Origin of the sequence: Actinomadura sp. J1-007 (assembly GCF_009793335.1) — a bacterium.
Taxonomy (GTDB): Bacteria; Actinomycetota; Actinomycetes; order Streptosporangiales; family Streptosporangiaceae; genus Spirillospora; species Spirillospora yumaensis.
This window is the reverse complement of record NZ_WING01000002.1, coordinates 282,790-339,853: the sequence shown is the minus strand read 5'-3', so window position 1 is coordinate 339,853 and position 57,064 is coordinate 282,790. Positions and strand designations below refer to the sequence as shown.

Here is a 57,064-nt window from a genome sequence, read left to right as displayed (position 1 = left end):
CTGCTCGGCGACCTCGCCCTGCCGCTGTGCGCGGCGATCGCGGTCGCGGACGTGTCGGCCTGGTGCGGCGGCAAGCTGCTGCGCGGGCCCGCGCTGTCGCCGCTCAGCCCCGCCAAGCGGTGGGGCGGCGTCGCGGGCGGAGCGGCCGGGGGCGTCGCGATCCTCGTCCTGCTCGGCGCGGCGACGCCCGCGACCGTCGTCGCCGTCGCGGCGGGCGCGCCGCTCGGCGACCTCCTGGAGTCCATGCTGAAGCGCGGCGCCGGGGTCAAGGACGCCGGGCACTGGCTCCCCGGCTTCGGCGGCCTGCTGGACCGGATCGACTCCCTGCTCGTGGCGCTCGCCGTGGCGATGGTGCTGTCATGATCGCCGCGTACGTCCGCCGCGCCGCCTGGCGCGCCGCGTTCCGCGCCGCGGGCGGCCTCGACGTCGCCGGCCCCGCGCCGGACGGCCCGTGCGTGATCGTCGCCAACCACTCCTCGCACGCCGACACCGTCGCGCTCCTCGCCGCGCTGCCCGCCCGCCGCCGCCCGGTGGTCGCCGCGGCGGCCGACTACTGGTTCGCGACCCGCGCGCGGTCGCTGGTCTGCCGGGCCGCGGTCGCCGGGTTCCCGGTGCGCCGCGCCCGGGGCGGCTTCGACGACCTCGCCGCCGCGGCGGCCCAGCTCGCCCGGGGCCGTTCGGTGATCGTGTTCCCGGAGGGGACGCGCTCGCGCGACGGCGAGGTGGCCGAGTTCCGCTCGGGCGCCGCCCGCCTGGCGGACCTCGCGGGCGTCCCGCTCGTCCCCGCCGGGCTCACCGGGACCCGCGACCTGCTCGGCGTCCACGGCCGCCTCCGCCGCACCCGCGTCCAGGTGCGGTTCGGCCCGCGACGCACGACCTCGGGGCCGCCCGCACGTCCGTCCGCGAACTGGCCGGACAAGCCCCGTCCGGCTGACGCCCGTGGCGCGCGGGCTGGGCGGGCGGTCAGTGGACGCGGGTGAGCTTGTCGGGGTTGGTGACGGCGTAGACCCCGCTGACCTGGCCGCGGTCCGGCGTGAGCTCCAGCACGATCACCGCGAACGGCGCGTCGCCGCTGAACAGCAGCACCGAGGGGTCGCCGTTGACGCCCCGGTAGCGGACGTTGAAGCCGGCGATCCCGCGCCGCGACGAGGCGGCGATCACGCGGGCGACGCGCTCGCGGCCGTGCAGCGGGCGCAGCCCCGCCGCGCGCGCCTTGCCGCCGCCGTCGGCCCACAGCACCACGTCCGGTGCGAGGATCCGCAGCAGCGCCTGGAGGTCGCCGCCCCGCACGGCCGTCAGGAACCGTTCGGTGACCTCGCGCCGCAGCCGCGGGTCGGACCGGTAGCGCGGACGGCGCGCCTGGACGTGCTCGCGGGCGCGGTGGGCGAGCTGCCGAACGGCCGACGGGCTGCGGTCCAGGATGCCCGCGATCTCGGGATGGGCGTAGCCGAACACCTCGTGCAGCACGAACACGGCCCGTTCGAGCGGCGTGAGCGTCTCCAGGACGACCATCAGCGCCAACGACACCGACTCCGCGCGCTGGACCGCGTCCGCCCCGTCCGCCGCGTCGGCCACGTCGCCCGGGTCGGCCACGTCGAAGGCTCCGGCCAGGGCGGCGGGGCGCGCGGGCCGGCCGCGTCCGGGGCGTCGGAGGTGACGATCGGGTCGGGCAGCCAGGGGCCGATGTACGTCTCGCGCCGCCTGCTGATCGTCGCCTGGCGGGCGAGCGCGTGGTTGACGGCGATCCGCACCAGGTACGGGCGGGGCCGTTCGACCGGCTCGGCCGGGCGGGCGCTGCGGCGCGCCCACGACAGCCAGGTCTCCTGGAGGACGTCCTCGGTGTCGGCGACGCTGCCGAGCAGGTTGTAGACGATCGAGAACAGCAGTTCCCGATGGCCGACGAACGCCCCGGTCACGTCCTCCGCCGGGCCGTCCTTCGCCGGGCCGTCCTCCGCCGGGCCGTCCGGCGCGGTCCCGTTCCGGTCCTCGGTCATGGTGCCTCCCCATCGCGCGCTCACCTCCATGAGGGCGCGCGGCGGCCGGATGTGACATCCCCGGCCGCTTCTGTGAGCCATGTCTCAGCGGCGGGCGCCGATGTCACATGGGCGGGGCCCCGGCCGCTCTAAGAGGGCATGGAAACGTTCAGCCGAACGGAGCAGCCGCCCACGGGCGACACGATCGACTTCACCGTCATGTACGCGGCGCACGACGCGTTCCGCCGCGACCTCGACCGCCTCGCCACCGCCGTCGCGGCGGGCAAGGCGGACGCGCCCCTGGTCCGCGCGGGGTGGGAGAACTTCACCCGCCAGCTCCACCTGCACCACGCCGTCGAGGACGCCGTCCTGTGGCCGCGCGTCGCGCGGGCCGCCGCCGGAAGCCGGGCCGACCTCGACCTGCTGCGGGCCATGGAGGACGAGCACGCCCGCATCGACCCGCTGCTCGCCGCCGTGGACGCCGCCCTGCCCGGCGGCGCCGGGAAGCCCGTACCTGCGCGGCGCGCGGGCGGCGCGCCGGTGGACGGGCTCGCCGAACGCGTGGATGAGCTGCGCGCGGTGCTCGGCGAACACCTCACGCACGAGGAGGGGTCCGCGCTGCCGCTCATGCGGTCGGTGCTCACGCAGGACGACTGGCGCGCCTTCACCGGCGAGATGCGGCGGCGGCAGGGCGTGAAGGGCGCGGCGGTGTTCGTCCCGTGGATCGTGGACGGGGCGGCCCCGGTGGACCGCAGCCGGTTCCTCGCGTCGATGCCGCCGCCGGTGCGCGCCCTCAACCGCCTGACGTGGGAGCCCCGGTACCGCAAGCGGCGCCTCTGGAACGTTTAACGGGAGGCGCGCGTCCCGGCGCTTTTGGCAGACTCGTCCGCACCGCCGTTCACCCACCCGCGCGCCGCGCCCGCGCGACGCACCGTACCGGTGCACCGCACGCGCGCGCCGCGCCGGACGAGAGGACTCCATGACCGACCTGTCCTGGCTCGGCCCCCGCATCGACGTCCGCCCGCTGTTCGCCGGGTGGCAGGCCGCGTTCGTCGGCCTGCTGCGCGAGCTGGACGGCTCCCCGTCCGGGGCGGACGGCTGGAACCGCGCCACCGCCTGCCCCGGGTGGTCGGTGCAGGACGTCGCGGCCCACGTGCTCGGCGACCACGTGGGCCGCCTCTCGATGGTCCGCGACGGGCACTGGCGGCTCCAGCCGGGGCCGGACGAGCCGTTCCCCCGGTTCATCGACCGGGTCAACGAGGAGTGGGTGACCGCGGCGCGGCGGATGAGCCCCCGCGTGCTCGTCGACCTGCTCGACCACGTCGGCGACGAGATCGTGGCGCACTGGCGCGGCGCGGACATCGACGCGCTCGGCGGCCCGGTCTCCTGGGCGGGTCCCGAGGAGCACCCGGTGTGGCTGGACGCGGCCCGCGACTTCACCGAGTACTGGACGCACCACCAGCAGATCCGCGACGCGCTGGGGCTGCCCGGCCTGGCCGAGCACGTCGGCGTCGTCCTCGACACGTTCATGCGCGCGCTCCCCCACACGATGCGCGCCGTGGACGCCCCCGCCGGGACGTCCCTCGCGTTCACCGTCACCGGTCACGGCACCTGGACCTGCGCGCGGACGGCCGAGCGGTGGGCGCTGCGCGACGACGCGGGGGCGCCGGACGCGCGGGTGGAGCTGGACGCCGACTCGGCGTGGCGGCTCTGCACGCGCGGGATCACCCCGGACGAGGCCGCCGGACGGGCCCGTACCGGCGGCCACCCCGCCCTCGTCTCCGCCGCGCTGTCAATCGTCTCCATCATCCGGTGACGCCGCGGCGGGTCAGCCCGACGCGCGGCGCTCGGCGACCCAGAGGGCGATCAGCGTGCGGGAGCGGACGTCGAGCTTGGCCATGATCTGCTCGATGTGGGCCTCGGCGGTGCCGGGGGCGATCACCAGCCGGGCGGCGATCTCGCCGTCGGTCAGGCCCTCGGCGACCAGCCGCGCGACCTCGGCCTCCCGCCGCGTCAGCGGCGCCCACGCGCCGTCGCGGTCGGGCGGCCGGACGCCGTTCGGCACCCGCGCCACCGCGGCGGCGGGACGGGTGACGCCGGTCTCCTCGGCGACGACCTCCTCGATCGGGCGGGCCGCGCCCTCCGCCGCGTACACCGCGAACACCTCGTCGCCGAGCGCGAGGCGGGCCTTGCCCTCGCAGCGTTCGCGCAGGGCGAGGAAGCCGCGCACGCCGAGATGGGGGCGGCTGACCGCGTCCCAGACGGTCCTGGCGGAGCCGAGCAGGCGCGCCGCGCGGCGGGCGTCGCCCAGGTCCATCGCGTACCAGGCGAGCGAGTCGACCAGGAACGCCATCCCGACCAGGTCGTGCGCGCCCGCCTGGAGCCGCATGCAGGTGCGGGAGTCGGCGGTCGCGGCGGCGGCGTCGCCCCGCATCCAGCGCGCGAGGCCCCGCGTGAACACGCAGTACGAGCTGAACCACCGCTCCCCGAGCCGCAGCCCCAGCCCGCGGCCCTCCTCGCAGACGGCGACGGCCCGGTCGACGTCGCCGGCCAGGAGGTGGGCGGACGCGAGCAGCGGGTAGGTCTGCATCAGCACGCCGCCCGCCGGGTACTCGCGCAGCACCGCCACGGCGCGTCCGAGGGACTCCAGCGCGGCCGGGGCGTCGGACGCGAAGAGGGCGAGCTGGCCGTCGAGGTTGTCGGCCCAGGCCCGCGGCTCCGCCGCGCCCAGCTCGTCCGCCAGCTCGCGCAGCTCCCGGGCGAACGGGCGGGCGGCGTCGAGGTCGGCTCCCCGGACCATGACGAGGACGGCGTACGCCCAGAGCGCCTCGGCCCGCGCGCGGGTGGGCCGCGGGGCGGCGGCGAGGACGCGGCCGAGCCAGTACCGGCCCTCGCAGGAGATGCCGTTGGTGATCCAGTACAGCCACGTCGAGCCCGCCATCCGCAGCGCGGACTCCTCCTCCCCCGGCGTGGCGAGGCCGTACTCCAGCGCGCGGGCGAGGTTGGCGTGCTCGGCGCGGAGCCGGTCGAGCCACCGGTACTGCGCGTCGGTCACGGTCAGCTCGGCGAACCGCTCGGTCAGCCGCAGGTACCAGTCGCGGTGCCTGCGCCGGACGAGGTCCCCCTCGCCGCTCTCGCGCAGGCGCTCGGCGCCGTGGCGGGCGAGGGTGTCGGGCACGCGGTAGCGATCGCCGCCCGGCTCCTTGCGGACGATGAACTTGTCGACGAGGCGCGACAGCGTCTCCAGGACGTTCAGCGGCGGCGCGGCGTCGTCCGCAGGCGGCGGGACGGCGCCGACCAGCGGGACGAGCCCGGGCTCGGGGACGGGGTCGGCGCCGACGTGCTCGGCGGCCTTGAGGTCGAAGTCGCCCGCGAACACCGACAGCCGCGCCCACAGCCTGCGCTCGTCGGGCGTGCACATCTCGTGGCTCCACGCGACGGCGGCCATCAGCGTCCGGTGCCGGCCCGGCCCGTCGCGCGCGCCGCCGGCCAGCCGGAACCGGTCGTCCAGGCCGTCCAGGACCTGCTCGGCCGACATCGCGCGCAGCCGCACGGCGGCCAGCTCGATCGCGAGCGGGATGCCCTCCAGCCTGCGGCACAGCTCGGCGACCACGCGGCGGTTGCCGTCGCCGACCGCGAACCCCGGCGACGCGGCGGCGGCCCGGTCGGCGAACAGCGCCAGCGCCTCGCGCCCCTCGCCCGCGCCGGGGTCCGCGCCCGGGTCCGCGCCCGGGTCCGCGCCGAGGGACGGGACGGGCAGCGGGGCGATCGGCACGACGTGCTCGCCGGTCGTGTCGAGGGCCTTGCGGCCGGTCGCCAGGATGCGCAGTCCGGGCGAGGCGGCCAGCAGGACGTTGACGAGGATCGCGCAGCCGTCGAGGAGGTGCTCGCAGTGGTCGAGGATGAGCAGCAGGCGCCTGCCCTCCAGGTATCCGGCGAGGGCGTCGAACGGGTCGCCGTCGGTCTGGTCGGGCGCGTGCAGCGCGGCGGCGACGGCGTGCGGGAGCATCTCGACGTCGTCGATCTCCGACAGGTCGATGAAGCGGACCCCGTCGGCGAACGACGCGCGCGCCCCGGCCGCGACGCGCACCGCGAGGCGGGTCTTGCCGACCCCGCCGACGCCGGTGAGCGTGACGAGGCGTCCGGTCGAGAGCAGTTCGCGGATCCGCGCGATCTCGGCACGGCGGCCGACGAACGTGGTCGATTCAGCGGGCAGCCTGCCCGTCCGCCGCTCCAGCGCGAGTTTCAATCTGGCCGCCCCAGCAGATCGTCTGTCGCGGCATTGTACCCATGCGAACACTCCCCGCAGCGACCGTTTTACGCCCGCCCGTAACCGCTCTGACGGCTTGACGGACGGCCCTTCGCGTGGTCGGCGTACGGAGCGCCACCCCGCGCGCACCGGCCGCGAGCGGCCCGGGACGCCCGCGCGCCGACGGCGATCGCCGCGAGCGGCGAAACCGTCCGGGACGGTCGGTGCGCGTGACCGTAACCCGCCGTCCGCACGGATCTGACCGCGCGCCCTGACAGCGCACGGTCGCCGTTCACCCGCCGGGTCCACCGTCGGGTCCGCCGTCCGGGGCGCGGCCCGCGACGGGGGTGACGTAGACGCGGCCGACCATGCCGTGCCCGGACTCGCGCAGCCGCCGTTCGACCCGTTCGGCCGCGTCCTCCACGGCGCCGGAGGCCGGGTCGCCCGCGAAGACGACGCGGGCCGCGACCAGCACCGTCCCCGGCCCGACGATGACGGCGAGGACGTCGGCGACGCCGCGGACGCCGGGCACGCCCGCGATCTCGTCGCGGAGCCGCGCGAGCGTCGCGGGCGGCACGCTCGGGGAGGTCACCAGGTCGCGGTTGGCGCGCAGCAGCACCACCGACAGCGCGATGAGCAGCGCCCCGATCAGGATGCTCGCCGCCGCGTCGAAGCGCCCGTCGCCGGTGAGCTGGTGCAGCGCGAGCCCGCCGATGGCGATCAGCGCGCCGAGGACGCCGGCGATGTTGTCGAGGAACAGCGTCCGCACGGCCGGGTCGCTGGTCGCGGCGAACTGCTCCCCCGCCGAGCGTCCCCGCGCCGCGCCCTGCGCCCGCAGCGCCCTGACCGCCTCGAACGTGGTGTAGGCGTCCATCAGGGCGATGACGGCGAGCACGACGTAGCCGAGCAGGTACGACTGGCCCGCCTCGCCCGACCCCCAGGCGGTCACGCCCTCCCTGAGGGCCGCGCCACCGCCGCCGACGAAGATCCCGATCGCGGCGAACAGCGACCAGTAGAACGCCTCCTGCCCGTACCCGAGCGGGTGCGCGTCGTCCGGCGGGCGGCCCGCCCGCACCACCCCGACGAGCAGGAACGCCTGCACGCCGAGGTCGGCCAGGGCATGCATCGCCTCGGCGAACAGCGACGCCGACCCGGTCGCCGCGCTGAGCGCGCCGAGCACGCCCGTCTGCACGGCGACGACGGCCATCGTCACGACGATGCCGCGCCGCCCGCTCGCCGCCGCGGCGCTCACGGCGCGCCGCACCCCCGGCCCCGATCGACGATCTTCATCGCCGGAACGGTTACCGCCGCGCGGCCCGCCGAAACCTGCCCGGCGGCGGAACGTCCCAGGTCAGGCAGAGTCTCCCGCCGCTTTAGAGCGGGTTGTCGCGCATGTCTGATTCAACGCGTTCGGCGGCCTTGCGGGCGGCGATGAGGACCGGGTCCCAGACCGGGGAGAACGGCGGCGCGTAGCCGAGGTCCAGCCCGGTCATCTCCTCCACCGTCATGCGGTTCCACAGGGCGATGGCGAGGCCGTCCACGCGCTTGGCGGCGCCCTCCTCGCCCACGATCTGCCCGCCGAGCAGCCGCCCGGACCGGCGCTCGACGACGAGCTTGGTCTTCATCGTGGTCGCGCCGGGGTGGTAGCCCGCGCGCGTGGTCGACTCGACCACGGCGCTCAGCGTCGCGAACCCCGCGGCGGCGGCCTCCGCCTCGTTCAGGCCGGTGCGGGCGACCTCGACGTGGCAGATCTTGGAGATCGCCGTCCCGACGACGCCGGGGAACGTCGCGTACCCGCCGCCGAGGTTGATCCCCGCGACGCGGCCCTGCTTGTTGGCGTGCGTGCCGAGCGCGATCGCGACGGGCGCGCCGGAGACGAGGTGGCGGGTCTCGACGCAGTCGCCGGCGGCCCAGACCCGTTCGGCGCGGGTGCGCATCCGGCGGTCGGTGACGATGCCGCCGGTCGGGCCGGTCTCGATCCCGGCCCGGCGGGCCAGCCCGCTGTCGGGCTTCACGCCGAGCCCGAGGATCACCAGGTCGGCGGGCAGGGTCCGGGCGGACGTGCGGACGGCCGTGACCGCGCCCTTCTCCGTGTCGAACCCCTCGACGCGCTCGCCGAGGTGCAGGCCGACGCCGATGCCGCGCATCGCGTCCGCGACGAGCCGTCCCATGTCGGGGTCGAGCGTGCGCATCGGCTGCTCGGCGCCGTCCACCAGCGACACCTCGATGCCGCGCGTGACCAGCGCCTCGGCCATCTCCAGCCCGATGTAGCCGCCGCCGACCACGACCGCCCGGCGGGGGCCGCGCTCCTCCACCAGGCGCCGGATCGCGATGCCGTCGTCCAGCGTCTGCACGCCGTGGACGCCGTCGGCGTCCGCGCCGGGCAGCCGCGGGCGGGCGGGCGCCGCACCGGTCGCGATCATGAGCTGGTCGTAGCCCTCCCAGCGTTCGGCGCCGCCGTCCACGTCGCGGACCCGGACCCGGCCGGCGCGGGTGTCGATCTCGACGGCCTCCGTGCGGGTCCGCACGTCGATGCGGCGTTCGCGGAACTCGGCGGGCGTCCGCGCGATGAGCTCCTCCGCGTCCCCGACGACGCCGCCGACGTAGTACGGGATGCCGCAGGCGGAGTAGGAGGTGAAGCGGCCGCGTTCGAGGACCACGATCTCCAGCTCGTCCGGCCCGCGCCGCCGGCGCGCCTGCGACGCGGCGCTCATCCCGGCCGCGTCGCCGCCGATGACCAGCAGCCGTTCGCGCGTGTGGTCGCCCATCGCCTCGCCCTCCGGGGGTGGTCGGGTGCGTGCTCCGATGATCGTTCAGCAGCGTACTCGGACGTCAGAGCCGGTAGACGCGGCGGGCGTTGCCGGACGCGGCGAGGCCCGCGACGCGCAGCGCGTCGCGTCGCGTCCAGGCCCCCTGCTCGGCGCCGGACGCCAGCAGCCGCGCGAGCCCGCGCCGGAACAGCACCGCGCCCAGGTGGTAGAACTCCGCGAGCCCGTACGCGTCGGAGGAGTACAGCACCTTGCCGAACGGCGCCAGCTCCAGCAGCTCGGCGATCAGCGCGGGCGCGCGGTGGCCGAGGTTGTGGGTGGCGAGCCCGGCGTCCACGAACACGTTCGGGAAGACCTGCGCGAGGTACCCGGCGTGCCGGTGGAACGGGTAGTTGTGCAGCAGCAGGACGGGCGTGCCCGTCGGGGCGAGCGCGCGCAGCAGGTCCGTGAGCAGCAGCGGGTCGCCGCGCCGCAGGTCGGCGTCCGCGTCGCCGTACCCGACGTGGAACTGGACGGGCAGGCCGAGGTCGGCGGCCGTCCACACGAGGAAGCGGTGCAGCACCTCGTCGGCGACGCGGGGCGGCGCGTCCCGGCCCTGCGCGTCGGCTCCGGCGCCGGCTCCGGCGCCGGCTCCGCGCAGGAGCCGCCCGGCCGCCGCCTCGACCTCCGCGCCGGTCGGCCGTTCGCCCGCCAGCTCCAGCCCGGCCCGGTACGCGGCGATGGACTTCGCCCCGACGACGCCCGGGGCGCGGGCGCGGTCGGCGAGCCGTGCCCGTACCTCCCCGGCGAACGCGGCGGCCCCGGTCCCGGCCGCGGCGACGTCCTCGGCGAGGCGTTCCAGGCGGACGATCTCGTACGCGTCCGCTCCGGCCAGCCGTCCCAGCTCGGCGGGGTCGAGGAGGGGCTCGGGGGTGTGGCCGGTGTCCACGCAGAGGGCGTCCAGCCCGGCGGCGGCGAGGAAGCGCCGGTTGACCTCGTCCGGGCCCAGCTCCGTCCTGCGCGCGAGGTAGTCGGCGGGCTCGGCGTGCGGCTCCAGGTCCAGCACGGGCGCGCACCAGCGCCGCACGGCGAACCCCGTCTGGGTGTCGAACAGGCTCCCGCCGAGCGTCCCGTGCGGCGCGCCCGCCTCCGTGAGCAGCCCCTCGAACGCGTCCCGGTCGAGCGCGCGGCGCGGCACGCCGTGGCAGTGGTGGTCGATCAACCGCAGCGACTCCAGCTCGTGCAGCATCGTTCCTCCGTGAAACGGGCGGCCGGTCTTCCTACGATGCCCTGGACGGGCCGCGCCCGCCGGTCCGCCTCCCCGAGTTCCGCCGATCCCCGACCAGGAGCGCCACCGTGACCGAGACCGAACGCCCCGCCGCAGGCGGCCCGCGTCCCCTGACCGCGGACGACCGCGAGCGCCTCGGCGCCCGCGCCGCCGAGCGCGCCGCCGAGCTGGCCGCGGACGGCGTCGTCGCGGTGGCTCTGACCTGGGTGGACGTCGGCGGCATCGCCCGGACCAAGGCCGTCCCGGTGCAGCGCCTCGAACACGCGGCGGCCTGGGGCGTCGGCATGTCGCCGGTCTTCGACACCTACCTGCTGGACGACTCGATGGTGGCGCGCGAGCACGTCGGCGGCCCGGTCGGCGACCTGCGCCTGCACCCCGACGTGGACCGGATCGTCCCGCTCGCCGCGCTGCCCGGCTGGGCCCTCGCGCCCGCCGACCGCTACGCGCAGGACGGGTCCGTGCACCCGCTCGACGCGCGCGCCGTGCTGCGCCGGGAGGTGGCGAGGCTCGCGTCGCAGGGCTGGTCGGCGCGGGCCGCGTTCGAGGTCGAGTGGGTCGTGTCGGACGGCGACGGGCCGGGCTTCACGCCCGCGTGCAACGGCCCCGCCTACGGCATGACCCGGATCACCGAGCTGGCCGAGTACCTGCGCGAGCTGCTCAAGGCGTTCGCGGCGTCGGGCGTGGCGGTCGAGCAGATCCATCCCGAGTACGCGGCCGGGCAGTACGAGGTCTCGGTCGCGGCGGAGGACCCGGTCGGCGCGGCCGACACCACCGTGCTCGTCCGCGAGACGATCCGCGCGGTCTCCCTCGACCACGGCCTCGTCGCGTCGTTCTCGCCGAAGGTCGAGGCCGACTCGGTCGGCAACGGCGGGCACGTGCACCTCAGCCTGTGGCGGGACGACCCGGCCGAGGGCCCGGTCAACGCGATGTCCGGCGGGAACGGCCCGTACGGCATGAGCGCGGCGGGCGAGGCGTTCGCGGCGGGCATCCTGGTACGGCTGCCCGCGCTGCTCGCGGTCGGCGCGCCGACGGTGGCGAGCTACCTGCGGCTCGTCCCGTCCCACTGGGCGGGCGCGTTCGCCTGCTGGGGGCTGGAGAACCGCGAGGCCGCCCTGCGGTTCGTCACCGGCGCGCAGGGCGAGCGGGCCAGAGCGGCGAACCTGGAGATCAAGCCGTTCGACGCCGCCGCGAACCCGTACCTGGCGCTCGCGGCGGTCCTCGCGGCGGGCCGCTACGGGATCGGCTCGGAGTTCCTGCTCCCCGACCCGGTCGAGGTGGATCCCGCGTCGCTGAGCCCGCTGGAGCGGATCGAGCGGGGCATCGACCCGCTGCCGTCCTCGCTGGAGGAGGCGGTCGCCGCGTTCGCGAGCGATCCGGTGCTCACCGAGGCGCTCGGCGAAGCGGTGGTCGACACCGTGCGCTCCGTCCGGCACGGCGAGATCGACCTGCTGGAGGACGCGACGCCGGAGCAGATCGCCGAGGCCACCCGCTGGCGCCACTGACCCGCCGGGCGCGGACGGGCGCGCGGGCGCGCGGGCGCGGACGGGCGCGCGGGCGCGGACGGGCGCGCGGGGCAGCCGTGCGGGCGGCGGTGCGGGCTCAGGGCGGCGGCGGCGCGTGCGGGCTCCGCGGGGACGGGTGCGGGCCCGCCGCGACGACCGCGGCCGGACCGTACGGCTGGACGCGGACCTGCATCTCGCCGCACGCGCAGCGGGTGTAGGTCACCACGCCCTCGGAGGTGAGGTGGCGCGACAGCACCTCGTAGACCTCCGCCTGGGGCCAACCGCAACCTGGGCAATCCTCCACGGTCCATCCCGTCGTTCGGGCCAGCGGTAAGGGTTGAAGTTAAGATGTCATTTACAGCATGGCACGCGAGCCGGAGCCGGGGCAATGCAGACGATCGGGTACAAGAGCAAGGGCGTGGCCGCGGCCGTGGCCCTCGTCAACGCCGTGACCAGCGCGGACGGCGACGACAGCGAGGAGGCGCTGCGGGCGATCCTGCGCGACAACGAGTACTTCTGGCAGCAGTTCGAGCCGTCCGACGCCGGGGCGCTGCGCGAGTGGGGCCGCACCCTGCGCTCGTTCTTCGAGTCCACCGACCTCGCCGAGGCCGCCGCTCTCCTGAACGACCTGATGCTGGCGATCCCGATGCACCCGCACATCGCCAACCACGAGCCGCACGGCGTCCACATGCACTACGCGCCGCCGTCGGCGCGGCTTCCCGACCGGATACGCGCGAGCACGCTGATGAAGCTCTCCGAGCTGGTCTGCCAGCACGGCCTGTCCCGTACCGGCGTCTGCGCCGCCGACGGCTGCGACCGCGTCTACGCCGACGTGTCGCGGGCCGGGCGGCGCCGGTTCTGCTCGGAGTCGTGCGCCAACCGCACCAACGTGGCCGCCTTCCGCGCCCGCCGCCGGGCCGTCCCGCCCGCCTGACCCGCGCCCCGGACGCCCGCCAGCCCGGCTGTGGCGGGCGTCCGGAGCGGGCGTCCGGGGCGAGCGTCCGTGACGGGCGTCGGGGGCGGGACGCGTCAGGCGGCTTCGGCGGACTCGGCGCGCGCGCCCTGCGGGAGTTCCGGGCCCCTCGGCGGGATCGCGTCGGCGCGCGCGGGGTCGATGCCGTCGAGGCGGCCGGACGCCGCGGCTCCGGCGAGATCGACCATGGAGAGGTACGCCGTCCGGACCTGGAAACGCTGCCGTGCGGGCGGCAGGTCGCTCAGCTCGACCAGCAGGGAGGCGCTCCCCCGCAGTCCGTAGGCGTTGCGCGCGATCCCCTGGTACGAGCCGCCCGGGTACTGCGACACGACGGCGCCCGCCCGGGTGAACGCGCCGTTCACCCGCACCGCGACCTGCCTGGAGCGCTTGAGCGCGCCGGCGGGCACGCCCTGCGCGGTCGGCCACTGGATGGACGTGGTGATCTCACGCCCGTCCGGCGGCGGGAACGCGTACCGCCCCTGCATGTGGTAATCGACCATGACCGAGGGGCGGAAGCGGGCGTAGGCGCGCTCGACGGCCGCCGCCTCCGGGACCGGGTTGTCCTCGGGCCGCACGGCCGGGTCGTGGTAGCGGTTGATGTCGTAGCCCTTGCCCTTCTCGCCGTACTCGGGATCGGCGTCCGGGTCGTAGTTGTAGCGCCACCGGTGCTCATGCCCGTCGGGGTTGGCGCGCACGACGATGCCCAGCGTGACCTTCGAGCGGAGCCGCCGGACGTCGCGCCCGTCGCCGACGCCGAGCGTGCGCAGCGCCTGGAGGGCCGACTCGGTGCCGAGCGGCTCGTCGCCGTGCTGCTGCGTCACGTACATCAGGCGCTTCGGGCCCGTGCCGAGCGTGGCGAACCACAGCGGACGCCCCTCGTTGCTCGTCCCGATGCTGCGGACCTTGACGCGGCCGTGCCCGGCCCGCTCGATGCGCCGCAGTTCCCGCGCGAGCTCGGCGTTGCTGTGCAGCCGCACGCCCTTGCCCGGGGCCGCGGAAGGGACGACGCGGCGGGACGCGACGCGGGGGAGGCGGGAGCGGCGGGGGCGGCGGCCAGCGCGCCGGCGGCCGGTGCGAGCGAGGCGGCCATGGCGACGGACGCGACGGCGGCGGTACGGGAGAGGGACGGCTTCACCTGGATGCCTCCAGCGGCGACGGCGGGCACGCCCCCGCCCGGCCCGCGTGATCATCTGCTGCGGACGCTATCCGATCGGAACGGCCGATCCAAGACCTTCCACCCGGATGCGCCCCTCACCCCGTTCTTTGCGCGAACGCACCCCCTTTTGCTGGAGATTTGCCTGGCTTCGACGTGCCCTTCTGACTCGACCGGATTCACTGGGGGAAGTGTCCGACCGAGCACCGATCGCCGCCCGGCCGGGGCCGCCATGATCCCGGTGTTCTCGCGGGCGGGGCGGGCCCCGCGCTCGCCGCTGCACCTGACCACGGAGGTCCGGTCGACGGCGTACCGCATCACGCGGCTGACGCTCACCGCCGTCGCCTCGTACGTGCTCGCGCTCGCGCTGCTGCCGAAGGGCATCCCGCCGCCGCTGCTGGCGCCGCTGACCGCGCTGCTGGTCGTCCAGCACTCGGTGTACCAGACCATCAGGATGAGCGTCCACCGCGTCGCGTCCGTGACGTCCGGCGTGCTGCTCGCCGTGCTGTTCGCGAGCACGATCGGCTTCACCTGGTGGACGCTCGGCCTGACGATCCTCGCGGCGCTGACCACCGGCTACGCGCTGCACCTGGGCGACCAGGTCCTGGAGGTGCCGATCAGCGCGATGCTGATCTTCGCGCTGGGCGCGTCCAGCGGGTGGGCGGCGGCGGACCGGGTGCTGGAGACGCTGATCGGCGCGGGCACCGGCCTGGTCGCGACGTTCCTCGTCCCGTCCGTACGGGTGCGTCCGGCGGCCGAGGCGGTCACGGACCTGTCCGGACGGCTGTCGGCGCTCGTCGGCGGGATGAGCAGCGACCTGACCCGCGCGCCCGCGCGCGGCGAGGCGGCCCGCTGGCTGGACGAGGCCAACCGCCTCAACCGCGACCTCAGCCGTACCGACCGGGAACTGGGCGACGCCGAGGACAGCGTCCGCCTCAACCCGCGCGCCCGCGACCTCATCGACGCCGGAGTCGCGCTCCGGAACGGCGTGGAGACGATGGAGCACTTCACGCTCTCCCTGCGCGGCCTCACCCGCAGCCTCGCCGACGACGAGCGCTTCGCCGAAGAGGTGCCGGAGGCCGACCGCGAAGAGGAGGAGTCGTCCGGCGAGCGCGAACCGTCCGAGGAGCGCGAGCCATCCGGCGGAGAGGAACCGTCCAGCGGAGGGCGGCCGGAGGACGCGCCGCGACAGGACCGGGGGGCGGTGCCACGCCAGGAACGGCGCGGCGCGGCCCAGGAGGACGGCGACGGCTCGCCGCGCGAAGGCGCGGAGGACTCACCGCACGAAGACGGCGACGAAGACGAGGACGTCTGGCAGCGGCGCGTCGCGGAGCTCCTGGACAGCGCCCGCCACGGCACCGTCCACACCAACGGCAAGCGCGTCCAGATCGGCGGCGACGGCGGCGGCGACGGCGGGCGCGCCGCGAACGCGCGGGGCGACGGGCCCGGCAGCGATGACGCCCGCCGCGGCGGAACGGGACCCGACGGGCTCGACGGCGCAGGACCCGACGGGCTCGGCGGCGCAGGACCCGACGGGCTCGGCGGCGCCACGGCGAGCTGGGCGGGACGGAACCCGGACGAGTCGTCCGCCTCGGAGGGGAGCTGGGGCGGCGCGGGGGACGCCGACCGTCCGGCCCCGGAGATGGCGGCGCGGCGGCTGCTGACCGACGAGGGCGTACGGCACCAGCTCGCCGAGACCCTGGAGGAGATCGCCTCCTGCATGACCGCCTACGGCGGCTGGTCCGCTCCGACCTCAAGCGGGGGTCGGAACGTCCCATCGACGCGGAACGGGAGCTGGAGCAGCACGTGGGCGCCGCGCGGGAGCGCCGCGACCTCCTGGTCGGCGTCCTGCGGCACCGCGCGGCGGAGGGCGACCGCTGGCCGCTGTACGGGGAGATCCTCATGGACCTGGACCGGCTCATCGACCATCTGCGGGTCGAGCACCGCGCGCGTGCGCGGGAGGAGTGGCAGCAGCAGCGCGGCGCGGCCGCGCGTCATCTGCCCGAACGCCCCGCGCGGGTCGTCCGCCAGGCGGGCTACCAGTTGCGCCGCGCCGCGGCCGCCGCCGAACGCAGCGCACGGGCGACCGATGTCAAGACGATCCCCTACAAGTTCCGCTAGACCACGCGACCGACTCCCCGGCGGACGCGCCGTTCGGACACCGCGGGAAGGGAAACCGTCCGGCGCGCCGCCGGGTGGGAGGGCGGCGCGCCGGACGGGCGGGGGTCAGCGGAAGGTCGGGCGGAGGACGTCGATCCCGCGGGTGTTGTCGGCGACGTAGACGTAGCGGCCGTGCCAGTACGGCTGCCAGGAGGCGGCGTCGGCGGGGCGGTAGTACGCGAGCTGCCTGGGGTTGGTCGGGTCGCGGACGTCCAGGAAGCGCGTCCCCTGCGAGTAGAACGACTGGACGAGGACGCCGTCGCGGACGTCGAAGTAGTGGGCCGAGCAGTCCTTGCTCCGGTCGGAGCCGCTCATGTCGGAGCCCTCCTTGCCCGCGACCCCCCACGTGGCGATGGTGTTCAGCCGGAACTTGCGCTCCGGGGTCGAACGCCAGCCCTCACCGTTGTAGGAGCCCTTGAGCGAGGCGATGACGAGCAGCCCGTCGTCCGCGCAGCCGTCGTTGAACGTCTCCTCGGTGATGAACAGCAGCTTGCCGTTCCCCCACCTGCGGGGTCGGCGGCCTGGTCGCGGGTGCGGCCCACGGCGCGGTAGCTGTTGTGCATGAACGAGGAGTTGGTGGTGGCCTCGTCGAGACCGCCGCCCGCGTACGGGACGGGGTCGTGCGCGGTGGCCCTGCGCCACCTGTGCTTCAACGGATCGTAGTGGCGGCCTTCGGTGTAGTAGCCGCGGACGCCGCCGCGCCCGGACGCCCACGCGACGCCGTCGGAGTCCACCTGGATGTCGTGCGTGTAGTCGGTCTTCCCGTCGTTGCGGCCCGTGTCGATGGGGTCCTTGTAGACCTTCGGCCTGGCCGGGTTGCGCACGTCGGTGACCCAGACGGGGCGCCCGCCCCAGTCCGCGGGCATCCAGTTCGCCTTCGCGGGGCCGCCCGTCCACAGGTACCGGCAGTCGTTCACGCAGGTCGTCGTGTGGCCCGCGGGGACCTTCACGTAGGTGATCTGCCGCAGGCTCTCGGGCTTGGCCGCGTCCACGACGTAGACGCCGGACTCGCCGGTGGAGGTGTTGCCGCCGAACGCGCGCGGGTCCCGGGACAGGTAGATGATCTTCCGCTTCGGGTCGAAGTCGGTGTCCTCGGTCTCCCACATGCCGGGCATGTTGAGCTGGCCGACCAGCTTCGGCGTGCGGGGGTCGGCGGTGATGTCGTACGCCTTCAGCCCGAACTGGCCGGTCGCGTACATGATCGTCCGCTTGTGCCGGCCGTGGCCGTAGTCCATGAACATCAGCGAGATGGCGCCCTTGGCGTCCGGCACGCCGCCGACGCGCTCCACGCCCTTGACGGCCCCGTCGTCCTTCGCGGCCGCCTTCGCGACCCCGCGGTGGTAGTGCCCGGAGTGCCCGCCGAGGTCGCGGCCCTCCGACTGCGCCTCGGCGCCCTTCCCGGCACTCGACGCCTGCGGATAGCCGGGCTCGGGCGGGCAGGCCCAGGCGGTGCCCGCCATCAGCGCCAGGGAGGCGGCGACCGCGCCGGCGCCCTGGGCCGCGCGTCTCGTGCTGACAGGTTTGCGGGGCATGGCGCCTCCACTTCGAGCGAGTCTACGCAGCGCCCAGTGTGAACACCGGGACGGCCATGATCAATGGGCGACGAGTCACGAATTGGCCTCAGGAGCGTCAGCACATGTCGTTGCTGTCACAGGTGGCGCGGCCGGCCTTCCGCGCTCCGGGGACGTGCCGTACTCTCACCGGCGACCGCCGAGCCGAGGAGTGGCCCGTTGAAGAGCGCCCAGCGCACCGCCGCCCTCCTCGCCGGCGCGGTGGCCGTGGTCGCGGCGCCCGTCGTCGCGATGAAGGCGCTGAGCGACCCCGCCGACCCCCGCGTCCTGGTCGGCGCCGCGCCGCCCGCGACGCTGCTGCCCGGCGACGTGCGCGACGCGTCCGGGCGGATGCTCGCGGGCGCGGTGTGGACGGGCCTGGTGGCGTACGACCCGGCGAGCGGCGCCCCCGTCAACGCCGCCGCCGAGTCGGTCACCAGCCCGGACCGGCGGGTCTGGACGGTGCGGCTGCGGCAGGGCGGCAGGTTCCACGACGGCACGCCGGTGACGTCCAGATCGTTCACCGGCGCGTGGACGGCCGTGCTGAGCGAGGGCTGGCACGGCGCGTCCCTGTTCACCGACGTCGCCCGGGTGAAGGGCGCGAAGGCGCACGGCAAGGACGTCGCGGGGCTGAAGGTCAAGGACGACCGGACGTTCGAGGTGACGCTCGACCGCCCGTTCAACGGCTTCCCCTCACTATTGGGCGACCCGGCGTTCCTGCCGATGCCCGACGGCGTCCTGCGGTCGCGGGACTGGTCGTCCTACGCGCGCCTCCCGATCGGCAACGGCCCGCTCCGCGTGCGCGCGCACGACGGCCGCCGGATCGTTCTGGAACGCCTGTCCGGCGGCCGTTCGATCGTCGTCAAGGCGATGCCGGACGCCCGCCAGTACGCGGCGGTGGAAGCGGGCGACCTCGACATCGCCACCGCGGTACCGCCCAACCGGCACGAGTCGATGGACTCGGATTTCCGGGGCCGCCACCTCGCGGTCCCCGGCCGCGCGCTGACCTACCTGGCGTTCCCCGCCTGGGAGGCGCGTCTCTCGTCGCCCTCCCTGCGCCACGCCATCTCGATGGCGATCGACCGGAGCGCCGTGACCGAAGGAGCACTCGGCCACCAGTACTCCCCTGCCAACTCGTTCGTCCCGCCCGGAATCATCCCCGGCCACCGCGAAGGCCAGTGCCGCCACTGCGTGCACGACTCCGCCGCCGCCATCTCCGCCCTCAAGGACGCGAACGGCCTGTCCGGCCCGTTCCCCTCTGGTACCAGTCGAACTCCGGTGACGACGCCTGGGTGAAGGCCGTCGCAGACCAACTCCGCAAGGAACTCGGCCTGGACACGCGCCCGAACCCCGTCCCCGACCTCCCCGCCGCCCTGAACACCCACAAGGTGAACGGCCCGTTCGTCGTCCACTCAGAGGCGCCCTACCCCGCCCCCGTCGCCGCGCTGGCCCCCCTCCAGAACGCCGTCCCCGGCCTCGACGACTACACCACCGACCTGATCTCCGAGGCCGAACGCGCCCCCACCCCGTCCGAAGGCGTGATCCCCGCCCGCCTCGCGGAGACCGCCCTCCTCCGCGACATGCCCGCGATCCCCCTCTGGTCGGCCCACGCCCACCTGGTCTGGTCAGAACGCCTCCGCGGCGTAACCGCCAACGCCTTCACCGGCCTCAACCTCCCCCACCTAACCCTCAAGAACTGACACCATCCCCGCCGCCCACTCATCCGCGACGCACCTCACACCGTCTCCAAGAAGCAGCACCCGTCACGCCTTACGATGTCCCGAAGCGCGGACCCGCATTCGCCGGTGCTCCGGTGACTGGACCGCCCCAGGCAGCTCGGAGGCTCTGGAACGGCCCGGCGAGATCCACGAGGCGCCTCCAGGTATGGTCGGCCGGTTCAGCGCCATTCACCCGTCTCCGACCGACAGATATCCCGAATGAACATGATCATAGATTTCGAGCGGGAGGGCCGGGGAAATCTCCTGCCCAACGGAGAACCCGTCGATCTGGCCACGGCCGACTCGGGAAACCTGCTGTACTCGCTGTTCCCCGGCAGGCTCATTTTGCGGTCGGGATCAGTGGATCTCAGCACTGCCGGTAGCGAGTCCGGTCACCTCAGCCTGCTCAACGTCGTAACCTATTTCCCACGCGCCTTCTCCGATGCCATCGCCAAAGGACGCGGCAGCGTTCCGTTCTTCGACCAGGACGACGTAGTGAAGATCATCGTCACCGATGTCGAGGTCCAGGTGACCCGCACCTACGGCGACGGGGTCATCCACCAGCAGACCCGAGTTCTTCACCGCACTGTGGAGCTTCCTCAACACCAGCCTGACCCGCCTCACTGAAGACCATCCGGAACTGCTGAACAACACCGCATTCCTTGACCTGCTCTTCGGGGAGTCGGCCCCGGGCTCTACCAGAAGCGTCATAGCGAGAATCTGAAGGAACCCGCCCTCGTTCTCAAGCGACAAGGCCAGGCCACCCTTGCCCAACGGCGCGTCAAGCGACCGGACCACGGCCGCGCCGGAAGAACTCCTGTGTTCGTTGTTCCCCGGCTCGCTCATTCCCCGGTAACCGGTCGGCTTCCGGCCAAGTCCTGATCACGCACGGGCGGACACAAGCCGCCCGGTCCCTCGGCTATGAAGCCGTGGTGTTGCACACCGACCACAAAAGCGATCAGCGCGGCCTCTCACTTGCCCGAGTAGACGGGGAACTCGCTGTGCTCGCCGTAGTCCCGGGCCTCCAGGCGCTGCAGCGCAGCCATGTCCGCCTCCGAGATCTCGAAGTCGACCTCTGCGTTGGAACGCATGTGGTCGGGGTCGGCGGTCTTCGGCAGCGACACGGTGCCCAACTGGAGCGTGTAGCGGATGCACAGCTGGGGGACGGTCACGCCGTACTTCTCGGCCATCGCCGCCACGTCCTGGTTCTTCAGCATCTCGCCGTGGGCGATCGGTGAGTACGCCTCGACGAGGATGCCCTTCGACTCGCAGTAGGAGATCAGGTCGGACGGGGTGTTGCCGACGTGGACGAGCAGCTGGTTGACGTGCGGAGCGACCGTACCGGAGGCGAGGATGTTCTCCAGGTCCTCCTGGAGGAAGTTCGAGACGCCGATGGAGCGCAGCTTTCCTGCCTTGTGCGCGTCTTCAAGGGCCCGCCATGCCTGGCGGTTGCCCTCGGCGTAGGGGACGCTCGCGGTGCGCACCCCTTCTCCGACGCCGCGCTCGTTGCCGTAAGCCTGGGCGGTGTCGATGTTGCGGTAGCCGGTCTCGACGGCCGCACGGACTGCGCCGGCGACCTTGTCGTCATCGATGAACCACGTGCCGAGCCCGATCCTGGGGATCTCGACGCCGTTCGACAGGGTGTACGTCTCCTCCAGGATGCTCATGCGTTCTCCCCGTTCCCCAGTGCGCCGTACACCTCGTCGGTGACCGGTTCGAGCCATTCGTTGCCGACGTCCTCGCCCGGCGTGATGAAGGCGACGTGGGAGAACCACGAATCGGCCTTCGCGCCGTGCCAATGCTTGGTTCCGGCCGGCACCCGGATCACGGTCCCGGGCTCCATGCCGACCGGGTCCTCGCCCTCCGCCTGGTACCAGCCGCTGCCCGCGGTGCACAGCAGGATCTGGTCTCCGCCTCCCGCAGTGCCGTGGTGGATGTGCCAGTTGTTGCGGCAGCCCGGCTCGAAGCTCACGTTGCTGACCGGGACGCTCCCGCCGGTCAGCGGGGCCAGGTAGCTCTGCCCGACGAAGTACTGCGCGAACGCGTCGTTGGGCTCCCCGAGAGGGAAGATCTGGTCGAAACCACTGTCGGTCATATTCGGTGTCTCCTCAGTCGACCCGCCGCCGAGCATCAGCGTCTCGACCACGAGCAACTCCCCGCCTGGTCAGCAGGAACTCGAAGTCGAGCGCGTCCGGCAGGTTGCGCAGGCATGCCTTGTAGGCGTCCGGCACCCTGCCGGTGGGACCTCGGCCACCCACTCCCGCGGCGGCCGCCTGCGGGGTGCGCATGTTGTCGCCGATGATCTTCCCGCCGAGAACGGTCGTCATGCGGCGGAACACGAAGCGTCCGGTACTTGGGTGCTGGCGTCCGCTCAGGGTCGGGGAGCGGGCTGCGGCGTTCGTCGGCGCGCGTGGACGGCGAGTTCGTCGACGGGTCTATATGGGGATTGGTCTTCGGCCGTTCACAAGGGCCGTCTCAAGCGGGAGGGGCGGGGAGCGACGGAATACGCCCTTTCCAGTCTTCCAGGATCGACTCCGCGTCCCGACGAATCTCCTCTTCCGTATCGCGAACGGCGACGGACGCCAGTGTTTCCCGGTATTCCGGCCAGTCCGCGTATGCCATGGCCCAGACCGCGGCAAGCCGAACGCCCTTGTAGCGGCTTCCGGACGCCTTGATGACACGCTCAACGATCGACTGGTCCGCCGAAGCGGGGGAGATCGCCGCGAGGAGCCGCACCGCGCGCTCCTTGTCGGCCCCGTAGACACTCGCGTCGAACTGGAAAAGGGCCTCGTCAAGGGACCATGTGTCGAGACCGGCACTGAGGCGGGTGAGTTCGCGGTCGGGGTTGCCGTGCCGGCTCATGGCCATCATGTACCGCTCGCCCAAGAATTCGTCCACGATGTAATGCATCGACACTCCCGCCCGTGCCGCCCATTTCTTTTCGAAGAAGAAGCCCTTCTCTGGGTCCCGCTCGACGGTGCCGAGCACCGTCCAATCCCGGGCGTCGGCGAACGCGTTGACATCGGCGACCCCCACATGGTCTTTGAGTACCAGCCTGCGGCTCCGGCGAGGCGTCTCGTTCATCATGGGCCCTTCGTTATCTCTGACACGGCGAGCGGGATCGGAGCTTGCACTGTGGAGGATAGGGAGCCGGCGACCGCCGCATACCGACTCCCGCCGCAGTGCCGCGCCAGCCGTTCCATCGCTGCCAAGCTGTCCTCCGCCGCCCACTCGCCCGCAGCAATACGGCGCACCAACTTATCGGCCACGTTCGCAGTATCGCGCCGAGCCCGCGCACCCTCGCGAACAAGCGTGTCGAAGCAAGTCGCCACGGGCCCCTCACCATGTCACCAAGAATCAGCCGCCGTCATGTCCGGCCCGTCCCAACGGCAATGAGAGGCCGGGCCCCCACCGTGGTGTGTGGAGTGCATACCGTGGGAATTAGGCCGCGTCAACATGGGCGAACACCGAGGCGAGCCGCCGCGCGGCGGGCACCGATCCGCGATTCTCTCTACAGGTCGTACGTGCCGGACTTCACGCGCTCGACGAAGCCCCGCCACGGAGAGTGGGAGGGACAGCAGGGGCCCGCTGGGGCCTTGCCGTCCCTGACCACCACAGACCCCGGGATCGAGGCGATCTCCACGCACGCGCCGTTTGCTGGCTGCGCAAGCTGGTACGCCACACTGCACGGGTAGTTCTGGAGGGTTCATCCCGCCCCTCCCCTGACGGTCGCCAAAGTTTGTAAATCGTTGCATCAAGCACATCTCGGGTTTCGTCGGGGCTGAGCGCGACGGCTCGCAGATGATCGAAAGCGGTGGTGTACTGCGCGACCTCCTCGGGCTTGTCCACCCAGAGGTTTCCGCCGATCGTCTCCATGTAGACCACATCGACGTCGGTAGCCCCGGGGAAAGCCGAGGTGGATTAAAGAGCCCGTCGTCCCGGGGTGCGCTCCAACCGGGCCGCGTCCCGGTCGGGGATTGCTGCTGGTCGATGGCCTGTCAGACCGGTGGGATTCCTGGTGTGAGGCGGCCGGGGGCCACACGGTGTGGTTCGAGGTGGACGGGTGAACGGCCCGTACGGCTGGCCGGGCGGGTGAGGTCTCGTCAGGCTGTGGTCTGGGGCGGGGGTGGGTTATCCACAGGCCGGGGTTTGGGTTTCGGGTGTCGGAGGTGTCCGCCATCATCGGGTCCGTGACGACGAGCGGGCCGGGCGGATCGGGCGGGACGGGGGACGGCGTGGGGTGGAGGAGAGCGGTGGAAGGGCGCGGCAGGTCGTTCTGGAGGGGTGCTTGAACGGATCACCTATGCGAACGAGGAGACTGGGTACACCGTCGCGCGGGTCGCCACCGAGCGCACGGGGCCCGACCTGCTGACCGTGGTCGGGACCCTGGCGGGGGCGCAGGCGGGCGAGAGCCTGCGACTGAGCGGGCGCTGGCGGTCGCATCCGAAGTACGGGCGGCAGTTCGAGGTCGACTCGTTCACCACCGTGCTGCCCGCGACCGTGCAGGGCGTCCGCCGCTACCTCGGCTCGGGGATGATCAAGGGGATCGGGCCGGTGATGGCCGACCGCATGGTCGGTCACTTCGGCGTCGACATCCTGCGGATCATCGAGGAGGAGCCCGCGCGGCTCGTCGAGGTGCCCGGCCTCGGCCCGAAGCGGACCAGGCGGATCGCCGACGCCTGGGAGGAGCAGAAGGCGATCAAGGAGGTGATGGTGTTCCTCCAGGGGGTCGGCGTCTCAACGTCCCTGGCCGTGCGCGTCTACAAGCAGTACGGCGACGCGTCGATCGCGACGGTGCGCCGCGAGCCCTACCGGCTGGCCGCCGATGTCTGGGGCATCGGGTTCAAGACCGCCGACACCATCGCGCGGGCCGTCGGCATCCCGCACGACAGCCCCGAACGCGTCCAGGCGGGCCTGCGGCACACGCTGTCCGAGGCCGCCGACGACGGCCACTGCTTCCTGCCCGAGCCCAATCTGATCACCGCCGCCGAGCAGATCCTCGACGTCCCCCGCGAACTGATCGGCCCGGCGCTCGACCGGCTGGCGGCGGACGAGGGCGTCGTGCGCGAGCGGGTCCCGGTGCCCGGCGACGAGGCGGCCACCGTCCCGGCCGTCTACCTCGTGCCGTTCCACCGGGCCGAGCTCTCCCTCGCGCGCGGGCTGCGCGACCTGCGCGACGCGCGGGACGACCGGCTCGCCGCGTTCGCCGGCGTCGACTGGGCCCGCGCGTTCGGCTGGCTCAAGGGCCGCACCGGCACCGCCCTCGCCCCCGAGCAGGAGGAGGCGGTCAAGCTCGCGCTCACGTCCAGGGTCGCCGTCCTGACCGGCGGGCCCGGCTGCGGCAAGAGCTTCACGGTGCGGTCCGTGGTCGAGCTCGCCGCCGCGAAGCGCGCGAGGATCACCCTCGTCGCGCCGACCGGCCGCGCCGCCAAGCGCCTCGCCGAGCTGGCCGGGCACGAGGCGTCCACCGTGCACCGCCTGCTCCAGCTCCAGCCGGGCGGAGACGCCCGGTTCGACCGGGACGACCCGCTCGACACCGACCTGGTCGTCGTGGACGAGTGCTCCATGATCGACCTCGTCCTCGCCAACAAGCTGGTCAAGGCCGTCCCGCGCGGCGCGCACCTGCTGCTGGTCGGCGACGTCGACCAGCTTCCGTCCGTCGGCGCCGGCGAGGTGCTCGCCGACCTCCTCGCCGCCGAGGCCGTTCCCCGCGTACGGCTGACGAAGATCTTCCGCCAGGCGGAGCGGTCGGGCATCGTCGTCAACGCCCACCGCGTCAACCGCGGCGAGCACCCCCGCACCGACGGCTTCCCCGACTTCTACCTGTTCCCCTGCGACGACGCCGAGGAGACCGCCGCGCTCACCGTCGACGTCGTCGCCGACCGCGTCCCCCGCAGGTTCGGCCTCGACCCCCGGCGCGACGTCCAGGTCCTCACGCCCACGCACCGCGGCCACGCGGGCGCGGGCGCCCTCAACCTGCGACTCCAGGAGGCCCTCACCCCCCACCATGACTCCCGTCCCGAACGCCGCTACGGAGGACGCGTCTACCGCACCGGAGACAAGGTCATCCAGCTCCGCAACAACTACGACAAGGGCGCGGCGGGAGTCTTCAACGGGACGGTCGGCACCATCACGTCCGTGTCCCTCGAAGACCACGCCCTGACGGTCCTCACCGACGAGGAGGAGAGCATCGACTACGCCTTCGACGAACTCGACGAGCTCACCCACGCGTACGCCATCACGGTCCACCGCTCACAGGGCAGCGAGTACCCCGCCGTCGTCATCCCGATCACCACCGCCTCCTGGACGATGCTGCGCCGCAACCTGCTCTACACGGCCATCACCCGCGCCAAGAAGCTGGTCGTCCTCGTCGGCTCCCGCCGCGCGCTCGCCGCCGCCGTCCGCACCCCCGGCGCGGGCCGCCGCCACACCTCCCTGACCCACCGCCTCACCTGATGCTCATGCCCCACTTGCGACCACGTGGGGCTGGATCTGCCAGGGGTCGTGGGCGGAGATCGTGTCCAGGGCGTTCGCCAGGACGAGGGTGCGGAGGCGGTCGACGTTGGCGAGGCGCAGGTCGCGGTCGGTCTCGGCGTTCGCCTGCACCAGTTCCATGAGCGGGTGGGTGCGCGGCTCGGGGCGGTCGATCTCGGCGTGGTGGAAGTACGCGTCGCCCGCGTGGACGAGCCAGCGGCCCCCGTCGTTCACGGCCACCCCCGCGTGGCCGGGCGAATGCCCGCCGAGCGGCACCATCAGGACGTCCGCCGAGACGCCTTCCAGACCGCGCACACCCGCGAAGCCGAACCAGGTCTCGCCGCCGTCCGCGTACGTGACCCAGTCCGGCCCGTGGGCGAGTTGGGGGTTGTCGCGGGGCGTCGCGTCGAGTTCGGCCGCGCGTACGTGCACGCGTGCACGGGGAAAGTCGCGCAGCCCGCCCGCGTGGTCCTGGTGCAAGTGGGTGAGCGCCACGTGCCGTACGTCGGCGGGGTCGTACCCCAGCCGCGCCACCTGGCGGACGGCCGTCTCCTCGACGTCCAGGACGGGCGCGGCGAAGGCCGTCCACTCCTCGCCGAGGGTCTCGGCGGGGTGCGCGATGTCGTACGTCCCGATGCCCGACTCGACGAGCACCAGCCCGTCCGAGTCGGTCTCGATGAGCAGGCAGTGGCAGACCGCCCGCATGGGGGCGCCGTCGCCGTCGACGGGCTCGATCTCCGCCAGCGAACCGCAGTTGAGGTGGTGGACGCGCATCGGTCTCCCTTTCAAGCCCGTGGCACCAGCTCGGCGAGCCGCGCGGTGACCGTCCTGATGACGCCGGCGTCGCGCCGTACGCGCGCCAGCATGACCGCGCCCTGGAGCGACGAGAGGACGAGTTCGCCCACGTCGCGGGAGTCCGGGACGCCCCAGCCGCGGAGCGCCTCGGTGATCCCGTCGAGCCAGTCGCCGTAGGCGCCCTCGCAGGCCGTACGGATGGGCTCGCTCGCGGCGGACGTCTCCAGCGCAACGGTCGCGACAGGGCACCCCTTGCTGAAGTCCGACTCCTCCAGGGCGCGCGCGAAGTACTCCCCCAGCGCGACGATCCCCGCCCGCCCATCGGACGCCTCACCCGCCGCGGCCCGCAGGGCCTGCGCCAGCTCCCGGCCCGACAGCGCGACCGACTCAGCGGCGAGCTGCTCCTTGCCGTCCGGGAAGTGGAAGTACAGCGACCCCTTGGGCGCGCGACTCTCCGCGAGCACCTGCGTGAGCCCGGTCCCGTGGTACCCCTGCCGCTGGAACAGCTCCGCCGCCGTACGCAGCACCCGTTCACGCGTCTCTCCCCGTCCGGCCATGCCCAGCAGATTAGACCGACCGGTCCACCTACTTCAAGACGGACCACCCCGCCCCGCGGAGCACACCGAGCCGAGGACCGCCGACCGGATCGACCGGGGGCCGCGGGCCGGACCGACGAAGGACCGCGGGGCGGACCGACCGGACCTGCCAGCCGGACCGACCGGGGCCCGCGGACCGGATCGACCGGGGGCCGCGGGCCGGATCGCGCGGGATCCGCCCACTGGCCCGAGCGGGGGCCGGTGGTCGGATCCGGCAGTGGCGCTGGATCTCGCGGTGATCGCGGCGTACGGTCCGGGCGCGGCACCGTACGGCCAGAGCGACCTGCACCGCACGGACGGTGCGGACTGCATCGCACGGCGGGCACGGACTGCGCCGTACGGGCGGTCCGTACCGCTTCGGGCGGCGGGTGCGGACTGCGCCGCACGGCGGGGCGGTCTGCGCCGCACGGCGGGGCGGTCCGCGTCGCACGGCGGGGCGGGCTGCGCCGCGCAGACGGTGCGAACTGCGTCGGGCGGGCGGTGCGATCTGCGCCGGGCGGCGGGGCGGGCTCCGCCGTTCAGACGGTGCGGATGCGCCGTACGGCAGGCATGGACTGCGCCGTACGGACGGTGCGGACTGCGTCGCACGGCGGGTGCGGGCTGCGCCGCACGGCGGGTGCGGACTGCGCCGTTCAGACGGTGCGGACTGCGCCGTACGGACGGTGCGGACTGCGCCGTACGGCAGGCACGGACGGCGCCGTACGGGCGGTGCGGACTGTGTCGCACGGCGGGGCAGGCTGCGCCGTGCCGCCGTGCTGGTAGCGTCCCGGCCGTGACCTCGCGTCCGGGTGGAGGACCGAGGAGGGCCATGAAGAGCGTCATCGCGATCGCCGGAGCCGTCGCGGCCGGTGCGGCACTGGCCGTGTCGGCCGTACCGGCGGGGGCCGCCCCGCCGCACACGCGCCCGGAGGGAAGGGACCGACCATCTCCAAGGAGGCGTTCGGCAGGCTGCCCGACGGCACCGCCGTGGACCGTTACACGCTCGCGAACGGGCGGGGCGCGCGGGTGCGGATCCTGACGTACGGCGGGATCGTGCAGACGCTGGAAGTGCCCGACCGGCACGGCCGAAGCGGCAACGTCGTGCTCGGGTTCCCGACGCTCCAGGACTATGTCGACAAGAACGGCGGCCCGTACTTCGGGGCCCTGATCGGCCGCTACGCCAACCGGATCGCGAAGGGCCGCTTCACCCTGGACGGCAAGCGCTACCAGCTCGCCGTCAACAACGGCCCCAACAGCTTGCACGGCGGGCTGAAGGGGTTCGACAAGCGCGTGTGGAGGGCCGAGCCCGTCCGGACGAACGGCACCGTCGGCCTGCGGCTCGACTACACCAGCGAGGACGGCGAGGAGAACTACCCCGGCACCCTCGACACGACCGTCACCTACACGCTGACCGGCGACAACGAGCTGCGGATCGGGTACCGCGCGACGACCGACAAGGCCACCGTCGTCAACCTGACCAACCACTCCTACTTCAACCTCGCGGGCGAGGGCACGGGCGACGTGTACGACCACCGCCTCCAGCTCGACGCCTCCCGCTACACCCCGGTCGACTCCACGCAGATCCCCACGGGTGCGCTGGACCCGGTCAAAGGCACGCCGTTCGACTTCACGCGTCCCGCGCGATCGGCGAACGGATCCGCGACAACGACCCGCAGCTCCTCATCGGACACGGCTACGACCACAACTTCGTCCTCGACCAGCGCCGACCGGGGACGCTCACCCGAGCGGCCCGCGTGACGGAGCCGCGCACCGGCCGCGTCCTGGAGGTCAGCACGACGCAACCGGGCGTCCAGCTCTACACGGCCAACTTCCTGGACGGCACCCTCGCCGGAACGAGCGGACGCGTCTACCGCCAGGGCGACGCGTTCTGCCTGGAGACCCAGCACTTCCCCGACTCGCCCAACCACCCGGCGTTCCCGTCCACCGTCCTGCGCCCCGGCGAGACGTTCGAGGCCACCACGGTCTACGCCTTCTCAACCCACTGAGGAGCTGACCCACCACCCCGGCCCCCGCCACCCCGCCGGACGAGAACGGCGAAAACTAGGCGGAAGGCGCGCGGCCACGTTTCGTACAGGGCGTGCGGGAGCGGTCGGTCACCTCTCTAACGGGACGTACGGCAGCGGGGATTTCCTTCCGAACGGGCCGTACGGGGAGGCGGGCGGTCGCCTGCTGGCCGGGGCGCGCCGAGGACGGGCGATCACCTCACGGACAGGGCGTACGGCGGCGGGCGATCCCTTCCGGACGGGCTGTATGAGGAGGCGGACGGTCACCTCTCGGACAGGACGGCGGCGACGGGCGATCCCCTCCGGACGGGACGTCCGGGGAAGCGGACGGTCACCTGCCGGTCTGGCGCGCCGAGGGCGGGCGGTCACCTCTCGGACGGGGCCTACGAGGAGGTGGGCGATTCCTTCCGAACGGGACGTACCCGGGAGCGGGCGGGCTCGGGCGGGCCCCGTAGAACGGGGGGTCAGCGGGTGGTCATGGTGGTGAGGGCTTCGTGGGCGGTGTGGCGCGGGGTCCAGCCGAGGGCGCGGCGGGCGCGGCCGGTGTCCATGATCATCGGGTGCCGGACGGCGTGGATCCACTCGGCCTTGGCCGGGACGAGCGGCAGCGCGTCCACCAGCGCGGACGCCACGCCGACCAGTTCGGACGGGACGGGGACGGCGTAGGCGCCGACCGCGCGGGCGAAGTCCGCCATGGTGATCTCGTCGTCGGCGGCGAGGTTGTAGGCGCCGGGCGGGCCGTCCCCGGCGGCGGCCGCGACGACGGCCGACGCCACGTCGTCGTGGTGGACGAGCTGGAACCGCACGCCCGGATCGGGGATCACCGGCCGCAGCCCCGGCACGAGTCCGAGGGCGCGGCGCAGCGGCTCGGGGACGTACGGCGCGGCCTGCTCCCACGGCAGGTTGCGCAGCAGCACGGTCGCGTCCGGTCCGGCCACGATGCAGGGGCGCAGGACGTAGACGTCGAGGCCCTCGGTGGTCTCGGCGAGGAGCCGTTCGCAGGCGGCCTTCTGCGCCGAGTAGTAGTGCTCGGACGACCCTCGCACCGGGACGTCCTCCGTCAGCGGGGCCGGGTTGTCGGCGTGGTAGCCGTACGCGGCGACGGAGGAGGTGTAGACGAGGCGTCCGGGACGTTCGGCCGCCGCGGTCGCCTCGAACACGTTGCGGGTGCCGTCGAGGTTGACGCGGCGGCTCTCCTCGCGCGTGCCGAGGATGACGTACGCGAGGTGCACCACGACGTCGGCGGCCCCGACCAGGGCGTCGACGGCCCCGCGGTCGAGGATGTCGCCCTGCCGGTACTCGGTCTTGCGCCAGCCCCGGGCGGCCGGGTCGAACGGGCGGCGCGCCATGCCGAGCACGCGCGCGACCCGCTCGTCCGCTTCCAGCGCGCGCACGACGGACGTGCCGATCTCTCCGGTGGGGCCGGTCACCGCGACGGTCAGTGCCATGGCGGGCTCCTGAAGGATGCGTTGGCCCGGGCCCGGATGCCCGTGACCGCGAAAGACGGCCGAAGAGGCCGCCCCGGTCGGAGGAGGCCCCGGTCGACCCACCCCTGACCCCGGTCGGAAGAGGCCGCCTCGGTCCGGAGGAGACCACCCGGCCGGAGGTCCCAGGCCGGAGGCCCCCGGCCGGAGGTCCCCGGCCGGAGGTCCCCGACCGGAAGTTCCCGACCGGAAGTTCCCGGCCGGAGGCCCCTGTCGGAGGCCCCCCGTCGGAGGAGACCACCACCCGGCCGGAAGTCCCCGGCCGGAGGTCCCCGGGTGGAGGGGCCGCCGCGGCGGGGCGGTTCGCTCGACCGGGGTCAGGGGTGGGTCGACCGGTTCGGGGTCGTACCCGCCGAGACCTCCAGCACACCCGTCTCGGTGACCAGGGCCGACACCAGGCGGGCGGGGGTCACGTCGAACGCGGGGTTGAAACCGCGGGCGCCCTCGGGGGCCGTGCGCGCGCCGTCCCAGGTCAGGACCTCGTCCTCGGCGCGCTCCTCGATCGGGATGGCCGCGCCGTCGCGGGCGGTGAGGTCCACGGTGCTCCAGGGCGCCGCGACGACGAACGGGATCCCGGCGTCGGCGCAGGCCAGGGCGACTCCGGCGGAGCCGACCTTGTTGGCGGTGTCGCCGTTGGCGGCGATCCGGTCGGCGCCGATGACCGCGACGTCCACCAGGCCCCGCAGAACGGCTCCGGCGGCGGCGGCGTCCGCCTGGACCAGGTACGGGACGCCCGCGCGTTCCAGCTCCCAGGCGGTGAGGCGGGCGCCCTGGAGCAGCGGCCTGGTCTCGTCCACGTGGACGGTCCGGATCCGGCCGCGCGCGTGCAGTTCGCGGACGACGCCGAGTGCCGTTCCCCAGCCCGCCGTGGCAAGCGCTCCGGCGTTGCAGTGGGTGAGGACGCGCAGCGGCCGGTCGCCGGTGCGGGCGAGGATCCAGTCGGCGCCGTACGCGCCGATCGCCCGGTTGCCGCGCACGTCCTCGTCCAGGAGGGCCTGCGCCTCGGCGGCGACGGCGTCCGCGCCGTCCGCGGCGAACGGCCGCACCCGGTCGACGCCCGCGGCGAGGTTCACGGCCGTGGGACGGGCCTCGCGGATCTCCGCGATCGCGGCGTCCAGCCGCGCGCCGTCCCAGCCCTCCCGTTCGGCCTGGCGCAGGGCGATGGCGACGCCGAACGCGCCCGCGACGCCCAGCGCGGGCGCGCCCCGGACGGCCAGCCTGCGGATCGCGTCCACCAGCGCGCCGACCGTACGGACGTCGAGGAGTTCCAGCCGTTCGGGAAGCACCGTCTGGTCGATGAGCCGGAGCCCCTCGCCCGTCCACGCGACGGCCCGCACGTCACCTTCCATCCCCCGATCCTATGAAACCCCCCGTTCGGTAACGGCGGGAGAGGTCAGGGGTCGTCGGGCTTCGGGGCGGGCGGGAACGATCTGCGGGGGCGTTGCTCCGGGTCGGCGGCGGGACGGGTCGCGGCGGCGCGGAAGGCGTCCTCGCCGACCTTGGAGATCAGGTGGTCGCGGGTGCGGCGGGCCAGTTCGCGGGCCTCGGCGAGGCCGACGCCGGCGAGGACGCCGTTCCGCTTGACCACGTCGCCGTCCACGATGACCGTGTCCACCCGTTCGGGCGCGCCCTGCCAGACGACGTGCGCGATGGGATCGACGCCGTACGGGACGGCCGACTCGGTGTCGGGGCGCAGCACGACGAGGTCGGCGCGGCGGCCCGGGGCGACGGTGCCGATCGCCGACGCGTGCCCGACGGCGCGGGCGCCCGCGAGGGTGGCGGCGTCCAGGACGTCCCGCGAGCGGAGCCGGTTGACCGGGTTGATGTGCCCGGCGCGGTGCGCGAGGGAGTGCTCGCGCCCCCGGTCGGCGGCCAGCGCGGCGCGCATCGCGGCGAACAGGTCCGGGCGGAGGCGCGCGTCGGAGTCGGTGCCGAGCGCGACGGGGACGCCGAGTTCGCGCAGCGGGGTGATCGCCGGATAGCCCTGCCCCTGGCACAGGTTGCCGAGCGTCGCCATGACGGCGGTCCCGCCGGAGTCGGCGATCGCGCGCGTCTCGTCGCCGGTCACCGCCACGACGTGCACGTAGGTGTTGGTCGGGCCGAGGAAGCCGTGCTTCTTGAGCTGCTTGAGGTAGACCTCGTTGCCCCACCCGTACTGTCCGGCGTGCGAGTAGACGGGGATTCCGTGCTCGTGGGCGAACGCCCAGGCGCGGCGTTCCGGGAAGCCGTCCGCGAGAGTCGGGTCGATCGCCACCTGCATGGTCAGCCGTCCGGTGCCGCTGCCGAGCCGCTGGTGGAGCTCCTTGACGTACGCGGTGGGCACGTAGTTCTGCGGCGAGGCGAACGCGTCCGCGTAGACGTACCGGGCGCGGATGCCCGAGTCCCGCAGCGCGTCGATCGCGGCCTCGGCGTGCTCGGGCGTACGGGACGCGTCCGACCAGTCCGCGAGGGTGGTCACGCCCGCGTCGAGGTGCTCGACGGCGGCGGCGAGGTTGCCCGCGTAGACGTCCTCCGGCCGGACGTGCGGGCCGAACGCGCCGAACATCCACGCGAAGTGGTCGGTCAGCGTCCACTCCACGCCGACGCCGCGCAGGACGGTCTGCCAGCCGTGCCGGTAGGCGTCGATCAGGCCGGGCAGGACGATCGTCCCGTCGGCGTCGATGACCCGCGTCCCCGGCGCGACCTCGATGCCGGGCGCGACGGCCTCGATCGTCCCCTCCCGGACCAGGACGTCGCCGCGCGGGAGGACGCCGAGGGACGGGTCCATGGTGATGACCGTCCCGCCGCGCAGGAGCAGGGGTCGTTCGTCGGTCATGAGGGTCGTTTCCGTTCGTCCGGGTTCGCGGGTCTCTCCGACCTCTTCACCGCCGGTGGCGCTGCGCGAATCGTCGCGCCGCGAGTCATTACCCGCGGGTGCCCATCATTTGGTGACCAGCGTCACATCCGCGGGGTGGCGGGGCTTCGCCAGGCCCCTGCACCCAAGGCTTCCCGGCTTCCCCGGCTCGCGCCGCGATCGCCGCGATGACCTGCGACGACTTGACATGAGTCGAACCTGTGTTCGACATTGTCGGGGGAAGGTGCGGACCCGGTCGGGCGAGACGTGGAGGGAGGCACCGTGCCGGAGGCGGCGCTCACGGACGCGGTCCCCGGCCGCCCGGCGGCCCGGGCCACGGCGCCCGGAGGCCCGGCGCCCGGAGGCCCGGCGTCCGGCGGGTCGGCGTCCGGCGGGTCGGCGCTCGCGGGCGTGGCGGCGGGGCTCGACGGGTTCGTCGGGGACGTTCCCGGTCGCGACCTCGTGCCGGTGCTTCCCGCGCTCCGCGACGTGGTGCCGGGCGGGGGGCTGCGGCCGGGATCGGTCCTCGGGCTGGACGGACGGGGCGCGGCGTCGCTCGGCGCGGCGCTGGTCGCGGGCGTGTCCCGGCACGGCGGCGAGGAAGGGACGGGAGGCTGGTGTGCGGTGGTCGGAATGCCTGACTTCGGGGTCGCGGCGGCCACCGGCATGGGCGCGTCCCCCGAACGGCTGCTGCTGGTGGACGAGCCGGGCGAACGCTGGCCGGACGTGGTGGCTGCGCTGGTCGAGGCCGTCGAGCTCGTCCTGGTCCGTCCGCCGGAACGGCCCCCGGCCACGGCCGTACGACGCCTGTCGGCGCTGGCCCGCAAGCACGGCTGCGTCCTGACGCTGTCCGGCCCGCACGCGCGCGAGTGGCCGGGCACGCGGCTGCGGATGCGCGTCGAGGAGGCGGAGTGGGAGGGGCTGGGCGACGGCCACGGCCGCCTGACCCGCCGCCGCGCGCGCGTGGTGGCCGAGGGCCGCGACGCGCCCGGACGGGGCCGCGACGCGTGGCTCTGGTTCCCCGGCCCGGACGGCGGCGTCTCCCCGGCGCCCGACCCGGCGGCGGAGTCCGGAACGCGCCGTCCCCGCCTCGAAGTGGTCGGACGTCCCGCGCTGCCGAACGGGACGGAGGAGATCGCGTGACCAGGGTCCTCGCGGTGTGGTGTCCCGACTGGCCGGCGACGGCCGCCGGAGTGGACGCGGCGACGCCCGGCGCGGTCGTCCTCCAGAACCGGGTCGTGGCGTGCACGGCGGCGGCGCGGGCCGAGGGCGTGCGCCGGGGCCAGCGGCTCCGCGACGCCCAGCGGCGCTGCCCGGGGCTCGCCGTGCGCGAGCGCGACACCGACGCGGAGGGGCGGCTGTTCGAGAGGGTCGTCGAGGCGGTCGCGGAGCTGGTGCCGAAGGTGGAGGTGGTGCGGCCGGGGCTGTGCGCGATCCCGGTACGGGGCGCGGCCCGGTTCTACGGCGGCGAGGAGGCGCTGCGCGTCCTCGTCCAGGACGCGGTCGTGGAGGCGGGCTTCGACTGCGGCTCGGGCATCGCCGACGGCCTCTTCGCCGCCGAACTCGCCGCCCGCGGCGGCCCCGGGACGCTCGGCGGGGAAGGGGGGCTGGTCGTTCCGGAGGGCGAGGCGGCGGCGTTCCTGGCGCCCTACCCGCTGGCGGTGCTCGACCGGCCCGAGCTGGCCGATCTGCTCGGACGCCTCGGGATCCGCACGCTCGGCGCGTTCGCCGCGCTGCCGTCCGGGCACGTCGCCGGGCGCTTCGGCGCGGACGGCGCGCTCGCGCACCGGCTCGCGCGCGGCGAGGAGCCGCGCCCGCTCGCGCCTGCCCGCGCGCCCGCCGACCTGTCGGTGCGCGCGGACTTCGACCCGCCCGCCGCGCAGGCCGAGCAGGTGGTGTTCACCGCCAAGCGGCTGGCCGGCGAGCTGCACGAGGGACTCGCGGCGGGCGGGCTGACCTGCGTCCGGCTGGAGGTCGAGGTCGGCTTCGCCGACGGCCGGGTCCTGCGGCGGCTGTGGCGCCACGACGGCGTGCTGTCCACGCTCGCCATCGGCGAACGCGTCCGCTGGCAGCTCTCCTCGTGGCGGAGCCGTCCGGCGGCGGGCGCCGACCCAGAGGGCATCGAGGCCCCGGCGGACGACGGCGCGGTGTGGGGCGGCGTCACCTGGCTGGAACTGGCGCCCGACCAGCTCGTCCCCGACGAGGGCAGGCAGGAGGGCCTGTGGGGCCGGACCGGCGTGACCGAGCGGATCTCCCGCGCCGCCGACCGCATCCAGGCGCTGCTGGGCCACCGCGGCGTCACCCGCCCCGTCCTCGTGGACGGCCGCGCCCCGGCCGAGCAGGTGATCAAAGTACCGGTCGGCGACCTCCCGCCCGCCGGCCTACCGGACGGCCCATGGCCCGGCCGCGTCCCCGCCCCGTCCCCCACCACCGTCCCACCCGCGCCCCACCCGTCCCTCTCACCCCTACTACTTCGAACGCCACGGTCAACGCGAACACCACGGTCAACACGAACGCCACGGCCAGCGCGAACGGCACAGTCAACGCGGACCGCACGGCCAGCACGAACGGCGCGGTCAACACGGCTGGCCCGAACGGCGCGAAGCGCGCGGCCAGCGCGAACGGCACGGCCAGCCCGAACGCCACGGCCAACGCGAACGGCTCGGCCAACGCGAACGGCTTGGCCAACGCGAACGGGGCGCCCAACGCGAACCGCGCGGCCAGCGCGACGAGCCCGAACGGCCCGAACGGTGCGGACGGCCCGGACGGCCCCCACGGGCCGGACGGTCGTAGGAGCCTGGTGGTCGGGGAGGACGGTGGGGCGGTCGTGGTGTCGGCGCGGTGCGCGGTGTCGGCTCCGCCGGCCTGGGTCGCGGTCGGGGCGGGCCCGCGGCGCGGGTGGCGGGCTGGACGGGGCCGTGGCCCGCGGACGAGCGCTGGTGGGACCCGGAGCGGTCGCGGCGGCGCGCCCGGTTCCAGGTGGTGACGGACGGCGGCGCGGCGTACCTGCTGGCCGTCGAGGGGGCCGCTGGTACGTGGAAGGCGGATATGACTGATCATCGCCGCTCTCATGCGCGTTTCTGGTGCGTTCTGCCCATGTGGGGGAACGATGGGGTGGGATAATCCGCCGGTCCCGTGGCGGGAGTTCGAGCGCAGGCTCTCGTGGGGCCGGGACCCGGAGCCGGGCGGACGGCCGCAGGATCGCCATCGGCCGCGCCGTGATCCTGCGGCCGTTCCCCTCGGCGGCGTGCCGTGGGCGGAGCTGCACTGCCACACCTCGTTCAGCTTCCTGGACGGGGCGAGCGACCCCGCGGCGCTGGTCGCGGAGGCCGCGCGGCTCGGCGTGGAGGCGATGGCCGTCACCGACCACGACGGGATGTACGGGGCGGTGCAGTTCGCGCAGGCCGCCGCCGAGGCGGGGATCGCGACGGTCTTCGGGGCGGAGCTGGGCCTCGGCCTGCCGGGACCGCGCACCGGCGAGCCCGACCCGGCGGGGCGGCACCTGCTCGTGCTGGCCCGCGACCCGGAGGGCTACGCGCGGCTCTGCTCGCAGATCACCCGGGCGCAGCTCGCGGGCGGGGAGAAGGGCCGCCCGGTGTACGACACGGACGACCTCGCGGCGGCGCACGGCGGCCACTGGGCCGTGCTGACCGGCTGCCGCAAGGGCCCCGTCCCGGCGGCGCTGGAGGCGGGCGGTCCGGAGGCGGGCGAACGGGAGCTGCGCCGCCTGGTCGGGATGTTCGGGCGCGGCAACGTGTTCGTCGAGCTGGTCGACCACGACCAGCCCGACGACGACCTGCGCAACGACGCCCTGCACGACCTGGCGGCACGGGTCGGCGTGGACGTCGTCGCGTCCAACAACGTGCACTTCGCCGCGCCGGGGGCGGACGCGCGGCTGGCCCAGGCGATGGCGGCCGTACGGGCGCGGCGGAGCCTGGACGAGATGGTCGGCTGGCTGCCCGCGAGCGGCACGGCGCACGTGCGGAGCGGCGCCGAGATGGCGGCCCGGCTGGCGCGGTTCCCGGGCGTCCGCGAACGGACCGTCGAGCTGGCGCGCGAGTGCGCGTTCGGCTTCGAGGTGGTCGCGCCGCGGCTGCCCGACTGGCCCGTCCCGGACGGGTACGACGAGGCGAGCTGGCTGCGGCGGCTGGTGGCCGAAGGGGCGCGCGAGCGGTACGGCCCGCCGGAGGCCGAGCGGGTGCCCGGAGCGTACGCGCAGATCGCCAGGGAGCTGGACGTCATCGAGCAGCTCGACTTCCCCGGCTACTTCCTGATCGTCCACGACATCGTCGCGTTCTGCCGCCGCAACGACATCCTGTGCCAGGGCCGGGGCTCGGCCGCCAACTCCGCCGTCTGCTACGCGCTCGGCATCACGGGCGTCGACGCCGTACGCCACGGGCTGCTGTTCGAGCGGTTCCTGTCGCCCGGCCGGGACGGGCCGCCCGACATCGACCTCGACATCGAGCACCGCCGCCGCGAGGAGGCGATCCAGTACGTCTACCGCAAGTACGGCCGGGAGTGCACCGCGCAGGTCGCGAACGTCATCAGCTACCGGCCGCGGATGGCGGTCCGCGACGCCGCCCGCGCGCTCGGCTTCTCCCCCGGCCAGCAGGACGCCTGGTCGAAGGGGATCGACCCGCGCGACCCCGTGGGCAGCGAGACCGACGTCCCGGACGCCGTGCGGGAGCTCGCGGGGCGGATGCTGTCGCTGCCCCGGCACCTCGGCATCCACTCCGGCGGCATGGTCATCGCCGACCGGCCGGTGGGGCAGATCTGCCCGATCGAGTGGGCCCGGATGGAGGACCGCAGCGTCCTGCAATGGGACAAGGACGACTGCGCGGCGGCCGGGCTGGTGAAGTTCGACCTGCTCGGGCTCGGGATGCTGGCCGCCCTGCACGACGCGTTCGACCTGGTCGCCGAGCACCACGGGGCGCGGTACGACCTCCAGTCGATCCCGCCCGAGGACCCGCTGGTGTACGCGATGCTCGCCGACGCCGACACGGTGGGGGTGTTCCAGGTCGAGTCGCGGGCGCAGATGGCGACGCTGCCGCGGCTGCGGCCCCGCGAGTTCTACGACCTGGTCGTGGAGGTCGCGCTGATCCGTCCCGGCCCGATCCAGGGCGGGTCGGTCCACCCGTACCTGCGCCGCCGCAAGGGCCTGGAGCCGGCCGCCTGCCCGCATCCGCTGATGGAGACCGCGCTGGCCCGCACGCTGGGCGTCCCGCTGTTCCAGGAGCAGATGATGCAGCTCGCCGTGGACTGCGCGGGCTTCTCCCCCGCCGACGCCGACGAGCTGCGCCAGGCGATGGGGTCCAAGCGCGCGCCCGAACGCGTCGAACGGCTCCGCCGCCGCCTCCTGGACGGCATGGCCGAGCGCGGCATCCCCGCCGACATCGCCGAGGACGTCTACCAGAAGATCCTGGGGTTCACCGGGTTCGGGTTCCCGGAGTCGCACGCCCAGAGCTTCGCCCACCTGGTGTACGCCAGCGCCTACCTGAAGCGGCACTACCCGGCGGCGTTCACCGCCGCGCTCGTCCGCAACCAGCCGATGGGGTTCTACAGCCCGCAGTCGCTCATCGCGGACGCCAAGCGGCACGGCGTCGAGGTCAGGGGGATCGACGTCAACGCGAGCGGCGCCCACCCGACGCTGGAGGAGCCCGTGCCGCTCCGCCGCGCCCACCCGCACGCCCCCGCGCAGCCGCAGCCCGCGCTCCGCCGGGGACTCACCGGCGTGCGCAACCTCGGCGACGGCGCCGCGGAGGCGATCGCCGCCGGACGCCCGTACACGAGCATGGAGGACCTCGTGCGCCGCGTTCTGCTGCCCGCCGCGGCGCTGGAGGCGCTCGCGACCGCCGGGGCGTTCGGCACGGTCGGCGTCCGCGACGGCGAGCCTCCGCCGTCGCGCAGGGAGGCGCTGTGGGCGGCGGGCGCCCTCGCCGGTACGGGGCCCGGTCAGCTCCAGGGTGTCGCGCCGGGCGCGACGGCGCCCGGCCTGCCCGCGATGACGCCGGTCGAGGAGACCCTCGCCGACCTGTGGGCGACGGGCGTGTCCGCCACCCATCCCCTCGCGCACGTGCGCGCGTCGCTCGACGACCTCGGGGCGTACTCGTCGGCACGGCTCGCGGACGTGCCCGGCGAGACGAACGTGCTCGTCGCGGGCCTCGTCACGCACCGGCAGCGGCCGCCGACGGCGGGCGGCATCGTCTTCATGACGCTGGAGGACGAGACCGGCATCATCAACGTGGTGTGCCCGCCGCAGGTGTTCCAGCGGCACCGCGGGCTGGCCGTGGACGCGCAGGCCCTGCTGGTCAGCGGACGCCTCGAACGCGCCGACAACGTCGCCAACGTCCGCGCGACCCGGCTGCGGCGCCTGCCCGTCCCCGGCCGCGTCAAGGCCCGGAACTTCCACTGACGGCGGGGACGCGGGCGGGCGCCGTGCGCGGGCAGACGCCGGACGCGGGCAGACGCCGGACGCGGGCGGACGCCGGGCGCGGCGGGCGCGGCGGGCGCGGCGGGCGCGGCGGGCGCGGCGGGTCAGCGTCCGCCGTAACGGCCGCCCGGCGGGACGTTGTGCGTCGCGAGGAGGTCGTCGACCGTGGCGAACGTGTAGCCCTTGCCGGCGAGCCGTTCGAGGACGCGCGGGACGGCGTCCACGGTCGTGCTGTGGATGTCGTGCATCAGGATGATGGCGCCGGGGCGCGCGTGGCGGACGGCCCGGTCGGCGACGATCCGCGCGTCGCGATCGCGCCAGTCCTCGGTGTCGACGCTCCACATGATCTGCCGGAGGCCGAGCGACTTGGCGACGTTGGCGACGGTGCCGTTGGTCGCGCCGTACGGGGGCCGCAGCAGCGTCGGCGGCCGGCCGAGGGCGGAGCGCAGGATGTCCTGCGTGCGCTGGACGTCGGAGTTGACCTGGAGGGTCGGCAGGCGGCTCAGGTCGCGGTGGCTCTGGGTGTGGTTGCCGATCTCGTGCCCGGCCGCCGCCTCCTCGCGGATCAGGTCGGGGTGCGCCTCGGCGTTGTTGCCGACGACGAAGAACGTGGCGCGGGCCCGGCGCTGGGCGAGCATGCCGAGCAGCCGCCGGGTGTACGGGCCGGGGCCGTCGTCGAAGGTCAGCGCGACGCACTTGAGCCGGGAGCAGTCGGTGCGGGCGCCCGGCGCCGGGGGCGGCGCGGCCGGGGACGAGCCGGGCGCCGGGGCCGACAGCGGCGAGCCGAGCGCGAGCCGCGGGTTCGGCGCGAGGGCCGCGTCCCTGGCGCGGCGGCCGAACTCCGACAGCATCGGGTCGTAGACCGAGCGGTCGAGCGCGACCGCGACGCGTCCCGCCGAGCCGGGCGCGACGGTGTAGTCGCCGAACTCCACGACCAGGTCGCCGCGCTCGTTGAACGCGAGCGAGGAGAACGTCCGCGCGTCGGGCGTGACCTGCGCCGGGTTGGCCTGCGAGCCGAGCCGGTCGCGGACCTGCGCGGCCAGCTCCTCCAGTCCCTTCGCGCCGTTCAGCAGGTCGGCGGACGAGCGCGCGGCGCGGGCGCGGCCGTCGTACCAGAGCGTGCGGCGCGCCTCGCCGCCGGACGCGCCGAGGAACTGCCAGGTGACGAGCCGGACGCCCGCGACGTCGCCGTCGGCGGCGGCGAGCGACCACTGGACGTTCAGCTCGGGCGCGCCGCCGCCGGGCAGCGGCGGCGACTCGTCGTCGGAGGTGTCGGCGACGAACGGCCGGATCTGGTCGTCCACCGCCTTGGCCAGCTCCGCGGTGAGCGCGTCGGCGCCCGGGATCTTCGGGTACGCGGCGTAGAGGTGGCGGACGTCGTCCTGCTCGTTGCGCGTCACGGTGGTGAGGCCGGGGACGGCGCGGGCGTCGACGGTGTGGACGGCGGTGACGTCGGACGCCGCGCGCGGGCGGCGCTCGGAGTGGCCGCCGCAGCCGGCCAGCAGCAGGCCCGCGGTCAGCGCCGCGGCCGCGGCGGCCCACCGTCCGCGCGCTCCGGGCGGCCGTGCCCGGCAGGCCGTTCCGCGCGTCCCGCGGCCCGTCCGCAAGATCAAGAAATCCCCCGCCGTCCCGTTGATCGGATCTTGGTTCGGTGCGACTGATTCGCCAGCGTATGCCCGTCCGGAACGGTGAAAGCCGGCATGAACGAGCCATGGCGGAGTTTTGCTCGGGGGCGGTATGGACTTGGCGAAACGTTGACCTTTTCCGGGCACTGGCAGGGACGCCCCGTCCTCTGCCATGGTGAGGACCGGAGGGCCGCGAGCCGCCGCGACGGGCGGCCGGACGAGGGCGCGCCCCGGGGTGGCGAGAGGTGATCGTCGATGGATGGTCCGCGTTCCCGGCCCGGTGCGGAGCCGCTGCGCGCGCTGCGCCCGGACGATCCGTCCCGCGTCGGGCGCTACCGGATCGAGGCGAAGATCGGCGAGGGCGGGATGGGCGCGGTCTACCTCGGCCGCGACGGCGACGGCCGGCCGGTCGCGGTGAAGGTGGTGCGGGCCGAGCTGGCGGGCGACCCGACGTTCCTCGCCCGCTTCCACGACGAGGCCGCCAACGCGCAGCGCGTGCTGTCGTTCTGCACGGCGCAGGTGCTGGAGCACGGCGAGGACCTCGGCCTCGCCTACATGGTCACCGAGTACATCGACGGCCCGTCGCTGCTGCGGTACGTGTCCGACACCGGCGGGCTGCCCGCCGGGATGCTGCACGGGATGGCGGTCGGGGTGGCCGCCGCGCTCGTCGCGATCCACTCCGCCGGGCTCGTGCACCGCGACCTGAAGCCGAGCAACGTGCTGCTGTCGATCTCCGGGCCGCGCGTCATCGACTTCGGGATCGCCCGCGCGCTCGACATGGCGAGCTCCCACACCCGCACCGGCCAGGTCGTCGGCACGCCCGGGTGGATCGCGCCCGAGCAGATCCTCACCCAGCGGATCAGCCCGGCCATCGACGTGTTCGCGTGGGGCTGCCTGGTGGCGTTCGCGGCGAGCGGGCGCAACCCGTTCGGGCAGGGCTCGTTCCAGGTGATGGCCGCGCGCGCCGTGCACGCGGACCCCGAGTACGGCGACGTGCCGCCGTCCCTGTCCGGGCTCGTCGGCGCCGCGCTGGCCAAGGAGCCCGAACGCCGTCCGACCGCGCAGGACCTGCTCCTCGCCCTGGTCGGCGGCTCGCGCGAGGCCGACGTGACGGCCACCCTCGGCGAGTCGTGGGCGCCGCAGCGCCCCGTGCCGCATCCGCCGACGGAACCGGCGAGCCCGGCTCCGGCTCCCGGGAGCACGGAACAGCCGGGCACGGAAGGGCGGGGCACGGATCCCGCGTGGGAGCGCCGTACGGACACCTCGCTCGGCGCGCCGCGTCCGCCGCGCCGCGACGGCGAGCGCGCGGTGTCGCCCGTGCCGCCTCCGCCGGTCCGGCCGCCGCATGTGCCGCCGACCGAGCCGCCGCGCCCGGTCCCCGCCGCGTCACCGCGCCGCGCACGGAAGGGGCCTCTGCTCGTCGGGGCCGCCGCCCTGCTGGTCGCGGCGACGGCGGGCGGCGTGTTCCTGCTCGCCGGCTCGGACGGCGACAAGGACAAGAGCGGGAGCGGCGCCGCGCGCCAGTCGCAGCCGCGGGCCCCTGGCGCGTTCCCGAACGAGGCGATGTTCGTCCGGATCGACACCGCGCCCGGGTGGCCGAAGGAGTGCCACGGCGACATCGGCACGTACACGCCGGGCGCCGCCGCGCCGACGCGCCTCGTCACCGGGCCGGCCTGCGACATGCTGCCGGAGCGTTCCCCGAAGGGAGACCGCGTCGCGTTCACCCGCAGGACGGGCGGGACGAACGAGGCGTGGGTGATGAACGCGAACGGCACCGGCGCGCGTCGCGTCACCGACCGGCTGGCGGGCGGCCGGGTCACCTGGTCGCCGGACGGCACGCGCCTCGCGGGCATGGTCGAGGAGGACGGCGTCCGGCAGATCTTCGTGGTGTCCGCCGACGGGACCGGCGAGCGGCAGGTCACCACCGACGCGTCCGACAAGGACGACCCGATGTGGTCCTCCACCGGGACGATGGTGTTCTGGAGCAAGCGCGACGGCGCCGAGCAGATCTACACGCTCGACCCCGAGCGGCGGGGCGGGCCGTGGAAGCGGCTCACCGACGACGGCGTGCGGGCGGTGGACCCGGAGTGGTCCCCGGACGGCACGAAGATCGCGTACACGCGCGGCGCGTCCCCGGGCGGCGACATCTGGGTCATGAACGCCGACGGTTCGGGCGCGCGCCCGGTCACCAAGGGCGGCGGCCACGACATGGACCCGTCCTGGTCGCGGGACGGCGCGTGGATCTGCTACGTGCGCGGCCCCGTGGAGGCCCCGGTCGTGCGGGCCGTCCGCGCCGACGGGACGGGCGACCGGAAGGTCACGCCGAGCGGCCACACCATCGCCCACCCCAACTGGTGAGCCCCCGCGACTCAGCCGGTGATCATGTCGAGCCGGCGCAGGATGACGCCCTCGCGCAGCGCCCAGGGGCAGACCTCCAGCTCGGAGATCCCGAACAGGTCCATCGCGGCGTCCGCGACGATCGCGCCCGCCGGGAGCTGCGGGACGCGCCGTTCGGACACGCCCGGCAGGTCGGCGCGCTCGGACGCGGGCATCCGCGCGAGCTTGTCCGCCCACCCGGTGAGGCCCGCGTGCTGGAGGACGCGCCGCTGGTACGGGCCGTCCGAGGACGGCGCGGCGCCCCCGATCCGCGCGAGCTGCTTGAACGTCTTGGACGTGGCCACGGCGAAGTCGGGCGCGCCGTACCTGGCGACCTCCCCCACATGCCGGGCGATCTCCGCGCGGACGTGCCGGCGCAGCTTGCGGACCTCGTCGGCGGGCGCCGGGTCGGCGGTGAGCCAGTCGCGGGTGAGGCGGCCGGCGCCGAGCGGCAGCGAGATCGCCACGTCGGGGTCCTCGTCGATGCCCGCCGCGACCTCCAGCGACCCGCCGCCGATGTCGATCACCAGCAGCCGCCCGGACGACCAGCCGAACCACCGCCGCACCGCGAGGAACGTCAGCCGCGCCTCGTCCGGGCCGGACAGCGCGTGGATGTCGACGTCGGTCTCGGTCCTGATGCGTTCCAGGATCTCCTCGCCGTTGGAGGCGTCCCGGACGGCGGAGGTGGCGAACGCGACCAGGTCCTCCACGCCCTTGTCCTCGGCGATCTGGAGCGCGTCCTCGATGAACGACCGCAGCCGCGCCTCGCCGTCGGCCGACAGCCGGTCGCCGTCCTCCAGGTGGGCGGCGAGCCGCAGCTCGGCCTTGTGGGAGAACGCCGGCAGCGGGCGCGCCCCCTGGTGGGCGTCCACCACAAGCAGATGCACCGTGTTCGAGCCCACGTCCAGCACGCCGAGTCGCATGCCACGACGCTACCGAACCGCCGTCCGGAACGCCGCCGCGGACCGCCCCCAATCAGGGCACTTCGCGCATCGGCCCAGTCCCGGGACTCGGGGGGCACCGCACTGTGTCCGCCGGGGAGGCCCGGTGCCCCGCGGGCGCGGGCCCGCTACCGTGGCCACCATGGGTGAGGAGAAGCGCTGGCGGGTGCCGCCCGCGCAGGTGGCGCTGAAGTGCGCGGCGGCCGTCGTCGTCGCGGGCCTCGCCGTCCTGTCCGGCTCCGACCGGCAGCTGCTGCTGCTCGCGGCGGTCGCCGCGATCGGGCTGGCCGCGCTCGCCGCGCGCGACCTGATCGCGCCCGTCCGGGTGGCCGCCGACCCCGACGGGCTGACCGTCGTGACCGGCTACGCGGGCCGCCGCCGCGTCCCCTGGTCGGAGGTCGCGGCGATCCGGGTGGACGAGCGCCGCAGGCTCCTGCTGCACACGCGCCTGCTGGAGATCGAGACCGCCGACGACCTGTACCTGTTCAGCGCCTTCGACCTGGGCGCCGACGTCCACGACGCCGCCGACGACCTCTACCGCATCCGCGCCCGCACCGACCACTGACCCCGCGCGCGCTTCGGGCGCGAGCGCGCTCACGGTGCGGTGGGGCTTCGGGGGTGGGGGGAGTTAGGGTTGCCTAACATCGGGCCGACGGACGCCGACGCGACGAGGACGCCACGCCATGCGAGACACGTTCTGGGGCATGCCGCTGTGGCTCGGCGCGGCCGTCGCCGTGCTGATCATCTTCGTGCGCGGGCAGGTGTACTACTGGATCGGCCGCACCGTCGGCCCCCGCGTCTACACCTCGCGGATCGGGCGGCGGGTCGGCGAACACCGGCTGCGGCGGGTCGAGGCCATGGTCGCCCGGCGCGGGGCGCTCGCGGTGTTCGCGGCGCACTGGGTCGCCGGGCTGCGGCACGCGATCCCCGTCTCCGCGGGCGTCGTCCGGATGCCGCTCCCGCGCTACCTGGCCGCGTCGGCGCTCGGCTCCGCGCTGTGGACGCCGCCGTGGGTGGTCGGCGGGTACGCGGTGGTGTGGGGCTGGCTGGAGGTGTTCGGCCGTTCGCCCGCCGCGACCGCCGCCCTCGTCGCCGCGGTCGCCGCCCTGGTCGCGGGGCTCGTGGCGTACCGGCGGCGGCGCCGGGCCCCGGAGGACGGCGCGCGGGGAGCGGACGCCCCGCCGGCCGGGGAGCGGAGCGGCGGCCCGGCCGGCTGAGCGGACGTCCTCAGGCGGGCAGCTCGTCGTCCGCCGACGGGTAGGAGCTCTGCGCGCCCGCCGCGCGCACGGACGCGGCGCCCACGCGGGCGGCGTAGCGGGCCGCGTCGGCGAGCGCGTCGCCGCGCGCGAGGCGCAGGCAGAGCGCGGCGGTGAACGCGTCGCCCGCGCCCGTCGTGTCGACGGCCTCCACCTTCGGGGACGGGACGGCCGAGGAGCCCGAGGCGTCCGCGACGAGCGCGCCGTCCCCGCCGAGGGTGATCACGACCGAGCGCGGCCCCCGGGCGAGGAGGGCGGACGCGAGCGCGGCCGGGTCCTCGTCCGCGTCGTGGCCCGGCAGCAGGAACGCGGCCTCGTGCTCGTTCACCACGAGCGGGTCGCACAGGCGCAGCAGCTCGTCCGGGACCGGGGCGGGCGGCGACAGGTTGAGCACGACGCGCCCGCCCGCGTCCGCGGCGACCCGCGCGGCGGCGAGGACGGTCTCCAGCGGCACTTCGAGCTGGAACGTCACGACCGCGGCCCCCGCGATCATCGCGCGGGCCGCCTCGACGTCGGCGGGCGTGAGCCGGGCGTTGGCGCCGGGCGAGACGATGATGCTGTTGTCGCCGTCCGGGCCGACCGTGATCAGCGCGACGCCGTTCGGGCCGGGGGTGACCAGCAGGTGCGCGAGGTCCACCCCGGCGCCGGCGAGGGACGCGCGCAGCAGCTCGCCGTTGCCGTCGTCGCCGGTGCGGCCGAGGATGCCGACCCGGCCGCCGAGCCGGGCGGCGGCGACCGCCTGGTTGGCGCCCTTGCCGCCCGGGTGGACGGCGAGGTCGGAGCCGAGCACGGTCTCGCCCGGCCCCGGCCGCCGGTCCACGCCGACCACGAGGTCGGCGTTCACCGATCCGACGACGACCACCTCTTTGTCGTTGGACACTGTCCCTCCCTACGGGGTCTCGAACTCGGCCGCGTTCTCCTTGGTGGCGACCTTCACCGGCACGGCGTTGGTCGCGACCAGCTTGTCACCCTTGGCGGCCTTCACCGCGCTCTGCACCGCCATCTGCCCGAGCAGCCTCGGCTGCTGCGCGACGGTGGCGTTCATCGTGCCGTCCTGGACGGCCTTGATGCCCTCGGGCGTGCCGTCGAAGCCGACCACCTTGACCTGCCCGCCGGCCTTGCCGCCGAGCGCCTTGACCGCGCCGAGCGCCATCTCGTCGTTCTCGGCGAACACGCCGTTGACGTCGGGGTTGGACTGCATGAGGTTGGTCATGACGTCCAGGCCCTTGGTGCGGTCGAAGTCGGCGGGCTGCTTGGCCACCACCCGGATGCCGGGGAACGCCTTCAGCCCTTCCAGGAAGCCCTGCCCGCGCTCGCGGGAGGCGGAGGTGCCGGCCTGCCCCTGGATGATGACGATCCTGCCCTTGCCGCCGAGCTGCCGCGCCATCTCCTTGGCCGCGTCCCTGCCGCCCGCGACGTTGTCGGACGCGACGAGCTGCGCGATCCGCGCGCCGTTCACGGTCCGGTCGGCGGCCACGACCGGGATGTCGGACCGGTTGGCGGCCTGGACGGCGGGCGCGGCGGCGTCGGAGTCGACCGGGTTGACGATGATCGCCTTCATCCCCTGGCTCGCGTAGTTCTGCACCTGGTTGACCTGCTGGGACGCGTCGTTCTGCGCGTCGGACACGGTCAGCGAGACGCCGAGCCTCTTCGCCTCGTCCTGCGCGCCCTGGCGGAGCTGCACGAAGAACGGGTTGTTCAGCGTGGAGACCGACAGGCCGACCTTCGTCCCGCCGCCCCCGGCCGCGCCGCCCGACTTGGAGCCGTTGCCGCCGGTGGTCGCGACCACCACGGCGAGCGCGATCACCGCCGCGGCGGCCACCGCTCCGCCGGCGAGGAACGTCGCGGGACGCAGCCGCGTGCCGCGGCGCCGGACGGTGTCCAGCAGCACGGCGAGCGCGATCACGACGCCGATGACGACCTGCTGCCAGAACGCCGAGACCGACAGCAGGTTCAGGCCGTTGCGCAGCACCGCGAGGATCAGCGCGCCGACGAGCGTGCCGAACGCCTTGCCCTTGCCGCCCGACAGGCTCGCCCCGCCGATCACGACGGCGGCGATGGCGTCCAGCTCGTAGCCGTTGGCGGCCTGCGGCTGCGCCGATGCGAGCCGGCTCGCCAGCACGATCCCGGCAACGGCCGCGAACGCGCCCGACAATCCGTAGGTGACGAGCTTCTGCCGGTTCACCCGGATGCCCGACAGGCGGGCCGCCTCCTCGTTGCCGCCGATCGCGTACATCGCCCGGCCGCTGTAGGTGCGGGCGAGGACCAGCGCGGTCAGCAGCCCCATCGCGATCATGACGATCACCGGGACGGGCAGGTACTCGCCGATCGTGTCGCCGAGGTGGGTCACCGCGCCCGGCAGCGCGATCGGGCTGCCGTCGGAGATGACCAGCGCGAGGCCGCGCGCCACGCCCAGCATCGCGAGCGTCGCGATGAACGGCGGCAGCTTGCCGTAGGTGATCAGCGCGCCGTTCACCAGGCCGGCCGCGAGGCCGACGACGACCGCGAGGGCCAGCGCCACCGGCCACGGCCACCCGTGCCCGGTCGCCGTCCAGGCGAGGACCACCGCCGACAGCGCGGCGACCGCGCCGACCGACAGGTCGATCCCCGCGGTGACGATGACGAACGTGACGCCGAACGCCAGGATCGCCGTCACGGCGGCCTGCACCCCGACGTTCAGCAGGTTCGTCACGGTGAGGAAGTCGCCGGACGCGATCGCGAGCGCGACGACCAGGATCACCAGCCCGGCCAGCGCCCCGTTCTCCCCGAGCAGGCGGCCCGCCGTCAGCCGGAACCCGCCGCCGTCGCCCGACGGCCTCGGCTGCTTGCGCAGCGTTTCAGTGGACATCAGATCCCTCCGCCGTTGTCCCGCGCGGGCTCGTCGTCCGCGTGCGTCTGCTTGGTCTCGTTCCTGCTCGTGTCCGCCGCGGCGGCGCCGTCCTCCGACAGCGCGAGCGCCATGACGGCGTCCTGCGTGGCGTCCTCGCCCGACAGCTCGCCGGCGAGCCTGCCGCGCGCCATCACCAGCACGCGGTCGCTCATCCCGAGCACCTCCGGCAGGTCGCTGGAGATCATCAGCACCGCGTGCCCGGACGCGGTGAGCCGGTTGACGAGCTGGTAGATCTCGACCTTCGCGCCGACGTCGATGCCGCGCGTCGGCTCGTCCAGGATCAGCACCCGGGCGTCGGCGAGCAGCCACTTGCCGATCACGACCTTCTGCTGGTTGCCGCCCGACAGCGTCCCGGCCGTCTGGCGCAGGCCGCTCATCCGCACGTTCAGCCTCTCGGCGATCTCGGCGGCGCCGCGCCGCTGGCCGGCGCGGTCGACCAGCCCGCCGCGGCTGGCGCGGCCGAGCGTGACCAGGCCGAGGTTCTCCTGGACGTCGGCGCCGAGCACGAGGCCCTGCCCTTGCGGTCCTCGGGCACCAGACCGAGCCCGGCCTCCAGCGCCGCGTGCACGTCGCCCGGGGGCAGCGCGCGCCCGTCCACCCTGACCTCGCCCTCGTCGGGGCGGTCCGCGCCGAACACCGCCCGCGCGACCTCGGTGCGGCCCGCGCCGACCAGCCCGGCGAGCCCGACCACCTCGCCCGCGCGCACGTCGAACGACACGCCGGAGAACACGCCCCGGCGGCCGAGCCCGCGGACCTCCAGCAGCGCGGGCCCCGGCTCGGACGGCTCGCGCGGGTACTGCTGCTCGATCGACCGGCCCACCATCAGCCGGACCAGCTCGTCCTCCGCCGTGCCCGCGGGCACCTCGGCGACCGAGCGGCCGTCGCGCAGCACCGTGACCCGGTCGCCGATCCGGGCGATCTCCTCCAGGTGGTGGGTGATGAACACGATCGCCACGCCGTCCTCGCGGAGCCGCCGGACGATCTCGAACAGCCGGTCCACCTCGCCGGACGTCAGCACGGCGGTCGGCTCGTCCATGATCAGCACGCGGGCGTCCTGGCCGAGCGCCTTGGCGATCTCGACCATCTGGCTGCGCGCGATGCCGAGCCCCGCCATCCGCGCGCCGGGCTCGACGTCCACGCCGACCCGGGCGAGCAGCTCCCCGGCCGCCCGGTTCATCGCGCGCCGGTCGACCAGGCCGAACCGGCGCGGCTGGCGGCCGAGGAACAGGTTCTCGGCGACCGTCAGCTCCGGCACCAGGTTGAACTCCTGGTAGATGGTGGCGATGCCGAGCCGCTCGGCGTCCTGCGCCGAACGGATCTGCACCGTCTCGCCGTCCACCTCGATCCGGCCCGCGTCGGGCCGGTGCGCGCCGGACAGCGTCTTGATCAGCGTGCTCTTCCCGGCGCCGTTCTCGCCGAGCAGCACGTGCACCTCGCCGGGCCGCAGGCCGAAGTCGACCCCGTCCAGGGCGACGACGCCGGGAAACTCCTTCCGCAGCCCGCGCACCCTCAGGATCTCGGCCCGGTCCTCCGCCGTCATGCCCGACCACTCCCTTCACCGTCGCCCCGGTTCTCCGGGGCCTCGCCGCACGAGCGGCGCACGACCAGCCGCGCGGCCAGCACCGCGGGCTCCACCGGCCGGCGTTCGACGCGGTCCAGCAGGGCCCGCACCGCGCGGCGGCCGAGCTCCTGGACGGGCTGCTCGATCGCCGTGACCGGCGGTTCCAGATGGGCGAACCAGGGCACGTCGTCGTACGACGCGAGCCCCACGTCCGCCGGGATCCGCAGCCCGCGCGCCCGGATCTCGTCCAGCGCGCCGAGCGCCATCAGGTTGTCCCCCGCGAAGATCACCTCGGGGGGCCGCGGGAGGTCCAGCAGGCGCGCCGCGGTCTCCCGGCCGCTGCCCGCCCGGAAGTCGCCCGCCACCAGGTACTCCTCGGGGACCTCCAGCCCGTTCGCGCGCATCGCCGCCCGGAACGCCTCGGTGCGCTCGCGGCCGGTCGACAGCAGCGCCGGGCCGGAGATGAACGCGACGCGCCGCCGCCCGAGCCCGCGCAGGTGGGCGACCAGCGCGCCGATCGCCTCCGCGCCGTCCGCGCGGACGGTCGGCACGTCCAGGCCGGGCAGCGTCCGGTCCAGGAAGACCAGCGGCGCGCCGTCCCGGACGACGTCGCGCACCAGCGGCGTGATCTCCGCCGTCGGGCACAGCAGCAGGCCGTCCACGCGCTGCTCCAGCAGGGTGCGCACGTAGTGGTCCTGCCGCTCGGGCCGCTCGTCGGCGTTGCCGATCACGACCGAGTACCCGGACCGCCGCGCCTCGTCCTCCACGGCCCGCGCGAGCTCGGTGAAGAACGGGTTGAGGATGTCGCCGATGACCAGCCCGATCGTCCGCGTGGTGTCGGTGCGCAGCGAGCGGGCGACCGCGTTCGGCCGGTAGCCGAGCTCGGCGACCGCCTCCAGCACCCGCGCGCGCGTCTCGCCCGTGACGGCGGCGCTGTCGTTCAGCACGCGGGAGACGGTGGCGACGGACACGCCGGCCAGCCGCGCCACGTCCTTCACGCCGGCCATGCCCACCTCCTCTTGTAATCGTTTACATCCAACGTCTTGTAAACGTTTACACGCTGTTTCCTCTTCCCGCAAGGCGCGGACCGCCGCGGCCGCCGCGATCGGGTCTCAATCCGGTCTCAGCGCGGCGAGGTCGACCGCCTCGGCCAGGTCCTCCACCGACGCGAAGTAGCCGACGAGCCGCCCGTCCTCGACGACCAGGAACGCGTGCCCGGCGTCCGCCGCGATGCCCGCGATGTCGGCCCAGACCCGGTGCGCCCCGGCCAGCCGCACCGCCCGGACCCGCGTCCCGCCGGGTCCCGCCCAGCGCTCCCCCATGATCGAACACTACGCACCGTGATCATTCCGCTGCGCTTCGGGGTCGGCCCGGCGGCGGGCGGCGGGTGTCACCGGGGGGCGGTACCGTGTCGGCGTGAGTCAGGGGCGGGTGGCGCGGCGGGTCGAGGACGCGGCGGACGAGATCCTGCGGCGGTCGCGCTCGGTGTCGGCCGTGGAGGTCTTCACCCGGCTCGGCTGGCTGCGGTCCGCCCAGGTGGACGAGTGGCGCCAGGGGCGGCACGACTCCCTTGAGGCGTGCATGCCCGTACGGGCCGACCGCGTCGCCGAGGCCGTCGAGGCGCTGCGGGCCTGGGCCGAGAAGGGCGGGCTCGACGCGAGCGAGGCGGCCTACACCGCCGCGACGCGCGACCGCCGCCCGCTGCGGTTCACCGCGTCCGGCGACCCGGCGGCCGAGCGGGCGCTCCGCGTGCACTGGCTGTCGCCCGACCTGACCCCGGCGCAGCGGGCCCGGCTCGACGCCAAGCGCGACGAGCCGCCCGACCTCGTCGCCGTGCTGCCCTCCGGGCCGTGGACCTGCGCGGGCTGCCGCGGCGGCGGCGACCACCAGGTCATGGAGGGCGACGCGCCGCTCTGCCTCGCCTGCGCCGACCTCGACCACCTGGTGTTCCTGCCCTCGGGCGACGCCGCGCTCAGCCGCCGCGCGAAGAAGGAGAGCGGCCTGGCGGCGGTCGTGGTCCAGTACAACCGGCGCCGCAAGCGCTACGAGCGGCGCGGCGTGCTGGTCGAGGAGGAGGCGCTGCGCCGCGCCGAGGAGCGGTGCCTCGCCGACGAGGACGCGCGCGCCCGCCGCCGCGACCGCGACCGCGACCGCCGCGCCGAGCAGGACCTCGACCTCATGGCCCGGATGACCGAGCGGATCGTCGCGCTGTTCCCCGGCTGCCCGCCCGGCCGCGCCGAGGAGATCGCGGGCCACGCCGCCGTGCGCGGCAGCGGACGCGTCGGCCGCACGGCGGCGGGCCGCGAACTGGACGAGGAGGCCGTCACCCTCGCCGTCGTCGCCTCCGTCCGCCATCTCGACACCGGCTACGACGAGATGCTGATGAACGGCGTCCCCCGGGCGGAGGCCCGCGCCGCGATCCGTTCCAAGGTGGACGCGGTCCTGACCCGCTGGCGCACCGGCCGTCCGCACCCGTGACCGCCCGGACGCAGGGCGTACGGAGTGGAGCGCATCATCCGCTTCACTCCCTGTTGCGCTCGTGGTCGTCTGCGCCTCGTTTCGTCCTCAATCGGGTGTTCTGCACTGGACGCGTGGACATGACACGCAGGACGTTCCTGGCCACCACGGGACTGGCCGGGACCACGGGACTCGCCGGGACCGCGCCCCTCGCGCGGACGCCGCAGGCGTGGGCGCCGAACGCGCCGTCCTCGCCGAGGCGGGAACGGCGCGCCCGCGCGGGCGATCCGTTCGAGCTGGGCGTCGCCTCCGGCGATCCGTCGCCCGGCGGGTTCGTGCTCTGGACGCGGCTCGCCCCGAGGCCGCTCGCCGACGACGGCCACGGCGGGCTGCGGGGGCGCGGCGACGTGGACGTGGAATGGCAGGTCGCGGAGGACGAGTCGTTCGGCCGCGTCGTGCGGCGGGGGCGGGTCGCGGCGCGGGAGGCGGGCGCGCACAGCGTGCACGTCGAGGTGGACGGCCTCGCGCCCGGACGCGACTACCACTACCGGTTCCGGGCGGACGGCCACGTGTCGCCCGCCGGCCGTACGCGGACGGCTCCGCCGCCCGGCGCGCCGTCGCCCGTGACGTTGGCCGTCGCGTCCTGCGCGTACTACGAGCACGGCTACTTCACCGCCTACGGCCGCATCGCCGAACGGAGCCCGGACCTCGTCGTCCACCTCGGCGACTACCTCTACGAGGACTCGGCGAAGGACGACTCGCCGCTGCCGGTCGTCCGGCGGCACGCGGGCGGCAGGCTCCAGACGCTCGCCGAGTACCGGCTGCGGCACGCCCAGTACAAGACCGACCCCGACCTGCGCGCCGCGCACGCCGCCGCGCCGTGGGCGGTGACGTGGGACGACCACGAGGTGGAGAACAACTGGGCGGGCGACGCCCCCGGCACGAAGTACCCGGGGTTCGCCGGGCGGAAGCGCGCCGCCATGCGCGCGTACTACGAGCACATGCCGCTGCGCCGGTCGGCGTTCCGGCCGGACGGGCGGCTCCGCCTGACGCGCGCGATCGGGTGGGGCGGCCTCGCGACGTTCCACATGCTCGACACCCGGCAGTTCAGGGACGACCAGCCGTGCGAGGACGGCCTGCGTTCCGGGTGCGACGCGCGCCTCGCGCGGCGGGCGCTCGCGGGCCCGGCGCAGCTCCGCTGGCTCGACGCGCGCCTGCGCTCGTCCCGCGCGCAGTGGAACGTTCTCGCGCAGCAGGTGTTCCTGGCGCAGCGCGACCACCGCCTCGGGCCGGGCCGCCTGATGGCCATGGACGGCTGGGACGGCTACGCCGCCGAACGCCAACGCCTGCTCGACGGGCTGCTGACGTCCGGGGCGCGCAACCCCGTCGTCCTCACCGGGGACGTCCACGTCGCGCACGCCAACGACCTGCTCCAGGACTTCGACGACCCCGGCTCCGCGCGGGTGGGCGTGGAACTCGTCGCGACGTCGGTCTCCAGCGACGGCGACGGCGTGCCCGACCCGGCGGCGAACGAGGCGGTCCGCGCCGAGAACCCGCACATCGCCTTCATCGACCAGCGCCGCGGCTACGTGCTGTGCGAGGCTGGGCCGGGCGAGCTGCGGGCCGAGTTCCACGCCGTCCCGTACGTCACCCGCCGGAACGCTCCCGCGACCGTCGCCGCGGCGTTCACGATCGGCGACGGGGAACGGTCGCTGGACGGCCGCTGAATTTCCCGCCCCATCGCGGGAACGCCCCGGTTCCGCGCCGCGTCCAATGTCGGCGCGGACCGAACGCGGCCGATCCACATCTGGAGAGACGCATGTCCACCCCACTCCGCTGGGCGCCGCTCATCGCGGCGGCGCCGCTCGTCGCCCTCACCGCCTGCGGTTCGGCGGACGCCAGGTCGTCCTCGTCCGATCCGCCCCCCGAACCGGCCTCCGCGCCGGCCTCCCCGGCGCCGGGATCGTCCGCTCCGGGGTCGTCCGCGCCGAGGGCCCCGTCCAAGCCGCTGCCCGACGCGGGCAGGCCGGGCGGCGGCCAGGTCGCCCCCGGCCAGGACTTCGCCCTGCGCCGGGGCGGCACGGCGCGCCTCAAGGACGGCACGCTCACCGTGACGTTCAAGAGCGTGGCCGACAGCCGCTGCCCCAAGAACGCCACGTGCGTCTGGGAGGGCGACGCGATCGTGACGCTCCAGGTCGCCGGCGCGAAGGGCTCCCCCGCCTCCTACAAGCTGCACACCAACCGCCGCTTCGCGGCGAGCGTGAAGGCGGCGGGCCACACGATCCGCCTCCTCGACCTCCAGCCCGCCGCGAGCCCGCCCGCCGGCCAGGACTACACCGCACGGTTGCGTATCTCGTAAGCCCCGGCCCTGGGGCTGGTGGTCAGGCGAAGGCGTAGCCGAGCAGACCGGCCGGGGTCAGCGGTAGGGCGTCGGCTGTGTTCGGGGGACGGGCGGTGAGGGTCGCGGCGCCGCCGAAGGAGCGGGCGCCGGGGGCGCCTACGGCCAGTTCGCCGTTCCTGATCGCCAGGGCCCAGCCGAACTGCGCGCCGGAGCCGAACGGCGAGGTGAGCGTTCTCGCGGAACGGGCGGCCAGGCCGCGGTCGGGTACGCCGCGCAGCACGCGGACCTCTCCCCCGCCCGGCGCGCCCACGGCCAGGTCCGCGGTGCCGTCGCCGGTCAGGTCGCCCGCGGCGAGCGCGGAGCCGAAGCGGTGGAAGCGGCGGGCGCCGGGCGTCAGGGTGGGGCCGCGCTGGGCGAGGGACGGTCCGGCGAAGATCTGGACGGCGCCCTCGATGCGTCCCGCGTCGGTGAGGCTCTCGCCGGGGACGCCGACGGCGACGTCGTCGTGCCCGTCGCGGTCGAAGTCGCCTGAGGCGAGGGCCGCGCCGAACGCGTCGAGCCGTTCGGGAGTGCCCGCGGTGCCGGCGGAGTCCTGGGCCAGGCGGGTGGAGGAACGCTCCAGCACGTCCAGCACGGTCACCGCCCCCTCGCCTTTGGCGCCGTCGCCGGGGGCGCCGACCGCGATCTCGTCGCGGCGGTCCCCGTCGTAGTCGCCGCAGGTGAGGACGGTCCCGAACGCGTCGGTCTCGGCGGTGCCGCCGCCGACCCAGCCGGTGCGCCGGGTGACGACCGGTCCGCGCCGCAGGCCGCGCCCGCGCAGGCCGAAGACGGCCACCGCGCCGCCGCCGGCGTGGCCGGGCGCGCCGACGACCAGTTCGTCGTCGCGGTCGCGGTCGAGGTCGGCGGCGGCGAGCGCCGCGCCGAACCGGTCGGTGCCGTCCGGCCGGAGCGCGAGCCGCCGCCCGGGGCGCAGCCCGCCCGGCGAGCCGTGGAAGATCCGCACCGCGCCCTCGCCCTCGGCGCCGGGCGGGCGGCGCCCGGCTGCCGCGTCGGGCACGCCGACCGCGAGGTCGGCGCAGCGGTCGTGGTCGGCGTCGAACGCGGCGAGCGCCGCGCCGAACCCGTCGCCGCGTCCCGGCGGCCCGGGTTCGGAGAGCCAGTCGGCGCGGCGCGTGCCGTACAGGACGGCGACCATGCCCGCGCGGGCGCGCGCGTGCGGGGCCGCGACGGCGAGGTCGGCGGTGCCGTCGCCGTCGAAGTCGGAGGGGACGGCGCGTCCGGGCGGGCACGGGACGGCCGCGGCGACGGCCCGTACCGGCACGGGAGGGCGGGGCCGGGGCGCGCGCGGCGGCGGCGCGGACGCGGTCGCGGCGACCAGCGCCGCCAGCAGGCACAGGGAGGGCAGGGGGCGGGGGGAGATGCTCACACGGGCAAGGTCCCCGGCCCGTGGAACGCCCGCCCTCCGGCGAGATGACGGTCCCGTTAACGTCAGGCGGGCGCGGACCGCGGGGCGGCTACCGGACCGCGTCCAGGTCCGTGCCGCGCGTCTCGCGGCCGAACGCGAGCGCGACGGCCGTGACCAGCATGGTGGCCACCAGGTAGCCGATCACCGCTCCGGCGCCGAACCGGTCGACCAGCCACACCGCGATGAACGGGGCGGGCGCGCCCGCGACGATCGAGGAGCCCTGG

General features: G+C 74.9%; 48 protein-coding genes and 3 pseudogenes (2 of these 51 running past the window's edge). 21 read left to right on the top strand and 30 right to left on the bottom strand.

The features are described 5' to 3' along the window. Both GEV43_RS35535 and GEV43_RS35530 read left to right on the top strand, forming a co-directional pair. Positions 1-363, top strand: the 3' end of a protein-coding gene (locus GEV43_RS35535; RefSeq protein WP_160825160.1) for a phosphatidate cytidylyltransferase. 441 nt of this gene lie to the left of the window's left edge; the window shows 363 of its 804 coding nt (coding positions 442-804); its start codon lies off the left edge, out of view; it ends in the stop codon at positions 361-363. Beyond that, positions 360-980 carry a 1-acyl-sn-glycerol-3-phosphate acyltransferase gene (locus tag GEV43_RS35530; protein ID WP_175250972.1) on the top strand — a complete coding sequence of 207 codons (621 nt, stop codon included), beginning with the start codon at positions 360-362 and terminating at the stop codon, positions 978-980. The genes GEV43_RS35535 and GEV43_RS35530 overlap by 4 nt, the downstream gene beginning before the upstream one ends. Here the strand turns inward: GEV43_RS35530 and GEV43_RS35525 are convergent. Both GEV43_RS35525 and GEV43_RS55435 read right to left on the bottom strand, forming a co-directional pair. Continuing rightward, the gene (locus GEV43_RS35525) at positions 964-1,593 is read right to left on the bottom strand and encodes a sigma factor-like helix-turn-helix DNA-binding protein (RefSeq protein ID WP_309240108.1); all 630 of its coding nucleotides are present in this window, start codon (positions 1,591-1,593) and stop codon (positions 964-966) included. The two genes, GEV43_RS35530 and GEV43_RS35525, sit on opposite strands and share 17 nt — an antisense overlap. After that, positions 1,512-1,994, bottom strand: coding sequence for a sigma factor (locus tag GEV43_RS55435; RefSeq protein WP_309240107.1), 483 nt, complete (start codon positions 1,992-1,994; stop codon positions 1,512-1,514). The genes GEV43_RS35525 and GEV43_RS55435 overlap by 82 nt, the downstream gene beginning before the upstream one ends. Before the next feature lie 138 nt (positions 1,995-2,132). Here GEV43_RS55435 and GEV43_RS35520 point away from each other — a divergent pair, with 138 nt between their 5' ends. Further along, positions 2,133-2,822: a hemerythrin domain-containing protein gene (locus GEV43_RS35520; RefSeq protein WP_160825159.1), complete on the top strand. Its 690-nt coding sequence runs from the start codon at positions 2,133-2,135 to the stop codon at positions 2,820-2,822. A 130-nt stretch (positions 2,823-2,952) separates the two neighbouring features. Further along, on the top strand, positions 2,953-3,789 hold the full coding sequence (locus tag GEV43_RS35515; protein WP_160825158.1) for a maleylpyruvate isomerase family mycothiol-dependent enzyme: 837 nt from the start codon (positions 2,953-2,955) through the stop codon (positions 3,787-3,789). A gap of 12 nt (positions 3,790-3,801) precedes the next feature. On the opposite strand, the gene GEV43_RS35510 is transcribed toward GEV43_RS35515, so the two are convergent. The 4 genes from GEV43_RS35510 to GEV43_RS35495 form a co-directional block, all read right to left on the bottom strand. Beyond that, a complete protein-coding gene (locus GEV43_RS35510) occupies positions 3,802-6,222 on the bottom strand; it encodes a LuxR C-terminal-related transcriptional regulator (protein ID WP_160825157.1) in 2,421 nt (806 codons plus the stop codon). Between the two features lie 292 nt (positions 6,223-6,514). Further along, positions 6,515-7,474, bottom strand: a complete 960-nt coding sequence (locus GEV43_RS35505) for a cation diffusion facilitator family transporter (RefSeq protein WP_160825156.1) — start codon at positions 7,472-7,474, stop codon at positions 6,515-6,517. Between the two features lie 121 nt (positions 7,475-7,595). After that, positions 7,596-8,990, bottom strand: a complete 1,395-nt coding sequence (locus GEV43_RS35500; RefSeq protein WP_160825155.1) for an FAD-dependent oxidoreductase — start codon at positions 8,988-8,990, stop codon at positions 7,596-7,598. Positions 8,991-9,054: 64 nt separating this feature from the next. Then, entirely contained in the window at positions 9,055-10,218 is a 1,164-nt protein-coding gene (locus GEV43_RS35495; RefSeq protein ID WP_160825154.1) for an amidohydrolase family protein, read from the bottom strand. A gap of 107 nt (positions 10,219-10,325) precedes the next feature. Here GEV43_RS35495 and GEV43_RS35490 point away from each other — a divergent pair, with 107 nt between their 5' ends. After that, entirely contained in the window at positions 10,326-11,759 is a 1,434-nt protein-coding gene (locus tag GEV43_RS35490) for a glutamine synthetase family protein (RefSeq protein WP_309240106.1), read from the top strand. A gap of 97 nt (positions 11,760-11,856) precedes the next feature. Here GEV43_RS35490 and GEV43_RS47070 read toward each other — a convergent pair whose 3' ends face one another. Next, positions 11,857-12,015, bottom strand: coding sequence for a hypothetical protein (locus GEV43_RS47070; protein ID WP_164717252.1), 159 nt, complete (start codon positions 12,013-12,015; stop codon positions 11,857-11,859). Between the two features lie 132 nt (positions 12,016-12,147). On the opposite strand from GEV43_RS47070, the gene GEV43_RS51995 reads away from it, so the two are divergent. Next, entirely contained in the window at positions 12,148-12,693 is a 546-nt protein-coding gene (locus GEV43_RS51995; protein ID WP_160825153.1) for a CGNR zinc finger domain-containing protein, read from the top strand. Between the two features lie 95 nt (positions 12,694-12,788). On the opposite strand, the gene GEV43_RS35480 is transcribed toward GEV43_RS51995, so the two are convergent. Next, entirely contained in the window at positions 12,789-13,709 is a 921-nt protein-coding gene (locus GEV43_RS35480) for a M14 family zinc carboxypeptidase (RefSeq protein WP_375539120.1), read from the bottom strand. A 408-nt stretch (positions 13,710-14,117) separates the two neighbouring features. Here GEV43_RS35480 and GEV43_RS51990 point away from each other — a divergent pair, with 408 nt between their 5' ends. Beyond that, positions 14,118-16,166 carry an aromatic acid exporter family protein gene (locus GEV43_RS51990; protein ID WP_241684154.1) on the top strand — a complete coding sequence of 683 codons (2,049 nt, stop codon included), beginning with the start codon at positions 14,118-14,120 and terminating at the stop codon, positions 16,164-16,166. Here the strand turns inward: GEV43_RS51990 and GEV43_RS35470 are convergent. Both GEV43_RS35470 and GEV43_RS35465 read right to left on the bottom strand, forming a co-directional pair. After that, positions 16,112-16,360, bottom strand: coding sequence for a hypothetical protein (locus GEV43_RS35470; RefSeq protein ID WP_160825152.1), 249 nt, complete (start codon positions 16,358-16,360; stop codon positions 16,112-16,114). The two genes, GEV43_RS51990 and GEV43_RS35470, sit on opposite strands and share 55 nt — an antisense overlap. 44 nt (positions 16,361-16,404) lie before the next feature. Next, the gene (locus GEV43_RS35465) at positions 16,405-17,577 is read right to left on the bottom strand and encodes a hypothetical protein (protein WP_160825151.1); all 1,173 of its coding nucleotides are present in this window, start codon (positions 17,575-17,577) and stop codon (positions 16,405-16,407) included. A 198-nt stretch (positions 17,578-17,775) separates the two neighbouring features. On the opposite strand from GEV43_RS35465, the gene GEV43_RS35460 reads away from it, so the two are divergent. The 3 genes from GEV43_RS35460 (at position 17,776) to GEV43_RS35450 (ending at position 19,940) form a co-directional block, all read left to right on the top strand. Next, on the top strand, positions 17,776-18,891 hold the full coding sequence (locus GEV43_RS35460; RefSeq protein WP_160825150.1) for an ABC transporter substrate-binding protein: 1,116 nt from the start codon (positions 17,776-17,778) through the stop codon (positions 18,889-18,891). Further along, a complete protein-coding gene (locus tag GEV43_RS35455) occupies positions 18,888-19,295 on the top strand; it encodes a hypothetical protein (RefSeq protein WP_160825149.1) in 408 nt (135 codons plus the stop codon). The genes GEV43_RS35460 and GEV43_RS35455 overlap by 4 nt, the downstream gene beginning before the upstream one ends. A gap of 243 nt (positions 19,296-19,538) precedes the next feature. Next, positions 19,539-19,940 carry a hypothetical protein gene (locus GEV43_RS35450; RefSeq protein WP_160825148.1) on the top strand — a complete coding sequence of 134 codons (402 nt, stop codon included), beginning with the start codon at positions 19,539-19,541 and terminating at the stop codon, positions 19,938-19,940. A 344-nt stretch (positions 19,941-20,284) separates the two neighbouring features. Here the strand turns inward: GEV43_RS35450 and GEV43_RS35445 are convergent, their stop codons facing one another. The 6 genes and pseudogenes from GEV43_RS35445 to GEV43_RS56590 all read right to left on the bottom strand — a co-directional run. Continuing rightward, complete coding sequence (locus GEV43_RS35445) at positions 20,285-20,980, bottom strand: aldo/keto reductase (RefSeq protein WP_160825147.1); 696 nt, start codon at positions 20,978-20,980, stop codon at positions 20,285-20,287. Next, positions 20,977-21,408, bottom strand: coding sequence for a cupin domain-containing protein (locus GEV43_RS35440; protein WP_160825146.1), 432 nt, complete (start codon positions 21,406-21,408; stop codon positions 20,977-20,979). The genes GEV43_RS35445 and GEV43_RS35440 overlap by 4 nt, the downstream gene beginning before the upstream one ends. A gap of 13 nt (positions 21,409-21,421) precedes the next feature. Beyond that, positions 21,422-21,640: a hypothetical protein gene (locus GEV43_RS35435; protein ID WP_160825145.1), complete on the bottom strand. Its 219-nt coding sequence runs from the start codon at positions 21,638-21,640 to the stop codon at positions 21,422-21,424. Between the two features lie 148 nt (positions 21,641-21,788). After that, positions 21,789-22,400 carry a hypothetical protein gene (locus GEV43_RS35430; protein WP_160825144.1) on the bottom strand — a complete coding sequence of 204 codons (612 nt, stop codon included), beginning with the start codon at positions 22,398-22,400 and terminating at the stop codon, positions 21,789-21,791. Positions 22,401-22,824: 424 nt separating this feature from the next. Then, on the bottom strand, positions 22,825-22,995 hold the full coding sequence (locus GEV43_RS56595) for a DUF397 domain-containing protein (protein WP_160825143.1): 171 nt from the start codon (positions 22,993-22,995) through the stop codon (positions 22,825-22,827). Positions 22,996-23,078: 83 nt separating this feature from the next. Beyond that, positions 23,079-23,204 (bottom strand): annotated as a pseudogene (locus GEV43_RS56590) (Scr1 family TA system antitoxin-like transcriptional regulator); the annotation flags it as partial. Positions 23,205-23,597: 393 nt separating this feature from the next. Between GEV43_RS56590 and GEV43_RS35420 the strand changes: the two are divergent. Then, a complete protein-coding gene (locus GEV43_RS35420; protein WP_160825142.1) occupies positions 23,598-25,769 on the top strand; it encodes an ATP-dependent RecD-like DNA helicase in 2,172 nt (723 codons plus the stop codon). Positions 25,770-25,772: 3 nt separating this feature from the next. Here the strand turns inward: GEV43_RS35420 and GEV43_RS35415 are convergent, their stop codons facing one another. Together GEV43_RS35415 and GEV43_RS54245 are read right to left on the bottom strand one after the other, a co-directional pair. Continuing rightward, a complete protein-coding gene (locus tag GEV43_RS35415) occupies positions 25,773-26,561 on the bottom strand; it encodes an MBL fold metallo-hydrolase (RefSeq protein ID WP_160825141.1) in 789 nt (262 codons plus the stop codon). Between the two features lie 11 nt (positions 26,562-26,572). Continuing rightward, complete coding sequence (locus GEV43_RS54245) at positions 26,573-27,139, bottom strand: TetR/AcrR family transcriptional regulator (RefSeq protein ID WP_160825140.1); 567 nt, start codon at positions 27,137-27,139, stop codon at positions 26,573-26,575. Between the two features lie 1,005 nt (positions 27,140-28,144). Between GEV43_RS54245 and GEV43_RS35405 the strand changes: the two are divergent. Further along, positions 28,145-29,163, top strand: a pseudogene (locus tag GEV43_RS35405) (aldose epimerase family protein). Positions 29,164-29,645: 482 nt separating this feature from the next. On the opposite strand, the gene GEV43_RS35400 reads toward GEV43_RS35405, so the two are convergent. The 3 genes from GEV43_RS35400 to GEV43_RS35390 form a co-directional block, all read right to left on the bottom strand. Next, positions 29,646-30,629 (bottom strand): NAD-dependent epimerase/dehydratase family protein, encoded by a 984-nt coding sequence (locus GEV43_RS35400; protein ID WP_160825139.1) that lies wholly within the window; start codon positions 30,627-30,629, stop codon positions 29,646-29,648. 353 nt (positions 30,630-30,982) lie between these two features. Then, positions 30,983-32,014, bottom strand: coding sequence for an S-methyl-5-thioribose-1-phosphate isomerase (gene mtnA / locus GEV43_RS35395; protein WP_160825138.1), 1,032 nt, complete (start codon positions 32,012-32,014; stop codon positions 30,983-30,985). Between the two features lie 44 nt (positions 32,015-32,058). Next, positions 32,059-33,480: an amidohydrolase family protein gene (locus tag GEV43_RS35390; RefSeq protein ID WP_160825137.1), complete on the bottom strand. Its 1,422-nt coding sequence runs from the start codon at positions 33,478-33,480 to the stop codon at positions 32,059-32,061. A 300-nt stretch (positions 33,481-33,780) separates the two neighbouring features. Here GEV43_RS35390 and GEV43_RS55430 point away from each other — a divergent pair, with 300 nt between their 5' ends. The 3 genes from GEV43_RS55430 (at position 33,781) to GEV43_RS35375 (ending at position 39,910) form a co-directional block, all read left to right on the top strand. After that, a complete protein-coding gene (locus tag GEV43_RS55430; protein ID WP_309240104.1) occupies positions 33,781-34,641 on the top strand; it encodes a hypothetical protein in 861 nt (286 codons plus the stop codon). After that, entirely contained in the window at positions 34,638-36,554 is a 1,917-nt protein-coding gene (locus tag GEV43_RS35380) for a DNA polymerase Y family protein (protein ID WP_175250959.1), read from the top strand. The genes GEV43_RS55430 and GEV43_RS35380 overlap by 4 nt, the downstream gene beginning before the upstream one ends. Before the next feature lie 191 nt (positions 36,555-36,745). Next, positions 36,746-39,910 (top strand): error-prone DNA polymerase, encoded by a 3,165-nt coding sequence (locus tag GEV43_RS35375; RefSeq protein ID WP_309240103.1) that lies wholly within the window; start codon positions 36,746-36,748, stop codon positions 39,908-39,910. Between the two features lie 122 nt (positions 39,911-40,032). Here GEV43_RS35375 and GEV43_RS35370 read toward each other — a convergent pair whose 3' ends face one another. Then, entirely contained in the window at positions 40,033-41,541 is a 1,509-nt protein-coding gene (locus tag GEV43_RS35370) for a polysaccharide deacetylase family protein (RefSeq protein WP_160825135.1), read from the bottom strand. A 267-nt stretch (positions 41,542-41,808) separates the two neighbouring features. Here GEV43_RS35370 and GEV43_RS35365 point away from each other — a divergent pair, with 267 nt between their 5' ends. Then, positions 41,809-43,911 (top strand): protein kinase, encoded by a 2,103-nt coding sequence (locus GEV43_RS35365; protein WP_160825134.1) that lies wholly within the window; start codon positions 41,809-41,811, stop codon positions 43,909-43,911. Between the two features lie 11 nt (positions 43,912-43,922). Here the strand turns inward: GEV43_RS35365 and GEV43_RS35360 are convergent, their stop codons facing one another. Continuing rightward, positions 43,923-44,852, bottom strand: a complete 930-nt coding sequence (locus GEV43_RS35360) for a Ppx/GppA phosphatase family protein (RefSeq protein WP_160825133.1) — start codon at positions 44,850-44,852, stop codon at positions 43,923-43,925. Positions 44,853-45,012: 160 nt separating this feature from the next. Between GEV43_RS35360 and GEV43_RS35355 the strand changes: the two genes are divergently transcribed. Together GEV43_RS35355 and GEV43_RS35350 are read left to right on the top strand one after the other, a co-directional pair. Beyond that, a complete protein-coding gene (locus GEV43_RS35355) occupies positions 45,013-45,435 on the top strand; it encodes a PH domain-containing protein (protein WP_160825132.1) in 423 nt (140 codons plus the stop codon). Between the two features lie 118 nt (positions 45,436-45,553). Then, on the top strand, positions 45,554-46,087 hold the full coding sequence (locus GEV43_RS35350; protein WP_160825131.1) for a DedA family protein: 534 nt from the start codon (positions 45,554-45,556) through the stop codon (positions 46,085-46,087). 10 nt (positions 46,088-46,097) lie between these two features. Here the strand turns inward: GEV43_RS35350 and GEV43_RS35345 are convergent, their stop codons facing one another. From GEV43_RS35345 to GEV43_RS35325, 5 genes and pseudogenes are all read right to left on the bottom strand, one after another. Then, complete coding sequence (locus GEV43_RS35345) at positions 46,098-47,006, bottom strand: ribokinase (RefSeq protein WP_160825130.1); 909 nt, start codon at positions 47,004-47,006, stop codon at positions 46,098-46,100. A 9-nt stretch (positions 47,007-47,015) separates the two neighbouring features. Continuing rightward, positions 47,016-48,974: a substrate-binding domain-containing protein gene (locus tag GEV43_RS35340; RefSeq protein WP_160825129.1), complete on the bottom strand. Its 1,959-nt coding sequence runs from the start codon at positions 48,972-48,974 to the stop codon at positions 47,016-47,018. Continuing rightward, a pseudogene (locus tag GEV43_RS35335) lies at positions 48,974-50,556 on the bottom strand (sugar ABC transporter ATP-binding protein). The gene GEV43_RS35340 and the pseudogene GEV43_RS35335 overlap by 1 nt, the downstream one beginning before the upstream one ends. After that, positions 50,553-51,584, bottom strand: a complete 1,032-nt coding sequence (locus GEV43_RS35330) for a LacI family DNA-binding transcriptional regulator (RefSeq protein WP_160825128.1) — start codon at positions 51,582-51,584, stop codon at positions 50,553-50,555. The pseudogene GEV43_RS35335 and the gene GEV43_RS35330 overlap by 4 nt, the downstream one beginning before the upstream one ends. 105 nt (positions 51,585-51,689) lie before the next feature. Then, positions 51,690-51,899, bottom strand: coding sequence for a hypothetical protein (locus tag GEV43_RS35325; RefSeq protein WP_160825127.1), 210 nt, complete (start codon positions 51,897-51,899; stop codon positions 51,690-51,692). 94 nt (positions 51,900-51,993) lie between these two features. Here GEV43_RS35325 and GEV43_RS35320 point away from each other — a divergent pair, with 94 nt between their 5' ends. The 3 genes from GEV43_RS35320 (at position 51,994) to GEV43_RS35310 (ending at position 55,393) form a co-directional block, all read left to right on the top strand. Then, a complete protein-coding gene (locus GEV43_RS35320) occupies positions 51,994-53,055 on the top strand; it encodes a DUF2293 domain-containing protein (RefSeq protein WP_160825126.1) in 1,062 nt (353 codons plus the stop codon). 119 nt (positions 53,056-53,174) lie between these two features. Beyond that, on the top strand, positions 53,175-54,761 hold the full coding sequence (locus GEV43_RS35315) for an alkaline phosphatase (protein WP_160826016.1): 1,587 nt from the start codon (positions 53,175-53,177) through the stop codon (positions 54,759-54,761). A gap of 92 nt (positions 54,762-54,853) precedes the next feature. Next, positions 54,854-55,393, top strand: a complete 540-nt coding sequence (locus GEV43_RS35310; RefSeq protein WP_160825125.1) for a hypothetical protein — start codon at positions 54,854-54,856, stop codon at positions 55,391-55,393. A gap of 22 nt (positions 55,394-55,415) precedes the next feature. Here the strand turns inward: GEV43_RS35310 and GEV43_RS35305 are convergent, their stop codons facing one another. Next, entirely contained in the window at positions 55,416-56,801 is a 1,386-nt protein-coding gene (locus tag GEV43_RS35305; protein WP_160825124.1) for an FG-GAP repeat protein, read from the bottom strand. Positions 56,802-56,889: 88 nt separating this feature from the next. Then, a protein-coding gene (locus GEV43_RS35300; RefSeq protein ID WP_206681550.1) for a hypothetical protein crosses the window boundary here: on the bottom strand, positions 56,890-57,064 show its end. Its footprint extends 176 nt past the window's final position; only the last 175 of its 351 coding nucleotides appear in the window; the start codon falls outside the window, past its right edge; the stop codon is at positions 56,890-56,892.

Coding starts and splice junctions, on each gene's coding strand:
- GEV43_RS35515 (WP_160825158.1), top strand. CDS start 2,953: ATGACCGACCTGTCCTGGCTCGGCCCCCGCATCGACGTCCGCCCGCTG.
- mtnA (WP_160825138.1), bottom strand. CDS start 32,014: ATGGAAGGTGACGTGCGGGCCGTCGCGTGGACGGGCGAGGGGCTCCGG.
- GEV43_RS35445 (WP_160825147.1), bottom strand. CDS start 20,980: ATGAGCATCCTGGAGGAGACGTACACCCTGTCGAACGGCGTCGAGATC.
- GEV43_RS35530 (WP_175250972.1), top strand. CDS start 360: ATGATCGCCGCGTACGTCCGCCGCGCCGCCTGGCGCGCCGCGTTCCGC.
- GEV43_RS35465 (WP_160825151.1), bottom strand. CDS start 17,577: ATGCCCCGCAAACCTGTCAGCACGAGACGCGCGGCCCAGGGCGCCGGC.
- GEV43_RS35415 (WP_160825141.1), bottom strand. CDS start 26,561: ATGCGCGTCCACCACCTCAACTGCGGTTCGCTGGCGGAGATCGAGCCC.
- GEV43_RS54245 (WP_160825140.1), bottom strand. CDS start 27,139: ATGGCCGGACGGGGAGAGACGCGTGAACGGGTGCTGCGTACGGCGGCG.
- GEV43_RS35500 (WP_160825155.1), bottom strand. CDS start 8,990: ATGGGCGACCACACGCGCGAACGGCTGCTGGTCATCGGCGGCGACGCG.
- GEV43_RS35450 (WP_160825148.1), top strand. CDS start 19,539: ATGATCATAGATTTCGAGCGGGAGGGCCGGGGAAATCTCCTGCCCAAC.
- GEV43_RS35440 (WP_160825146.1), bottom strand. CDS start 21,408: ATGACCGACAGTGGTTTCGACCAGATCTTCCCTCTCGGGGAGCCCAAC.
- GEV43_RS35325 (WP_160825127.1), bottom strand. CDS start 51,899: ATGGGGGAGCGCTGGGCGGGACCCGGCGGGACGCGGGTCCGGGCGGTG.
- GEV43_RS35315 (WP_160826016.1), top strand. CDS start 53,175: ATGACACGCAGGACGTTCCTGGCCACCACGGGACTGGCCGGGACCACG.
- GEV43_RS35350 (WP_160825131.1), top strand. CDS start 45,554: ATGCGAGACACGTTCTGGGGCATGCCGCTGTGGCTCGGCGCGGCCGTC.
- GEV43_RS35470 (WP_160825152.1), bottom strand. CDS start 16,360: ATGAGCGGCTCCGACCGGAGCAAGGACTGCTCGGCCCACTACTTCGAC.
- GEV43_RS51995 (WP_160825153.1), top strand. CDS start 12,148: ATGCAGACGATCGGGTACAAGAGCAAGGGCGTGGCCGCGGCCGTGGCC.
- GEV43_RS35390 (WP_160825137.1), bottom strand. CDS start 33,480: ATGACCGACGAACGACCCCTGCTCCTGCGCGGCGGGACGGTCATCACC.
- GEV43_RS51990 (WP_241684154.1), top strand. CDS start 14,118: ATGATCCCGGTGTTCTCGCGGGCGGGGCGGGCCCCGCGCTCGCCGCTG.
- GEV43_RS35435 (WP_160825145.1), bottom strand. CDS start 21,640: ATGACGACCGTTCTCGGCGGGAAGATCATCGGCGACAACATGCGCACC.
- GEV43_RS35365 (WP_160825134.1), top strand. CDS start 41,809: ATGGATGGTCCGCGTTCCCGGCCCGGTGCGGAGCCGCTGCGCGCGCTG.
- GEV43_RS35430 (WP_160825144.1), bottom strand. CDS start 22,400: ATGATGAACGAGACGCCTCGCCGGAGCCGCAGGCTGGTACTCAAAGAC.
- GEV43_RS55435 (WP_309240107.1), bottom strand. CDS start 1,994: ATGACCGAGGACCGGAACGGGACCGCGCCGGACGGCCCGGCGGAGGAC.
- GEV43_RS35360 (WP_160825133.1), bottom strand. CDS start 44,852: ATGCGACTCGGCGTGCTGGACGTGGGCTCGAACACGGTGCATCTGCTT.
- GEV43_RS35340 (WP_160825129.1), bottom strand. CDS start 48,974: ATGTCCACTGAAACGCTGCGCAAGCAGCCGAGGCCGTCGGGCGACGGC.
- GEV43_RS35400 (WP_160825139.1), bottom strand. CDS start 30,629: ATGGCACTGACCGTCGCGGTGACCGGCCCCACCGGAGAGATCGGCACG.
- GEV43_RS35330 (WP_160825128.1), bottom strand. CDS start 51,584: ATGGCCGGCGTGAAGGACGTGGCGCGGCTGGCCGGCGTGTCCGTCGCC.
- GEV43_RS35310 (WP_160825125.1), top strand. CDS start 54,854: ATGTCCACCCCACTCCGCTGGGCGCCGCTCATCGCGGCGGCGCCGCTC.
- GEV43_RS35495 (WP_160825154.1), bottom strand. CDS start 10,218: ATGCTGCACGAGCTGGAGTCGCTGCGGTTGATCGACCACCACTGCCAC.
- GEV43_RS35355 (WP_160825132.1), top strand. CDS start 45,013: ATGGGTGAGGAGAAGCGCTGGCGGGTGCCGCCCGCGCAGGTGGCGCTG.
- GEV43_RS35520 (WP_160825159.1), top strand. CDS start 2,133: ATGGAAACGTTCAGCCGAACGGAGCAGCCGCCCACGGGCGACACGATC.